Below are 57,671 nucleotides of genomic sequence, written 5' to 3' on the forward strand. Positions count from 1 at the left end.
GCGACCTCGGTCAGCCCCACCTCGGCGAAGTTCCCCAGGGTCAGGTCCAGGACCGTCAGCGACTCCTCCGCTCCCTCGGGACCCACCGGCACCAGCGCCTTGGGCAGGGTGTCGGTGTAGGGGCGCAGACGGCGCCCGGCGCCGGCAGCCAGTACGAGGCCTATCATCGCGGTTTCTCTCCTTTGTTTCAGCTGTGCCGAGGCACTGTACGCCGTGACCCGGCTCCGGCGCCCCGGGGAGAACTCGCTCCAAGGCCCCGACAAGGGGGTGTGGTCCCGCCCGAAGGGGCAGGACCACACCCGGTGGGACGAGGCTCAGTCCTCGTCCGCGGCGGTGGAGACCGTGGTGGTCTTCTTCGCCGTCGACTTCGCGGCGGCCGTCTTGGCGGTCTTCGCCGCCTTCTTGGCCGTCGTCTTCTTGGCGGCCGTCTTCTTGGCCGCGGTCTTCTTCGCGGCCGTCTTCTTCGCCGTGGCCTTCTTGGCCGCCGTCTTACGGGCGGTCTTCTTGGCCGGCGCGGCCTCCTCGGCAGCCGTCTCCTCGGTCACCGGAGCCTCGGCGGCCGGGGCCTCAGCCGCCGTCGCCTCCTCCGCCGTGGCCGACGGGACGACCACGACGGCCGCCTCCTCGGGTGCGGTCGGCGCGGTGGCCTGGCGCACCGCGCGGCGGCGCGGGCGGGCCGGGGCGGCGGCGCTCGCGGCCCCCGCCGGCTTCTCGGCCGGGGACTCAGCCGGGGTCCCGGCGACCGGAACAGGCTGCTCCGCCGGTGCCTCGGCCGCGGGCGCCGTCTCCGGCACCGTCACGACGGCCGCCTCGGCACCCTCCGGGGAGCCGGCCGGGGCCGACACCTTCCGGGTCGCCCGACGGCGCGTACGGCCCTTGGGCGCCGCCTCGTCGGCGGCCGGGGCCTCGGCCTGCGGCGCCGGAACCACCTGGTCCTCGGCTGCCACGGGCTCGGCCAGCGCCTCGGCGGCCGGCTCCGGCCGCACCGGGCGCGCCGCCGCCTCCTCGGCGGTGACGTCCTGAGCGGTCGGAACCTCGGCCTCCGCGGCGTCCGCAGCGGCCTTGCCGGCCTTGGGCGCCCGCTCGGCCCTGGGCGCCTTCTCCGCCTTGGGCGCGCCGGCCGGCGCCGACACCCGGCGGCTCGCCCGGCGCCGCGTACGGCCACGGGTGGCCGCCGCCTCCGCCTCGGCGACGCTGCTGTACAGCTCCTCGTCCGGCGCGAACTCGGGCGCGGGCAGGGCCACCGGCTCGGCGGCCTCGGCGGCCACCTCCACGGCGGTCTCCACCTCGGGCTCGACGGCCTCGCCGGTCTCCACGGCCACGGCGGCGGTCTCGTGCACGTGCTCGTGCACGGGCTCCGGCGCCTCGGTGCCCCGGCCGCGCTTCTTGCGCTTGCCGCCGCCACCGTTCGCGGTCGCCTGGTCCAGGTGGACGATGACTCCGCGCCCGTTGCAGTGGACACAGGTCTCGGAGAACGACTCCAGCAGGCCCTGTCCGACCCGCTTGCGGGTCATCTGGACGAGGCCCAGCGAGGTCACTTCCGCGACCTGGTGCTTCGTACGGTCGCGGCCCAGGCACTCCAGCAGGCGGCGCAGCACCAGGTCCCGGTTCGACTCCAGGACCATGTCGATGAAGTCGATCACGATGATGCCGCCGAGGTCACGCAGCCGCAGCTGGCGCACGATCTCCTCGGCCGCCTCCAGGTTGTTCCTGGTGACCGTCTCCTCCAGGTTGCCGCCCTGGCCGGTGAACTTGCCGGTGTTGACGTCGATGACGACCATCGCCTCGGTCCGGTCGATGACCAGCGAACCGCCGCTGGGCAGCCAGACCTTGCGGTCCAGCGCCTTGGCGAGCTGCTCGTCGATCCGGTAGGTGGCGAAGACGTCGACCTCGGAGGTCCACTTCGACAGCCGGCCGGCCAGGTCCGGGGCGACGTGCGAGACGTACCCGTGGATCGTCTGCCAGGCCTCGTCACCGCTGACGATGACCTTGGAGAAGTCCTCGTTGAAGATGTCGCGCACGACCCGGACGGTCATGTCCGGCTCGCCGTACAGCAGCGTCGGAGCGCTGCCGCCGTTCTTGGCCTTCTTCTGGATGTCCTCCCACTGCCCCTGCAGCCGCTCGACGTCGCGGCGCAGCTCGTCCTCGCTCGCGCCCTCGGCGGCGGTGCGCACGATGACGCCCGCGTCCTCGGGGACGATCTTCTTGAGGATGGTCTTCAGCCGGGCCCGCTCGGTGTCGGGCAGCTTGCGGCTGATGCCGGTCATCGAGCCCTCGGGGACGTACACGAGGTAGCGCCCGGGGAGGGAGACCTGGCTGGTGAGCCGCGCGCCCTTGTGCCCGATCGGATCCTTCGTGACCTGCACGAGGACGGACTGGCCGGACTTGAGCGCGGACTCGATCCGGCGCGGCCCGCCCGCCATGCCGAGCGCCTCGAAGTTGACCTCACCGGCGTACAGGACGGCGTTGCGGCCCTTGCCGATGTCGATGAAGGCGGCCTCCATCGACGGCAGCACGTTCTGGACCTTGCCCAGGTAGACGTTGCCGACGTACGAGGTCGACTGTTCCTTGTTGACGTAGTGCTCGACGAGCACGCCGTCCTCCAGGACGCCGATCTGCGTACGCTCGCCGTGCTGGCGGACGACCATCACGCGCTCGACGGCCTCGCGGCGGGCGAGGAACTCGGCCTCGGTGATGATCGGAACGCGTCGGCGCCCCTGCTCACGGCCTTCCCGGCGGCGCTGCTTCTTGGCCTCCAGACGGGTCGAGCCCTTGATGGACTGCACCTCGTCGGACGGCTCGCTGGGCTTGCGCGGCTCGCGGACCTTGACGACCGTGCGCTCCGGGTCGTCCTCGGACAGCTCGGTGTCCACGGTGGTGTCACCGGCCCGACGACGGCGGCGACGGCGACGGCGGCTGCTGGAGTTGGAGCCGGCGGACTCCTCGCCACGCGCCTCGTCGGCGTCCTCTTCCTCCTGCTCGGCGGTGTCCTCGGCGTCCTGCTCGGCCTGCTCGGCGGCCAGTTCCTCGGCGTCCACGCCCTCGCCGGACTCGCCCTCGGCCGCGTCACCGCGCCGGCGACGGCGTCCGCCACGGCGGCGGCGACGGCGCGAGCCGGACTCCTCGAAGCCCTCGGCGCCCTCGGTCTCGTCGCCGTCCTCGCCCTCGGCGAGGTCCTCGGCGGCCTCCGGGGCCTCCTCGGCCTCCTCCGGTTCCTCGGCCTCGGCGGCGGCCTCCACCGGCCTGCTCTCCTCGGCGGCGGCGCCACGGCGCCGCCGGCGCCGGCGGCCACCGGTCTCGACGCGCTCCTCCGCGTACTCCTCGGTCTCGTCGGCCTCGTCCACCTCGGCGGCCTCGGCAGCCGCCTCGGCGGCGGCCCGCTCCGGCGTCTGGAACTGGGGCTCGGTGAACACCGGCGCCTGGAAGACGGCGACGGCGGGGCGGGCGGGCCGGCGCGGGGCGTCGGCCTCCTCCGGCTCGGTGGCCCGCGCAGCGGCGGGCCGCGCGGGCTCGGCGAACCCGGACGCGGCGCGGACGACCCGGCGCCGGGCCCGACGCGGCGCCCCGGCCTCGGCCTCGGCGGCCGGTGCGGGAGCCTGCGGCGCCGGGGCGGGCTGGGTGGCCGCGGCCGGCTCGGTGGTGTGCGTGGTCGCGGGGACCTCCGGGGTGTGGGTGGCCACGGCGGCCTCGGCCTCCACGGCTTCCTCGGTGGCGGGAGTGGTGTCGGATGCGGACACCCGGCGGGTGGCACGACGACGGGTACGGCGCGGAGCGGCTTCCTCGGCCGCGCCGGCCTCCGGCGCCTCCTCGGCGGGCTTCGGTTCCGCAGCGGCGGCGGGGGCTGCCCCGGCCTCCACGGCTTCCTCGGTGCCGGGCGTGGTGACGGGCGCGGACACCCGGCGGGTGGCACGACGACGGGTACGGCGCGGAGCGGCTTCCTCGGCCGCGCCGGCCTCCGGCGCCTCCTCGGCGGCCTCCCGTGCCTCCTCCGCGGCCTCGGCGGCATCGGCGGCCGGAGCCTCCTCGGCGTCCTTCGGAGCACCGGCGGGCGCGGACGCCCGGCGGGTGGCACGACGACGCGGACGCGCGGCGGGAGCCGCTTCCTCGGCGGCGGGCGCCGGCACAGCGGCAGCGGCCTCTTCGGTGCCCTCGGCCTCGGCGATCCCGCCGGCCTCAGCGGTCTCGGTGACGTCCTCCGTCACCTCGGTGATCTCGTCGGCCTCCGCGGCCGGTACGGCCGGCACGGTGACCTCCGTGGGCGCCTCCGCCGCCGCGGCGGGCGGGCCCGCCGGGCGAGAGGCGGCACGGCGACGCCTGCGCGGCGGCAGGGTGTCGCTGGGAGTGTTCAGTTCGGAACCCTCATTGGGTTCGGTCGGTTCGAGCATGCGGGCGTTTCTCCCGTCAGGCTCCCGGGCGCCGCACCTGGTCCGGCGACGGTCTCAGGGACCGTCCGCCGTTGACGTCCGCGGCCGCGCGATGCGCGATGGCCGCCGTCCGGGGCGCGGGCGCCGCACGGGAGCACTCTGTGTCCTGTCTCGCCGGTTCCGTACGCCTTGTCGGTACGGCCTGGCGAAAGTCTTCTGGTCGGTGCGCTGCCCGACCCAGGTGGCTCCCGAGTACGAGGGCGGCGCTACGACGTCCGTCCCTACGCGGGACCTTCCGGCGTCGGCGCCGTCGCGGCGGCGGCCGGCTGGGCCGTCAGGGCCCCGGCAGCCTCGCGGTCGGGCGCGAGCGGGTCGGTCACCGTGCCGGTCTCTTCATCGAACAGCCCCTGCGCCAGCCTGGTCACCGCTGCGGGGACCGGCGGCGCCAGGTCGGCCACGGCGCGGAGACCGGACAGGACGTCGTCGGGTCGTACGGCAGGCGTCACGTGCCGAACAACCAGCCGCAGTATCGCACAGGGCTGGTCGCTAGGCCTATCAGCCGGTGAACCGTGCGTCTCCAGGCTCACCACCGCCGGGCGGGCGTCGAAGGTGCGGACGCCGTTCTTGGTCAGCCGCTGCACCTCGACGGTGTCGGCCTTGGTGAAGGCCTCGACCGCGCGCTCGGCGTCGACCGGGTCGACGCCGTCCAGCCGCAGCTCCCAGACGGAGGCCGTCAGCCGGTCGGCGAGGCCCGAGGTCCGCGCCTCGACCGCCTCGACGACGTCGAGCCCGGCGGGCAGCGACTCGTCGAGGAGGACGCGCAGCGTCTCGGGATCGCGCGCTTCGGTGAGCGCGATCTCCAGGTACTCCGCCTCACTGCCCGTGCCGGTGGGTGCGGCATTGGCGTACGACACCTTCGGGTGCGGCGTGAACCCGGCCGAGTACGCCATGGGCACCTCGGCGCGGCGCAGCGCACGCTCGAAGGCGCGCTGGAAGTCTCGGTGGCTGGTGAACCTCAGGCGGCCGCGCTTGGTGTAGCGCAGTCGGATGCGCTGCACCGCGGGTGCGGGCGGCGGGCCTTCGGGCTGTCGCTTGCCCAGTGTCCTAGTCCTTCGTGAGAGCGGTCGTACTCCTACCAAGAGTACGTGTGTCGCGGGCGGCAGGTTCCCGCCGGTCCACCGCCGCCGGCTTCCGGGGGTCGCCGAACAGCATCCGGCGGACATCCGCGCGGGCCTGCCGCACGGTGTCCCGGGCCGTGGTCAGCGCCTCCCGCGAGACCCGGCCCACCACGCGCAGGCCCTCCGCGACGGGCCGCAGAACGGCGTCCCGTACGACGTGTCCGACCGGGGTGAGGACGGTCCGGTACACCCGGCGCACCGGCTCCACGAAGATCCACCGGAAGAGGGTCCCCAGCGCGCGCCCGACCGCCAGGGACATCCGCCCGGCGACCCGCCAGGCGTGTCCGAGGGCCTCCCCCACCTCGCGCGCGACGACCGCGAGAAACCGGCCGACGGGTGCGAGGACCCAGCGCCACAGTGCCAGCGCGGGCAGCACGAACAGGACGCGGGCGGTCCAGTACAGGGCCAGACCGGCACCGGTGACGAGCAGTCCCAGCAGCCGGCCCAGTCCCCGTGCGCACCACGCGGCGGCCCGGCCGACGGGTGCGAGGACCCAGGTGTACAGCCACCGCGCGGGTACGACCAGCAGGTACCGCAGCAGCCAGGCGACGGACGTGTACGCTCCGGCCCCGAGGGCGGCCAGTACCGCGCCGACGCCCTTCAGCAGCCAGGCCAGTGCGTGCCCGACCGGGGTGAGCACGCGCGCGTACACCCACGCGAGCCCGGCGCCGGCCCCGCGCGCCAGCCAGGCGAGGGTGTGCCCGACGGGGGTGAGGACGTACCGGTAGCACCACACGGCCGGCAGGACGAGGAGGACCTCGCCGAGCCAGGCGACGGCCCTGCCGGCGGGCACCAGGACGTACCGCCACAGGCCCACGAACGGCCACACGAACACGGCCCGGCCGGCCCACAGCAGCGCCCGTCCGAGCGGCCTGAGCACGGTGTCCCGCAGAAACCGCCCGGTGACGACGAGCGCGTCCCACACCATCCGCACCGGCACGACCAGCACCAGGACGACGATCCGCACCGGAAGGCGGACGGCGACGACGAGGCACCCTTCGGGCTGGCGGGACGCGGGCGCCGGCTTCTGGAGGTCCATACAGGGGTAGACGCGCGGCCCGCCCGTTCGGATCCGGTCAGGTCACGCGGGCTTTGTAGGACTCCGGATAGCGTTGCGTGAACTTCACGGCCACGACGAGCAGGGCGATGGGGACGACCCAGTTGAACCAGTCGTCCTGGGCCGGGTACCGGACGGCCAGCCAGGTGGAGACCGTCATCAGGGCGAAGGCCACGCCCCACACGGCCGTCAGCACCCGGTTGATGTGCCGGAACACGGGCGAGTCCCAGAACTCGCGGGGTGTCTGTTCCCGGGCGTACTGCGCGGTGAAGGGATCGGTGAGCAGCGAGCCGAGCGCCACGACGGCCACCAGCCCGTTCGAGATGACCTGGGCGTACGTCTCCAGCCAGGCGAGTTCCCCGCGGTCCAGCGCCAGCGCCAGGACCGAGAGCACGGCGAAGAACACGATGCCGGTCACGTCGAGGACGCGGAGTGTGCCGTGCAGCATGTCCTGCGCCGACAGGACGATCGAGGCGACCAGTGCGGCGAGGGCCGCGTACTCCCAGGTGCTGGGACTGGCCACCACGCCGAAGATGATCCACGGGACGAACGAGAAGAAGACGCCGCCGGAGCTGACGGGCTTCTTGGCCGTGGTCTTCGTCGCCGTCTGCTGAGCCATGGGAAGCCTCCCGTCGGTCCGCGCGGCCACCCCCTTGTTCCCATCGTGCCGCCGAAAGGCCACCCGCCGCCCGTCGTGCGGCCCCGGCGGAGGACCCCTAACGTGAACATGCGGTCCGGACGGTCGAGGGGTACCGCTGCCACCTGCCCGGGAACCGCCATGACCTACCGATTCAGCGAGAACCTCCAGTTCGATTACGAGATCCTGATCGCGCTGGGCTCCGCCTGGCGACAGGGCGCCGATGTGGGCGAGGTGCTGGCCACCGCCTCCGCCGTGGCGGACGGTGACGCGGAGGCGTGGTTCTCCGGCTGGGTCCGGCTGGCCCGCAGGGTCCGTGAGCAGGCCGACCGCAGCGCGGCCGAGGGGCTCGCGGTCAGCGCGCGGAACGGCTGGCTGCGGGCCGCCGGATATCTCGGCACGGCCCTGGTGGGCGTCGACGCGGTCGCTGATCCGCACAAGCGGCTGACGGAGGTGTTCCCCGAGCACCGGGCATGCTTCGACCGCTTCCTGCGGGCCTGGGACCCGCCCGCCGAACCCGTCTCGATCCCGTACGAGGACACCTCCCTGCCCGGATATCTCGTCAGCCCGCCCGGCGCCCCCGGACCGCTGCCCACACTCATCGCCAACAACGGCAGCGACGGCCCGATCAGTTCGGCCTGGACGCTGCTCGGCGCCCCGGCGGTGGCCCGCGGCCACCGCGTCCTGCTCTTCGACGGTCCGGGCCAGCAGTCGATGCTCTTCGAGCGGGGCGTCACCTTCCGGCCCGACTGGGAGAAGGTCATCACCCCGGTCGTGGACTTCCTCCTCTCCCGCCCCGACGTGGACCCCCGGCGGATCGCCCTCGCGGGCATCAGCCAGGCCGGCTACTGGGTGCCGCGCGCGCTGGCCTTCGAACACCGGATCGCCGCCGCGGTCGCCGACCCGGGTGTGGTCCGCGTCGCCGACAGCTGGTGGCGGAACCTCGGCCCCGACCTGCGCGCCCTGTGGGACTCCGGCGACCACGAGGCCTTCGACGGCTCCATCGGGGAGGGCTTGCGGCAGGACCCGGCCCTCGCCGCGATGTGGCGCCGGCGGGCCAAGCCGTACGGCATCGAGTCGCCGTACGCCCTGCTGACCGAGGTGTCCCGGTACGACCTCACACCCGTCGCCGGCCGGATCACCACCCCGCTGCTGATCACCGACCCGGACGGCGAGCAGTTCTGGCCGGGCGCCTCACGGGAGTTGTACGACCTCCTGCCCGGGCCGAAGCAGCTGGTGCGCTTCACCGAGGAGGAAGGAGCCCATCTGCACTGCGAACCGATGGGCCGCGCCCTGTTCGAACAGCGGGTCTTCGACTGGCTGGACACCGTCCTGGCCGCGCTCTAGCCGAGCTGTCCCGCCCGCACCAGCCCCTGGGTCCTCCGGCACTCCCCCGCGCCGGACGTCGTCAACGGCCGGCGCGGGGGAACCGCACGTGCGGTTCAGTCCGAGTCGTCGCCGCACTCCGGCTCGGCCGGCCTCGGCGGGGACGGCTGGGTGCCGTCCTTGGCAACCGGCTGGAAATAGTGGCCCAGCGCCCAGGCGGCCACACGGGTGCCGGCCCGGCAGCCCGCCACGTCCGCCGTGCGGGAGTGGACGCCGCCCCACACACGGGCGTCGACGACGTCCCGGTTGAAGTCGTCGGCGGACCCGTAGAACCGCGTGGTGCCGGTGACCTCGGAGTGGAGGCGGAGGTCGATGCGCGAGGTGCCGAGCACACCGGTCACGGCGCGTGCCACGGCCGCGGCGACGGTCGTGTGACCGGCCAGGTAGTCCGGGTGCGGTGGGGTGAGGAGCAGCGGTTCCCAGGCCGGGTCCGCCGTCGTCGCGGGGTTGCCGTCGGTGTCGGCGAGGCGGATGGCGGTGATCGGCCGCCAGGAGCCGTAGTGGAGCTTGGAGTCCCATGCGGTGACGACGGCGTCGGTCGCCGACGCGTTCACCGCCGCGAACAGCCGGGCCGTCTCGGCGATGCCGAGCCGGTGCCGGGCGGCATGGTCTCGCACGGCTGTCTGGACCTGTTCGACCAGGTTGCCGCTGAAGAAGAGCGCGGTCTCGGTCTGCCGCGCGCTCCTGCCCGAACCGGTCTTCGCGCCCATGGCCTTCAGCTCCTGGACGTCCTCGGCGTAAGCGGCCGAGGAGAGGGCGGGTGGTCCGCCGGGGCGGAACTGCTGCGGGGAGACGAGCAGGAGGGGCCGGAGCCTGGCGAGCCAGGTGTCGATGAAGGGCTGGAACGCGGGCGGGGTGGGCCGCCAGACCCCCGGTGCCGGGGAGGCGGTGAACGGAACGTCCGCGAACCTGCCGTCCCCTTCCCGGAGTTCGACGACGCGGGCGGCGGCCCGCTTTCCGTAGGCGACGCCCCGGTCTCTGGCCTGACCGGCCGGAAGAGCGGCGAGCGAGTCCGCGTAGGCGCTGTCGAGCCGCTCCTTGAAGGCAGGGAAATAGGTGAGCAGCACGTCGTGGGCCGCGGTGGCGGCGGCCGCCGCGGAGGATGCCTTGGCCGGGCCGCGCCCGTGCCATTTGTACAGGGCGTAGCGGCCTTCGATGCCCACCACGGCGTTGTACACGGCGACGGAGACGAACCCCTGCCAGATCGCTGCCTGCCCGGAGGGGCGTGGACCCAGGCTGGTCGTGATCGTGTCGGTGGCGATGGCGTTCCACTCGCGGACCACGGCTGCCGGATCCGCCGCGGTCCGGATGCCCGCGTCGGGGGCACGTGTGGCGGCGGTGAGCGTCACCAGGACGATGGCCACGACGGCGCAGGTGAACGACCGGACAGCCGAACGCGGAGGAACGGGAAGAGAGGGCTCTTGAGGCACAGCGTGCTCCCTGGAGTCGGGTGCCCAAGGCCTAACAGCGGCCCGCCGCGCGAGCAAGACAACGCGCCGCCGAACACCGACGAGCCCCCTTCCCGGCAGAAAGGGGACTCGCAGGATCACACAGTGGCGGCTCCGCGCACGCCCTCGGCACCGTCGCCGCGGTCGCGGATGCGGAGCGTCGAGGCGAGGCGCTCGCCGGCATCTTCCTCATCGCCTACGCCGGCATGACCATCCCGCCGCTCCTCACCGCCGGCGCGCTCCCGGATGCTTCGACGCTGAAACCCGACTCTCCAGGAGCCGGCAGCGGCGTACGGAAATACGCCGACGGCGCCGACTCGCTCACCTCAGTGCGCGTGCCCGCTCGCAGCCGGCGCCGGCCCCGCGTTCTTCACCGTCAGGGGAAGCAGCTTCTTGCCGGTCGGGCCGATTTGTATGGCCGTGTCCATCTGCGGGCAGACGCCGCAGTCGAAGCACGGGGTCCAGCGGCAGTCCTCGACCTCCGTCTCGTCGAGGGCGTCCTGCCAGTCCTCCCAGAGCCAGTCCTTGTCCAGGCCGGAGTCGAGGTGGTCCCAGGGCAGGACCTCCTCGTAGGTGCGCTCGCGGGTGGTGTACCAGTCGACGTCCACGCCGTAGGGGGCGAGGGCCTTGTCGGCGCACCGCATCCAGCGGTCGTAGGAGAAGTGCTCGCGCCAGCCGTCGAAGCGTCCGCCGTCGTCGTACACCGCGCGGATGACCGCGCCGATGCGGCGGTCGCCCCGGGAGAGCAGGCCCTCCACGATGCCGGGCTTGCCGTCGTGGTAGCGGAAGCCGATGGAGCGGCCGTACTTCTTGTCGGCGCGGATCTTGTCGCGGAGCTTCGCGAGGCGCTCGTCCGTCTCCTCGGCGGAGAGCTGCGGGGCCCACTGGAAGGGGGTGTGGGGCTTCGGGACGAAACCGCCGATCGAGACCGTGCAGCGGATGTCGTTCGAGCCCGAGACCTCACGGCCCTTCTGGATGACGCGGGTCGCCATGTCGGCGATCTGGAGGACGTCGTCGTCGGTCTCCGTCGGCAGGCCGCACATGAAGTACAGCTTCACCTGGCGCCAGCCGTTGCCGTAGGCCGTGGCGACCGTACGGATCAGGTCGTCCTCCGAGACCATCTTGTTGATGACCTTGCGGATGCGTTCCGAGCCGCCCTCCGGGGCGAAGGTCAGACCCGAGCGGCGGCCGTTGCGGGTCAGCTCGTTCGCCAGGTCGATGTTGAAGGCGTCGACGCGGGTGGAGGGGAGGGACAGGCCGATCTTGTCGTCCTCGTAGCGGTCGGCGAGGCCCTTGGCGATGTCGCCGATCTCCGAGTGGTCGGCCGACGACAACGACAGCAGGCCGACCTCCTCGAAGCCCGTCGCCTTGAGGCCCTTGTCGACCATCTCGCCGATGCCCGTGATGGAGCGCTCGCGCACCGGGCGGGTGATCATGCCCGCCTGGCAGAAGCGGCAGCCGCGCGTGCAGCCGCGGAAGATCTCCACCGACATGCGCTCGTGCACGGTCTCGGCCAGGGGGACCAGCGGCTGCTTGGGGTACGGCCACTCGTCCAGGTCCATGACGGTGTGCTTGGACACACGCCACGGGACGCCCGACTTGTTGGGGACCACGCGGGCGATACGGCCGTCGGGGAGGTACTCGACGTCGTAGAACGCCGGGATGTAGACCCCGCCGGTCTTCGCGAGGCGGAAGAGGACCTCCTCGCGGCCACCGGGGCAGCCCTCGGCCTTCCACTCGCGGATGATCCGGGTCATGTCCAGCACGGCCTGCTCGCCGTCGCCGATGACCGCCGCGTCGATGAAGTCGGCGATCGGCTCCGGATTGAAGGCCGCGTGGCCGCCGGCCAGGACGATGGGGTCGTCGGTCGTGCGGTCCTTGGCCTCCAGCGGGATGCCGGCCAGGTCCAGCGCGGTGAGCATGTTGGTGTAGCCCAGCTCCGTGGAGAAGCTGACGCCGAGCACGTCGAAGGCCTTCACCGGGCGGTGGCTGTCCACCGTGAACTGCGGGACGCCGTGCTCGCGCATCAGCGCCTCCAGGTCCGGCCACACGCTGTAGGTGCGCTCGGCGAGGACCCCTTCCTGCTCGTTCAGGACCTCGTAGAGGATCATGACGCCCTGGTTGGGCAGGCCGACCTCGTACGCGTCCGGGTACATGAGCGCCCAGCGGACGTCGCACTCGTCCCACGGCTTGACCGTGGAATTGAGCTCGCCGCCGACGTACTGGATCGGCTTCTGCACGTGCGGGAGCAGAGCTTCGAGCTGCGGGAAAACCGACTCGACAGGCATCTCGCGAACCTTCATGAGCTGACAGGGGGGACCATCAAGCCTAACCCGCCCGGGGGCCTCCCCCGAACGCTCAGCGAGCCGCCCCGGACCCGATCTCCTTCCAGAGCCGGGGCAGCTCCGCCTCCGTCTCCGCCGCCCGCGCCTCCTCCCTGCCGTACAGCACGCCGTAGGTGAACGCGCTCTCCCCCGCCGCGTGCGCCACCGCCGCGAGCTCGCGGAGGGTGCGGCGGGCCATGACGCTGTCCTGGTGGTCTCCGAGGAGGGTCGTCAGGGATTTCATGGCCGTGGTGAGGGCGCGGGCGGGGGTGCCGAGCGCCTCGGTGGCCGCCTCGGCGGCGTAGCGGGTGCGCTTGGCCTTCTTGCGGGCGTCGTGCAGGGCGAGGTCGCGGTCCTGCCCCGGCGGCAGCTCCAGCGCGTGCTGCACGACGTCCGTCAGCTTCTTCTCCTGCTTGCGTACGGCCTTGGCGAGCGCCTTGTCCGGCTTCTTGCCGGCCGTCTTGCGCAGCGGCGGGTCCGCGAGGAGGGCGTCCAGGGCGTCCAGCAGGGCCAGATAGCGGCGGGAGTCCAGCACTCCGGTGAGGTGGGCGTGGGCGCCGCCGTGCCGGGCCCGGGACCATGCGGTCAGCCGCTCGGGGACGGGGCCGGTGATCAGGGCGGCGGGGAGCGCGTCGAGGGCGGTGGTCAGGCGGTCGGCCAGCACCTCCTGGTCACGGTCGACGCCCAGCTCGCCCGCGAGCCACTTCAGCTCGGCGCCGAGGGGGCCGGTGACGGTGCGGTCCAGAAGGGCACCGAAAGTGCGCAGGGTGCTGCGGGCGCGGCGGGTGGCGACCCGCATGCGGTGCAGGGAGTCGGGGAGGTCGCGGCGGACGGCGGGGTCCAGCTCGACCAGCGCGTCCCGCTGGGCGCGGAGGTAGGCGAGGACGTGGTCACCTGCGGTCACCGGCGGCGGGGACCCGGCCTTCTTCCGGCGTCGGCCCCCAGCTGTCTGTTCCAGGGCGCGGGCCAGCTTCGACGGCGACCGGGACGGCCGTACGCCCGCCTTGCGCAGCCGTTTCTCCAGCTGGTCGAGGAGGGCCGGGTCGCCGCCGTCGGCCAGTTCCACCTCGATCTCGGTCCACTGGGCGACCCCGCCCTTGCCGTTCAACCGCTCGGCGGTCACGGCGTCGACGCTGGCCTCGGCCAGCAGCACGCCCTCGGCGTCGACCAGGTGCCGGACGTCGCGGGCGGAGCGCAGCCGGACCAGGGGGACGAGTTCGGCGTCCCGGACGCGGGAGCGGACGAGGGCCGCGATCTCCTCGGGGACGGTGTCGGAGAGCGGGGCCTGGATCTCGTCGCGGACTCCGGGGGCGACCGGGAACTTCAGGTGCCAGCCGGCGTCCGTGCCGCCGGTGCGGCGGCGCAGGGTGAGTGCGGCGGCGGCCAGGCGTTCGTCGACGGTGTCGTAGTACGTGGCGTCGAGTTCCATCAGGCCCTTGTCCAGGACAGCCGCCACTGCGCCGACACCGGTCAGGTCGGGCAGCCCACTGTCGTCGGACTCGTACTTGCGCTCGATCTCGCGTTTCGCATCCGCCATGCACCGAATCTAGTGTCCGGGGCGCCGGTACGGCAGAGGGCGCCGAGGCCTACGCCGACATGGGCCGTTGCACCTTGATCGACTGCAACAGTCCTACCGCGACCCACACCGCGAACATGGACGATCCGCCGTACGACACGAACGGCAGGGGGAGACCGGTGACCGGCATGATGCCGAGGGTCATGCCGATGTTCTCGAAGGACTGGAAGGCGAACCAGGCCACGATCCCGGCGGCGACGATCGTCCCGTACAGCTCGGTCGAGTCACGCGCTATCCGGCAGGCGCGCCACAGCAGGACACCGAGGAGGAAGATGATGAAGCCGGCGCCGACGAAGCCCAGCTCCTCCCCCGCGACCGTGAACACGAAGTCGGTCTGCTGCTCGGGCACGAACTGGCCGGTCGTCTGCGAGCCGTGGAACAGCCCGGCCCCGGTGAGTCCGCCGGAGCCGATGGCGATGCGGGCCTGGTTGGTGTTGTAGCCGACACCGGCCGGGTCCAGGTCCGGGTTGGCGAAGGCCGCGAACCGGTTGATCTGGTACTCGTCCAGGATGTGCAGCTGCCAGATCGCGATGCAGCCGATGACGCCGGCGGTGAGCAGACCGAAGACCCAGCGGTTGGAGGCGCCGGAGGCGAGCAGCACGCCGAGGATGATCGCCACCATGGCCAGCACCGAGCCGAGGTCGGGCATGAGCAGCAGGATCAGGATCGGGACGGCGGCCAGGCACAGGGACTGGAAGACGGTCCGGTGGTCGGGGTACGGCTTGTCGCCCGCGTCCACCCGTGCGGCCAGCATCATGGCCATGCCCAGGATGATCGTCACCTTGAGGAACTCGGCGGGCTGGAGCGAGAAGCCGCCGATCACCAGCCAGTTGCGCTGGCCGTTGATCGTGGCGCCGAGCGGGGTGAGGACCACCAGGGCGAGGAGCACCGACAGGCCGTAGAGGATCGGCACGGCGTTGCGCAGGGCGCGGTGGCCGAGCCAGACCGTGGCGATCATCAGGGCGATCCCGATGCCCAGGTTCATCAGGTGCCGGATCAGGAAGAAGTAGGGGTCGCCCTGGTTCAGCTCGGTGCGGTTGCGGGTCGCCGAGTACACGAGCAGGGAGCCCAGCAGGGACAGGGCGGTGGCCGCGAGCAGTATCGGCCAGTCGAGCCGGCGGGTGAGCGAGTCGCGGGCGAAGATCCTGGTCCAGCCGGCTCGCTCGGGGCCGTACCTGGAGACGGAGAAGCTGTTCGCGCCGGTCATGAGGGCATCCTCCGGCTTCCCCTCCTGCGAGGCCGCCTGCGGGTGTCGCGGTTGCCCGTGGCGGGCGGGGGCGTGGTGCCCGCGGGCTGCTGGACGTCGCCGTTGGTCGGGTTGTTCTTCTGGGCGGCCTCGGCGTCCTTCGCCGGGTCGCCGGTGACCTTCGGGGCGGCGATGGTGCCGTCCGTGCGGACCTTGGGCAGGCCCTTCTGCGGTTCCGGCAGCAGCGCCTTCTTGGTGTCGATGGAGCCGTCGCCCTGGACGCCGTAGAGCGCGCTGTAGATGTTGCGCACGGCCTCACCGGAGGCGCCGGAACCCGTACCGGCCTGGGCGATCGTCATGATCACCGTGTAGTCCTTGGAGTAGGTGGCCAGCCAGGACGTGGTCTGCTTGCCGTAGACCTCGGCCGTGCCGGTCTTGGCGTGCAGCGGGATCTTGTCCTGCGGCCAGCCGCCGAACTTCCAGGCCGCCGTACCGCGGGTGATGACGCCCGCGAAGGCGTCGTTCATGCCCTTGAGGGTGGCCTGGCTGACGGGCAGCTTGCCGCGCTTCTTCGGCTTGATCTCCTGGACGGTCTTGCCGTCGGCGCTGATCACCGCCTTGCCGATGGTCGGCTGGTACATCGTGCCGCCGTTGGCGACGGCTCCGTAGATCACGGCTTCCTGGATCGGGGTGACGAGGGTGTCACCCTGGCCGATGGAGTAGTTGATCGAGTCGCCCTCGCGCATCTTGTTGCCTTCGAGGCAGTTCTCGTAGGCGATCTTCTCGACGTAGGAGCCGTCCTTCTTGCCGCTCTTGCACCAGGCGTCCTTGTTGGCCTTCCAGTACGCCAGCTTCCACTGGCGGTCGGGGACGCGGCCGGTGACCTCGTTGGGCAGGTCGATGCCGGTCTCCCTGCCGAGGCCGAACTGGTGGGCGGCCTTGTAGAAGTAGTCCTTCGGCTGGCCCTTCTTGGGGTTGATGCCGCCGTCCTTCTTCCACTCGTTGTCGGCCAGGTAGTAGAAGACGGTGTCGCAGGAGACCTCCAGGGCGCGGCCCAGGGGGATCGGGCCGAAGCTCTCGCCCTCGAAGTTCTTGAAGACCTGGCCGCCGACCGAGTAGGAGCTGGTGCAGGGGTAGCGGCCGTTGAAGTCGTAGCCGGCCTCTACGGCGGCGGCCGTGGAGACCACCTTGAACGTCGAGCCGGGGGCGGCCTGACCCTGTATGGCGCGGTTGAGCAGGGGGTAGTCCGAGTCCTTGCCGGTGAGGGCCTTGTAGTCCTTGGCGGAGATGCCGCCGACCCAGACGTTCGGGTCGTACGTCGGCGCCGAGGCCATGGCGACGATGCGGCCGGTCTTGGCCTCCATCACCACGACGGCACCGGAGTCGGCCTTGTAGTTGGTGCCGGTGATCTTGTCGAACTGCTGGCGGGCGGCCTTCATCGCCTTGTCCAGCTCGTACTCGGCGACCCGCTGGACGCGGGAGTCGATGCTGGTGACCAGGTTCGAACCGGGCTCGGCCGCGTCCGACTTGGCCTTGCCGATGACCCGGCCGAGGTTGTCGACCTCGTAGCGGGTGACGCCGGCCTTGCCGCGCAGGACCTTGTCGTACGTCCGCTCCAGGCCGGAGCGGCCGACCATGTCGGAGCGCAGGTAGGGCGAGTCGGTGTCCTTGGCCTGCTGGATCTCGGCGTCGGTGACGGGCGAGAGATATCCGAGCACCTGTGCGGTGTTGGACTTGCCGGGGCCCGGGTAGCGGCGGACGGCCTCGGGCTCGGCGGTGATGCCGGGGAAGTCCTCGGAGCGCTCACGGATCTGCAGGGCCTGCTTGGCGGTGGCCTCGTCGGTGATCGGGATCGGCTGGTAGGGCGAGCCGTTCCAGCAGGGCTGGGGGGTCTTGGCGTCACACAGCCGGACCTTCTGCATGACCTCCTCGGGGCTCATGCCGAGGACGCCGGCCAGCTTGGTGAGGACGGCCTTGCCGTCGTCCTTCTGCTTCAGCAGGTCGGTGCGGGAGGCGGAGACCACCAGGCGGGTCTCGTTGTCCGCGAGGGCGACGCCGCGGGCGTCCAGGATGTCGCCGCGCACGGCCGGGTCGACGACCTGCTGGACGTGGTTGCCGGACGCCTCCTTCTGGTACTCGGCGCCCTCCCGGATCTGCAGGTACCACAACCGGCCGCCGAGCGTGCCGAGGAGGGAGAGAACGAGGATCTGGCTCACGACGAGCCGGATCTGGACCCGTGGGGTCCGACCGGTCTCGGGGATGTTGGTCACTGCGGCTGTCTCCCCCTCTCAGTGCGCATGTGCGAGAACGCGTACGAATGATGAACGACCAGCCTGTGAACCCGCGTTCCAGGAAGGCTGACCCGTTCGAGTGAACTCATCCGGGTGGAACTCCCCGTCCCTCACAGGCGCTTGACCCCCTTGATGCGGCCGGCCCGTGCGGAACGCGTGCGCGCCTTGGCCTTCAGGGCGCCCAGGCCGCTGCGCTGGCTGCCGATGCGCAGGCCCGTGCCGGAGGACAGCCAGCCCGAGGAGATGTCCCCGGCCTTGGCCGCGGGTCCGGTCTCGGTGAGCGGGTCGTTGTCGGCGCGGCGGGCCAGCCACATCACGCCGGGTACCACGAACGGGGCGAGCAGCAGGTCGTACAGGGCGGCGGAGAACAGCAGTCCGGTCAGGCCGACATGGCGGGCGGCGGTGTCGCCGACCAGGGCGCCCACCCCGGCGTAGAGCAGGGTGGAGCCGATGGCGGCGGCGACCACGACGGCCATCGGGCCGGTCGCCGACTTCAGCCGGCCGTTCTCCGGCCTGATGAGCCCGGCGAAGTAGCCGATGACGCACAGCACGAGCGCGTACCGGCCGGCCGCGTGGTCGGCCGGCGGGGCCAGGTCGGCGAGGAGACCGGCGCCGAAACCGACGAGGGCGCCGCCCACATGGCCGTAGACCATCGCCAGGCCGAGGACGGTGAGCAGCAGCAGGTCGGGGACGGCGCCCGGCAGGTGCAGCCGGGCGAGGACGCTCACCTGGATCACCAGGGCCACGACGATCAGCGCGGTGGACAGCAGGATCCGGTTGACACGCATGGGGATACAGCTCCTACTGCTGCTCGTCGGTGGCGGGGGCGTCGGCCGACGGGGTGACCGTCACGGTCACCGTCGGCGTCGGGACCGGCTTCGGCTTGGCCGGGAGCACGGTGTCCCGCGGGTCCTTCCTCGGTGCCGCCACGACCACGCCGACGATGTCGAGCTTGGTGAAGCTGACGTACGGGGTGACGTACAGCGTGCGGGTGAGGCCTCCGCCGGAGGGGTCGACGCGGGAGACCACGCCGACCGGGACACCGGGCACGAACGGCTTGTCGGCCTGCGAGCCGAACGTGACGAGCCGGTCGCCCTTCTTCACCTCCGCCTTGCCGTTGAGCAGTTCCACGCGCAGCGGGCGGTCGCCCTGCCCGGAGGCGAAGCCGAGTTCGTCGCCCGCCTCCATGCGGGTGCCGACGGTGAAGTCCGGGTCGTTGGCGAGCAGCACGGTGGAGGTGCTGGGGCCGACCGTGGTGACCCGGCCGACGAGGCCGTCCCCGTTCAGGACGGTCATGTCCCGCTTGATGCCGTCGTTGGCGCCGGCGTCGATGGTGATGGTCCAGGAGAAGCCCTGGGCCGAGCCTATGGCGATGACCTGGGCGCCCTTGATGCCGTACTGCCCCTCGCCGGCCACCTTGAGCAGCTTGTCGAGCTGCCTCAGGCGGCTGCGGTTGCGGTCGTCGCTGCCGAGCTTGGCCTTGAGGGCCGCGTTCTCCTTCTCCAGCGCGGCGAGCCGGTCGTGCCGGCTGCCGGAGTCGCGGATCGCGGAGACGGCGTTGCCTACCGGGTCCACCGCGGAGGACAGCCCGTTCTCGACCGGGCCGAACACCGCCGCGGCGGCGTGCCGGGCACCGTCGACCGGGGAGTTCCGGCCTCCGCGGATGTCCACCGTGATCAGCGCGAACGCGATGGCGACCAGCAGGACCAGGAGCAGCCGGCTCTCTTTCGTGTCCCTCACGTGCGGCGGCCGTGCCCTTCCTCAAGTAGGAATTCGTCGGACCCCTGGAGAACGCGCATGCCGCGACGTGACCCAAGAGGCCCATGTGTGGGAGCTTATGCCTCTATATCAACGATCCGCCGCACGAGAGGAGAACGTCTCGTACGGCGGAATCGAAGAGTGCGTCATCTGCGCGGCTGGGCGTCCAGGACCTGCTGCAGTGCCTCGAACTCCTCGACGCACTTGCCGGAGCCGAGCGCGACGCTGTCCAGCGGGTCCTCGGCGATGTGGATCGGCATGCCGGTCTCCCGCCGCAGCCGCTCGTCGAGCCCGCGCAGCAGGGCGCCCCCGCCGGTCAGAACGATTCCCCGGTCCATGATGTCGCCGGACAGCTCCGGCGGGCACTTGTCGAGGGTGGTCTTCACCGCGTCCACGATCGCGTTGACCGGCTCCTCGATCGCCTTGCGGACCTCGGCCGCCGAGATGACGACGGTCTTCGGCAGCCCGGACACCAGGTCCCGGCCGCGGACTTCGGTGTGCTCGTCGGTGTCGAGGTCGTACGCCGAACCGATGGTGATCTTGATCTGTTCCGCCGTGCGTTCACCCAGGAGGAGGCTGTACTCCTTCTTGATGTACTGGATGATCGCGTTGTCCAGTTCGTCGCCGGCGACGCGGATGGACTGGGCGGTGACGATGCCGCCGAGCGAGATGACCGCGACCTCCGTGGTGCCGCCGCCGATGTCCACCACCATGTTGCCCGTGGCCTCGTGGACCGGCAGGCCGGAGCCGATGGCGGCGGCCATGGGCTCCTCGATGATGTGCACCTGACGGGCGCCGGCCTGGGAGGACGCCTCGATGACCGCCCGGCGCTCGACGCCCGTGATGCCCGAGGGCACACAGACGACGACCCGCGGCCGGGCCAGATACCGCCGCTTGTGGATCTTCAGGATGAAGTAGCGGAGCATCCGCTCGGTGATCTCGAAGTCGGCGATCACCCCGTCCTTCAGCGGACGGACCGCCACGATGTTGCCCGGCGTCCGGCCGATCATCTTCTTCGCTTCGGCACCGACCGCGAGGATCCCACCCGTGTTGGTGTTGATCGCCACGACGGACGGCTCGTTCAGTACGATCCCGCGACCCCTGACGTACACCAGCGTGTTGGCGGTCCCGAGGTCGACAGCCATGTCACGGCCGATGAACGACATTGAGTTCCCCATCCGGATTCATCTGGCCTTCCTGAGCTTTTGAGGGCATGTCAGGTCGGCGAGGCGGGTGCTGTGACGTGAAGGCTTCCATCGTAAACGCGCCTGCACGAACACTGCGCGAGGGTCTCCGCCATTGTCACCAGATGGCGTGCCGCCCCGCTTGTGGAGACGGGCGTTCGGGGGCGCTCGTTCCCTCAAATGCCAGGAGTGTCCCGGAAAGGTCCGGGCGTGGTCCCGGACCTTCTCCGCGGCGGGCGGGCGTTACGCGCGGCCCGGGAAGAAGATCTTCACCTCGCGCTCGGCGGACTCCTCGGAGTCGGAGGCGTGGATCAGGTTCTCGCGGACGATCACGCCGTAGTCACCGCGGATCGAACCGGGCGCGGCGGCGATCGGGTCGGTGGGGCCGGCGAGCTGGCGCACGCCCTCGATGACCCGCTCGCCCTCCACGATCAGCGCGACGACCGGACCGGAGGACATGAACTCGACCAGCGGCTCGTAGAACGGCTTGCCCTTGTGCTCGCCGTAGTGCTGCTCCAGCGTGTCCTGGTCCAGGGTGCGCAGCTCCAGCGCGGTGATCTGCCAGCCGGCCTTGCGCTCGATACGGCTGATGATCTCGCCGGTCAGGCCGCGACGGACGGCGTCGGGCTTGAGGAGGACGAGGGTGCGCTGGCTCACGGGAGGCTCCTTACACGACTTGCGGGTGCGGTGGGACGAGGTTACAGGGCGTGTCGGGGCCCTTGTTACGCAGCGTCAGCCGTGGAGGAGGAGGACTGTGCCTGGGCCGCGAAGCGGGCCTTCGCCTCGTCCACCTTTCTCCCGAAGTGCACCGACGCCCACCACAGCGCCGCGAACACCGCGCCCAGGAAGTACATGGTCGGGACGAAGACACCGGAGGCGATCAGGGCGATCTGCAGGGCCCAGCCGAGGGCCACCCCGCCGGGCCGGGTCACCATGCCGCACAGCAGCACGCACAGCAGCATGGCGATGCCGCTGACCAGCCACACCGTCGACGTGGTCAGGTCCGGGTCCTTCATCGCGACGAGCCCGGCGAAGCCGATGACGAAGAACTCACCGATCAGGGTCGACGCACAGAGCGTACGCATGGTCGACTCTCAGCCCTTCCCCAGCAGCAGCCGGGCCTCGCCGACCGTGATGACGGAACCGGTCACCAGCACACCGCCGCCCGCGAACTCGCCCTCCTCCTCGGCCAGCGTGATCGCGGCCTCCAGGGCGTCCGGCAGCCGCGGCTCGACCTGCACCCGCTCGTCGCCGAACACCTCGACGGCGATCGCGGCCAGCTCGTCCGCGTCCATGGCGCGATGGCTGGAGTTCTGCGTGACGACGACCTCCGCGAAGATCGGCTCGAAGGCCTCCAGCAGCCCGCGCACGTTCTTGTCGCCGCTCGCGCCGACGACCCCGATCAGCCGGGTGAAGTCGAACGCCTCCCGTACGGCCTCGGCGGTGGCCTCGGCACCCGCCGGGTTGTGCGCGGCGTCCAGCACGACGGTGGGAGACCGCCGTACGACCTCCAGCCGGCCCGGCGACGACACGGCCGCGAACGCCTTGCGCACGGTGTCGATGTCCAGCGGCTCGGCGCGCTGCGCGCCGACGCCGAAGAACGCCTCCACGGCGGCGAGCGCGACGGCCGCGTTGTGGGCCTGGTGGGCGCCGTGCAGCGGGAGGTAGACCTCGGGGTACTCGCCACCGAGGCCGCGCAGCGTGAGCAGCTGCCCGCCGACGGCGACCTGCCGGGCCACGACGCCGAACTCCAGCCCCTCACGGGCGACCGTGGCGTCGACCTCGACGGCCTTCTTCAGCAGCACCTGCGCCGCGTCCACCGGCTGCTGGGCCAGGATGACGGTCGCGTCCTGCTTGATGATGCCGCTCTTCTCGCCGGCGATCTGCGCGTGCGTCTCGCCGAGCCGGTCGGTGTGGTCGAGATCGATGGGGGTGACGACGGCGACGTCGCCGTCGATCACATTGGTGGCGTCCCAGGAGCCGCCCATGCCGACCTCGACGACGGCGACGTCCACGGGGGCGTCCGCGAAGGCCGCGTACGCCATGCCGGTGAGTACCTCGAAGAAGGACAGCCGGTACTCCTGCTGCCCGTCCACCATCTCGACGTACGGCTTGATGTCCTGGTACGTCTCGATGAACCGCTCGGCGCTGATCGGGGCGCCGTCCAGGCTGATCCGCTCGGTGATCGACTGCACGTGCGGGCTGGTGTAGCGGCCGGTACGCAGCTCGAAGGCGCCGAGCAGGGCCTCGATCATGCGGGCGGTGGAGGTCTTGCCGTTCGTGCCCGTGATGTGGATCGAGGGGTACGACCGCTGGGGCTCGCCGAGTACGTCCATCAGCGCGGCGATCCTGGCGACCGAGGGCTCCAGCTTGGTCTCGCCCCAGCGGGTGGCCAGCTCCGCCTCGACCTCACGCAGGGCCTTGTCGACCTCGGGGTCCTCGGGGCGGGCGGGCACGTCCGCCTGCAAAGGGCCGCCCTGGGTGCGCAGGGTGCGGCTGCCGGCCTCGATGACCGCGAGGTCGGGGTCACGGGTGGTCTCGGCTTCGATGATCTCGTCGAAGGAGTCGAGGGGGTCGGGGGTGTCGCTGGTGCCGGGCGCTTCGCTCACGAGGCCCAGTCTACGGAGCGGGTGCCTGCGGCGCGGCGCCGGTATGGGGTGGCTTGTCTTGTCGGCCGGCCGCGGGCCGCCATGGGCTGGTCGCGCCCGCGCGGCGCAGCCGCACATCGATACGGCCCCGCGCCCCTGACGGGGCACGCCGAAGGCCCCGGCGCCGCACCGGCACCGGGGCCTTCGCCAACCGCTCACGCCTGCGGCAGCTTCTCCAGCTGGGCGGTGATGCGGGCGATGTCCTCGTCCGCCTTGGCCAGGCGCGTGCGGATCTTGTCCACCACGTTCTCCGGGGCCTTCGCCAGGAACGCCTCGTTGCCGAGCTTGGCCGTGGCCTGGGCCTTCTCCTTCTCCGCTGCGGCCAGGTCCTTGGCCAGGCGCTTGCGCTCCGCGGCGACGTCGATCGTGCCGGAGAGGTCGAGGGCGACCTCGGCGCCCGCCACCGGCAGGGTCGCCGTGGCCGTGAAGCCCTCGCCCTCCGGCTGGAGGCGGAGCAGCTGGCGGATGGCGGCCTCGTGCGGGGCGAGCGGCGTGCCGTCCAGCGTCAGGCGGGCCGGGACCCGCTGGCCGGGCTGGAGGCCCTGGTCGGCGCGGAAGCGGCGGACCTCGGTGATGACCGACTGGAGGGTGGCGATCTCCTGCTCGGCCGCCGCGTCACGGAAGCCGCCCGGTGCGTCGGCACCAGGAACGGACACAGCCTTCGGCCAGTCGGCGACGACGATCGACTCGCCGCCCGTCAGCGTCGTCCAGAGGGTCTCCGTGACGAACGGGACCACCGGGTGCAGCAGCTTGAGGGTGACGTCCAGGACCTCGCCGAGGACGCGCTTGCTGACCTCCGCCGGCTCGCCGCCCGCCTGGAAGACCGTCTTGGACAGCTCGACGTACCAGTCGAAGACCTCGTCCCACGCGAAGTGGAAGAGGGCGTCGGAGAGCTTGGCGAACTGGAAGTCGTCGTAGTACGCGTCGACTTCGGCGATCACCGAGTTGAGGCGGGAGAGGATCCAGCGGTCCGTCGCCGACATCGCCGACGGGTCCGGCAGCGGGCCCTCGACCGTCGCGCCGTTCATCAGCGCGAAGCGGGTCGCGTTCCAGATCTTGTTGGCGAAGTTGCGGGAGCCCTGGACCCAGTCCTCGCCGATCGGCACGTCGACGCCCGGGTTGGCGCCGCGGGCCAGGGTGAAACGCAGGGCGTCGGAGCCGTACTTGTCCATCCAGTCCAGCGGGTTGACCGCGTTGCCGAAGGACTTCGACATCTTCTTGCCGAACTGGTCGCGGACCATGCCGTGCAGGGCGATGGTGTGGAACGGCGGGGTGCCGTCCATCGCGTACAGGCCGAACATCATCATCCGGGCGACCCAGAAGAACAGGATGTCGTAGCCGGTGACGAGGACGGAGTTCGGGTAGAACTTCGCGAGCGACTCGGTCTGTTCGGGCCAGCCGAGGGTGGAGAACGGCCACAGACCGGAGGAGAACCAGGTGTCGAGGACGTCGGTGTCCTGGTGCCAGCCCTCGCCGGTCGGCGGCTCCTCGTCCGGGCCGACGCAGACCACTTCACCGTTCGGCCCGTACCAGACCGGAATCCGGTGACCCCACCACAGCTGGCGGGAGATGCACCAGTCGTGGAGGTTGTCGACCCAGTCGAAGTACCGCTTCTCCATCTCCTGCGGATGGATCTTGACCTTGCCGTCGCGGACGGCGTCGCCGGCGGCCTTGGCCAGCGGGCCGACCTTGACCCACCACTGCATGGACAGACGCGGCTCGATGGTGGTCTTGCAGCGCGAGCAGTGGCCGACGGAGTGGACGTACGGCCGCTTCTCGGCGACGATCCGGCCCTCGGCGCGCAGTGCGGCGACGATCGCCGAGCGGGCCTCCAGGCGGTCCATGCCCTGGAACGGGCCGTGGACGGTGATGACGGCGTGCTCGTCCATCATGGTGATGGCCGGCAGGTCGTGGCGCTGGCCGATCTCGAAGTCGTTCGGGTCGTGCGCCGGGGTGACCTTGACGGCGCCCGTGCCGAACTCGGGGTCGACGTGCGTGTCCGCGACGACCGGGATGGAGCGGTCGGTCAGCGGCAGCTTGATGAGCTTGCCGACGAGGTGCTTGTACCGCTCGTCGTCCGGGTGGACGGCGACGGCCGTGTCGCCGAGCATCGTCTCGGCGCGGGTGGTGGCGACGACGATCGAGTCGTCCCCGTCGCCGTAGCGCATCGAGACCAGCTCGCCGTCGTCGTCCTGGTACTCGACCTCGATGTCCGAGATCGCGGTCAGACAGCGCGGGCACCAGTTGATGATGCGCTCGGCCCGGTAGATCAGCTCGTCGTCGTAGAGCTTCTTGAAGATCGTCTGGACGGCCTGGGACAGGCCCTCGTCCATGGTGAAGCGCTCGCGCGACCAGGCGACGCCGTCACCGAGGCGGCGCATCTGCCCGGAGATCTGCCCGCCGGACTCGGCCTTCCACTGCCAGACCCGCTCGACGAAGGCCTCGCGGCCCAGGTCGTGCCGGGACTTGCCCTCCTTGCCCAGCTCGCGTTCGACCACGTTCTGCGTGGCGATGCCGGCGTGGTCCATGCCGGGCTGCCACAGCGTCTCGTAGCCCTGCATCCGCTTGCGGCGGGTGAGGGCGTCGATGATCGTGTGCTCGAAGGCGTGCCCGAGGTGCAGGCTGCCCGTGACGTTCGGCGGCGGGATGACGATCGTGTACGGCGGCTTGTCGCTCTTCGCGTCCGCCTCGAAGTAGCCCCGCTCTACCCAGCGCTCGTACAGCGGCCCCTCTACATCGGCCGGCGCGTACTGGGTCGGCAGTTCGGTGTCGGGCGCGGGTGGCTGCTGCTGAGCGTTCTCGGTCACGGGGGTCAGTTTAGAGGTGTCACGGGGTGGTCCCGAAACGCCTTTGTTCTGTAACGGTGCGGCCCCCGGTGCCGTGCTGTTTCCGCGCCTGGGCCAGGATGTCAGGAACACATAAGCTTCTGGAGGGGAACCCAGGAATGAGCAACAACCAGCCGGGCCCGTACGGCCAGCAGCCCCAGCAGCCGGGTCCGTACGGCCAGCAGGGGCAGCCTGGGCCGTACGGCCAGCCGGGCCCCTACGGCCAGCAGCCGCAGGCTCCCCAGCCCGGCTACGGCTACCCCCAGCAGACCCCGCCGGCGCAGCAGCCCGGCTACGGCTACCCGCAGCAGGGCACGCCGCAGCAGCCGGGTCCGTACGGCCAGCAGCCGAACCCCTACGGGCAGCAGCAGCCGTACGGCATGCCGCAGGCACCGCAGCCGGGCGGGGGCAAGAAGAAGACGGGTCTGATCATCGGCGCGGTGGCCGTGGTGGCCGCCGTGGCGGTGGGCGCGTACTTCCTGCTGAGCGGAAGCGGCGGCGGTGTCGCGGACGACGGCCCGCACAAGCTGACGACTCCGGCGACGGTGCTGTCCGAGTACAAGAAGTCCAAGGGTGACAGCGGCACCATGACGGACAGCGACCTCAAGGACGCTGAGAAGTGGGGTGTGCACGACCCCAAGGACGTCAGCGCCGCGTACGAAGCCGGGGACCCGGACAATCCGCTGAGCAAGAAGGGGCTCAACTTCGGCGGTGTCTACGGCACCATCGACGACCCGGAGAAGACGGTCGACGCGATGTTCGCGTACTTCAAGTCCGAGTCGCAGAAGGACAGTGACAGCAAGGACGTCGCCCTGAAGGGCGAGCCGAAGGAGTACAAGCCGGCCGGGCTCGACGGTGCGATCCTCAAGTGCCAGCAGGCCACGGCCCCCACTGGCGCGGGCAGCAGCGGACCGAAGGACGTGACACTCACGATCTGCGTCTGGGGCGACCACAGCACCATCGGCATGGTCATGCCGATGGACTTCGCCAACCTCGCGGCGGGCCGGGGCAGCGACCCGGCGAAGGACGCCGAGCTGACCGCCAAGTTCCGCAGCCAGGTCCGCGTCAAGGCCTGACGCGTTCCGCTCGGCGCTCTCAAGCGGCGAAGGGGCCCCGGTCGGTCGACCGGGGCCCCTTCGTACGCCGCTTGCGCCTACGCCGTCTTCTGCTCCCCCGAGCCCCGCCCGCGGGCGTCCCTCGGGATCAGGGTCGGGTTGACGTTGGAGAGGACCACGTCGGCGGTGATGACGACGCGGGCGACGTCCTTGCGGGACGGGACCTCGTACATCACGCCCTGGAGGACCTCCTCCATGATGGCGCGCAGGCCGCGGGCGCCGGTCTGGCGCAGGATCGCCTGGTCGGCGATGGCCTCCAGCGCCTCGCGCTCGAAGTCCAGCTCCACGCCGTCGAGTTCGAACAGGCGCTGGTACTGCTTGACCAGTGCGTTGCGGGGCTCGACCAGGATCTTCAGGAGCGCTTCGCGGTCCAGGTTGTGGACGGACGTGATCACCGGCAGGCGGCCGATGAACTCGGGGATCATGCCGAACTTGACCAGGTCCTCCGGCATGACGTCCTCGAAGACGTCCTTGGCCTCCAGCTCGCGCTTGGAGAGGATCGTGGCGCCGAAGCCGATGCCCTTTGCACCGGCCCGGGCCTCGATGATCTTCTCCAGGCCCGCGAAGGCGCCGCCCACGATGAACAGGACGTTCGTCGTGTCGATCTGGATGAACTCCTGGTGGGGGTGCTTGCGGCCGCCCTGCGGCGGGACCGAGGCCGTGGTGCCCTCCAGGATCTTCAGCAGGGCCTGCTGGACGCCCTCGCCGGAGACGTCACGGGTGATCGACGGGTTCTCGCTCTTGCGCGCGACCTTGTCGATCTCGTCGATGTAGATGATCCCGGTCTCGGCCTTCTTCACGTCGTAGTCGGCCGCCTGGATGAGCTTGAGGAGGATGTTCTCGACGTCCTCGCCCACGTAGCCCGCCTCGGTCAGCGCCGTGGCGTCGGCGATCGCGAACGGGACGTTCAGCATGCGCGCCAGCGTCTGCGCGAGGAGCGTCTTGCCGGAGCCCGTGGGGCCCAGCAGCAGGATGTTGGACTTCGCCAGCTCGATGGCGTCGTCCCGGCCGCTCGCGCCGCCGTTCTCGCCCGCCTGGACCCGCTTGTAGTGGTTGTACACCGCGACGGAGAGGGCCTTCTTCGCCGCCTCCTGGCCGACCACATAGCCCTCGAGGAACTCGTAGATCTCGCGCGGCTTGGGCAGCTCCTCCCAGCGCACCTCGCTGGTCTCCGCGAGCTCTTCCTCGATGATCTCGTTGCAGAGATCGATGCACTCGTCGCAGATGTACACACCGGGCCCTGCGATGAGCTTCTTGACCTGCTTCTGGCTCTTGCCGCAGAACGAGCACTTGAGCAGATCGCCGCCGTCACCGATGCGTGCCACGGTGTGCTTCCCCTTCGCCTGGGAGACGCCTGGACGCTATGAGTCCAGCGGCTCCTGGTGCTGCCTTATGTCCGACGGTACCTTGCCGGGCCCGGTGTTCGGGCCCCCCTTGGCAGGGTTCACTTTGACGTGCACCGTGCCAAGAGGGGCCGGACGTGCGTGGTTCCGCTTTCAGCGGACCGCGCTGTTGTTCAGCTTGCGGGTCGAGATGATCTGGTCGACGAGGCCGTACTCCAGCGCCTCCTCGGCCGTGAGGATCTTGTCCCGCTCGATGTCCTCGCGGACCTGCTCGATGGGCCGGTTCGAGTGCTTGGCCAGCATGTTCTCCAGCTGCTCACGCATCCGGGTGAACTCGTTGGCGATGATCTCCAGGTCGGAGAGCTGACCGCGGCCGGTGGAGCCGGCCGGCTGGTGGATCAGCACCCGGGAGTTCGGCAGCGCCATGCGCTTGCCGGGGGTGCCGGCGGCGAGCAGGATGGCCGCGGCGGAGGCCGCCTGGCCCATGCAGACCGTCTGGATGTCGGGCTTCACGAACTGCATGGTGTCGTAGATCGCCGTGAGGGCGGTCATGTCGCCACCGGGGCTGTTGATGTAGATCGAGATGTCCCGGTCCGGGTCCATCGACTCCAGGCACAGCAGCTGCGCCATGACGTCGTTGGCGGAGGCGTCGTCGATCTGGACGCCCAGGAAGATCACGCGCTCCTCGAAGAGCTTCGCGTACGGGTCGTACTCGCGGATGCCCTGGGAGGTGCGCTCGACGAAGCGCGGGATGACGTAGCGGCTGTCGGGGCGGGGCCCTTCGTACATGCCGCTGGCGGCGCCGGGGAAGTTGCTCATGGGGTTCACCGTCCTGGTGGCGTTCGGGGGGCTGGTGTCTCGGCGGTGCGTGGCGTGGCCGGGCCCGTCAGGCACCGGTGCCGCCGCCTCCCGGAACACCCGAGGCGTGCGTGATGATCTCGTCAATGAGACCGTACTCCTTGGCCTCTTCCGGGGTGAACCAGCGGTCGCGGTCGCCGTCGCGGATGATCGTCTCGACCGTCTGGCCGGAGTGCCGCGCGGTCAGCTCCGACATGCGCTTCTTGGTGCGCATCAGGTACTCGGCCTGGATCTTGATGTCCGAGACCGTGCCGCCGAGGCCGGCGGAGCCCTGGTGCATCATGATGTCCGCGTGCGGCAGGGCGAAGCGCTTGCCGGCGGCGCCGCCGGTGAGCAGGAACTGGCCCATCGAGGCCGCCATGCCCATGGCGATCGTGACCACGTCGTTCGGGATGTACTGCATGGTGTCGTAGATCGCCATGCCGGCCGTCACCGAGCCGCCCGGGCTGTTGATGTAGAGGTAGATGTCCTTGTCCGGATCAGCGGCAAGGAGCAGCAGCTGTGCGGTGATCTTGTTGGCGATGTCGTCGTCAACCTGCTGGCCGAGGAAGATGATCCGCTCGTTGAGCAGCCGGTTGTAGACCTGGTCGCCGAGGCCACCACCGATGGAAGGCTCGCCGGCGGCGGAGGGCATCAGATTCGTCACGTATCCACCTGCTCGTCTTACGACGGCGCCGGGCCGTCTCATTGTTCTGCCTTTCATGGACCCTAACGCGACGTTCCCTTCGGAGAATCCCGGTAAGAGAGCTGTTCGCTGTCAGCGCAGGTCGCTCCGCGGGGGCGCCGGGGAATGCCCGGGACCGCGCGCCGGACGGGCCGGACCGCCCGGTACGGCGACGCCTGGGAAGGCAACGGGGACGGGTCCCCGGGAAGGCAGCGGGTGAGGGCCCCGGGGAAGGCAGCGGGGACGGGTCCCGGGGAAGGCGACGGGCCCCGGGGGAAGCCCCCAGGGCCCGTCGTACGTGCCTCACAGGCGCCGTAGGGCCGCTCAGCCCTCGGTCTTCTCGTCGGCCTTCTCCTCGGCGGAGTCGGACGCCTCGGTGGCCTCGGCCGACGCCTCCTCGGTCTCCTCCTCGTCGTCCAGGTTGACGATCTCGCCGTTGGTGTCCTTCACCGTGGCGGACTCCACCACGACGGCCAGGGCCTTGCCGCGGGCGACCTCGCCGACCAGGAGCGGCACCTGGCCGCCCTCGACGACGGCCTGGGCGAACTGGTCGGGGGACATGCCGGAGGAGGCCGCACGCCGCATGAGGTGCTCGGTGAGCTCCTCCTGGTTGACGTTGAGGTTCTCCTTCTTGACCAGCTCGTCGAGGACGAACTGGGTCTTGATGCCCTTGACCGCGGCCTCGCGGGTCTCGGTCTCGAACTCCTCGGCGGTCTTGCCCTGGATCTCCAGGTACTTGTCGAGGGTGAGACCCATCTGGGCGAGCTGGTGGTGCTCCAGGTTGTGCTTGCGGGTGTTGATCTCGTCCTCGAGGAGCTTCTCGGGGACCGGGACCTCCACCAGCTCCAGCAGCTTCTCCAGGACGCGCTCCTGGGCCTGCGTGGCCTGGTCGAACTGCTTCATGTTGGCGAGGCGCTTGCGGCTGTCGGCCTTCAGCTCCTCCAGGGTGTCGAACTCGGACGCCAGCTGCGCGAACTCGTCGTCCAGCTCGGGCAGTTCACGGGCGGCGACTTGGGTGACCTTGACGGTGACCTCGGCCTCCTTGCCCGCGGCCGAGCCGCCCTTCAGCTCGGAGGTGAAGGTGGCCTCCTCACCGGCGGACAGGCCCTTGACGGCGTCGTCGATGCCGTCCAGCAGCTCGCCGGAGCCGATGGTGTAGGAGACGCCGTTGGCGATGCCGTCCTCCAGCACCTCACCGTCGACCTTGGCCTGCAGGTCGATGGTGACGACGTCGCCGTCCTCGGCGGCACGCTCGACGGGAGAGGTCGACGCGAAGCGCTCACGCAGCTGCTCCACGGACTTCTCGACGTCCTCGTCCGTCACCTCGACGGCGTCGACCTCGACCTCGATACCCGAGTAGTCCGGGATCTCCAGGGCCGGGCGGACGTCGACCTCGGCGGTGAAGTTCAGCGTCTCGCCGTCCTTCAGCTCGGTGATGTCCACCTCGGGCTGGCCCAGCGGGCTCAGCTCGGCCTCGTTGACCGCCTCGGTGTAGAACTTGGGCAGCGCGTCGTTGACGGCCTCCTCCAGCACCGCACCGCGGCCGAACCGCTGGTCGATCACGCGGGCCGGGATCTTGCCCTTACGGAAGCCCTTCACCGTGACCTGCTGGTTGATCTTCTTGTACGCCGCGTCGAGGCTGTCCTTGAGCTCCTCGAAGGGCACCTCGACAGTGAGCCGAACCCGGGTCGGGTTCAGGGTCTCCACGGCGCTCTTCACGGTTCGGTCTCCTTGTGGCTGACTTCTCGGGTTCTGCCGGAGCCCGATGGGTCCGGCGGATTTCGCCGCCCGGAGGAGTACATAGGCCGTGAGGGCCGGGACACACGGGCGCGCAGCTTGCATAGTAACCGCAGCCGGTCAGCGCCCCAAAAGGCGATCATCACGACGCCACTGAGCCGGACGTCACGAGCCGGTGGTCGGGGTGGCGGGATTTGAACCCACGGCCTTCCGCTCCCAAAGCGGACGCGCTACCAAGCTGCGCCACACCCCGTCTGGTGCGACACGTAGGGTACATGCCCCGGCCCGCTCCGTCGGCCGCATTCTGCGAGGCGGGACGCGCGCTGCCGGCGTGGCCGACTCGTTGGCCTCGGCGGCGGGCGACCCGCTACGATGCCTTCAGTGCCGCGGTCACCGACCTGCGGCGCGCTGCTGCGGGCGTAGCTCAATGGTAGAGCCCTAGTCTTCCAAACTAGCTACGCGGGTTCGATTCCCGTCGCCCGCTCTGGATGCCGAAGGCCCAGGTGAGCGGTTTCTCTCCGCTCACCTGGGCCTTCCGTCGTACCGAGGTGGTGCGGCCCCGCGTGTCCCCTGCTAGGGATCTCCTACCGGATCTCCTACCGGATCACAGTGACCGGCCCTGTGCCGCCGCATGCCGGCTGCGGCCGGCAACGCGCCCGGCGGTGTGTCACAGGTTCCCTTGTCCGCGACGACCGCGCCGCAGGCCGGGTCGCGGTGTCCGGGCCCAGGGCCCGCACGGTGCACCGGGTGCGGCTCTCGGGTGCCTCGCCGGTCCTGATGTCGGTGCTGTCGGCCGGGGCCGATGTGTCCGCCGGTGTGGCGTCCATGGGCCGGGTCCAGGTATTCCGGCCCGTCGGCGCAGGTGAAGCGGGCGGCCACGATCCCGTCGTCGCGGGCGAGAACGGTGACGGCGGGCGGCCACGGCGGCCAGTACGGCGGGCGGCGGGCGGCGGGCGGCCACCAGCGGTACCGGCCGAGGGGGGTGCGGCCTCGCCGCCGGAGGCGGCGGGCGGCAGGCGGCAGGCGGCAGGCGGCCAGCCGTGATGCCGGGGCTGCGGCCCCGGTACCCGAGGCGGTGCGGGTGACCTGTGGGCGGCCACAACGGCGCCGCCGCGAGGGCGCGGGCTCGGTGGCGGTGGGGGGCGGTGTCGGGTCGGGGCCTGGCGTCGGGAGTCGGCCCTTGCGGAGCAGGTGGGGGAGTTTGTCGGCGTCGGGGCGGGACGTGGGGTGCTTCTCCGGGCGGAGGCGGACGAAGGAGGAGGGGCTGCCCGGGACGCCGGTCAGGTCGGGGTGCCCTCGATGACGCGGTGGCCGTCTCCCAGGGGCTCGGGCGGACGAAGGATCCGCGCCGGGTGGCGGCGCACACGAGGACGGCGTCGAGGGAGAAGGTGTCGGTGGGGGGCCACCTCGTCTGGGGAGGCGAACTGCTCGGGGGACAGGAAGGGCGGGGTGCCTCCCCCGTCGCGGCCGGTCGGCGAGCATGGCGTCGGCCGGTTTGGGCCCCGGTGGACCACTCCGGCGCGGTGGATGCCGCGCAGCCGGCCGGGCGGGAGCGGGCCGTGCCGGCGGGCGTCGGTGCCGGGCGCCTCGCCGGGGATGCGGTGGGTGGCCGTCAGGGGGTGGCCCGTCGGCGTACGTTTCCACCACGGGCGCCGTCGACCTGGCGGGCGGCGGCCGTCTCGCGGCGGAACCGGATGCGGAACTCGTCGTCTTCGGCGTACTGACCGTGGACGACCTTGACGGCGCGCCTCCCGTTCGGGTGAAGCCCAGAAGAGGGCCACGCCCATGCCGGCGCCGGCCTCCGGCGGGTCCGAGTCGCGCCGCGCCGTTCCCGTACGCCTCCGGTGTTTCAGTTGTCCGGCCGGCTCAGGCCCCGGCTCCCCTGCCCAGTCAGAACCTGATCGAGTTGATGGACTCCGCTATCGAGTTCAGGAAGCGGTTGATCGATGGGGCCATGCCGGTCGAGGCCAGGAAGAAACCGAAGAGGATGGCGACGATGGCTGGGCCGGCCTTGATGTTCCCCCCTCGGATCAGCACCACCAGGATGATCGCCAACAGCAGCACCACAGACAGTGAAATGGCCACAACTGATCACACCCTCGGTCGGTCCGCTCTCCCGGCCCGGAGGTACGGCCCGCGCACCCCCGCCAGAACCATCGTGCCACCAACCTGCCCGCGGTATGCGGGTCCTGACGCAACGCCGGACGGACACGCATGCGCGCGACACCTCGCACAGGAATGCGACCGGCGACGCGGTCACGAAATCCACACGAATTCCCGGGACTTCGTTTCAATAGCCACGCAATGCACGGAACAGGGAATCCGCGTACGGGACACAGAGACGCCGTATGCCCGAATTAGTCTGTATTAATCGGTACATCCGGGACGAACGAACGACACCTGTGTGCCCATCATCACGTGGACCGGGATGGCAAGTTCGGCGAATTACGGGGTACCCGGGCGGGATAACCAGGAATGACAGTGCGGGTTTTACGGAATCCCACAGCCGACGCTAGGGTGCCTGAGATGTTCGACGCCGCAACGTCCCCCGGCCACAGCCGCAGGCCTCTCCCCCCGGCACAGCCGCCGGTGCGTGGGGTGCCCGACCGGCGAACCCCGACGCACGCGCAGGAGACGCGGTCGCGGACCGACAGACCGGGCGGGCAGCGCGACGCGTTCTTCGACAACGCCAAGTACCTGGCGATCGTGCTGGTGGCACTGGGACACTCCTGGTCGGCCATCAAGACCGACAACCGGGCCCTCGAAGGCCTGTACAACGTCGTGTACACCTTCCACATGCCGGCGTTCATCGTCATCTCCGGCTACTTCTCCCGCAGTTTCGACATGCGCCCGGACCGGCTGAAGCGGCTGGTCACCGGCATAGCGGTCCCGTACCTGCTGTTCCAGATCGCCTATTCGCTGTTCCGGCGCTACGCGGGCCAGGCCGACGACCCGATCAGCCTCGTCTCCCCCTACTACCTGACCTGGTTCCTGTGCGCGCTGTTCATCTGGCGCCTGACCACCCCCCTGTGGAAGCTGGTCCGCCGGCCGCTGCCCCTGGCGCTGGGCATCGCCATGGTCGGATCGGTCACCCCGGGCCTCGACGACAATCTGGATCTCGGCCGCGTCCTGCAGTTCCTGCCCTGCTTCGTCCTCGGCCTGCTGCTGAAGCCCGAGCACTTCGCGCTGATACGCCGGCGCGCGGTGCGGGTGCTGTCCGTGCCGGTGTTCGCCGCGGCGCTGGCCGTCGGCTGGTGGACCGTGCCGCGCGTGGACGGCGGATGGTTCTACCGGCAGAGTTCGGCGCAGGACATCGGTGCGCCCTGGTGGACCGGACCGCTCATGACGCTGGCCATGTTCGGCTGCGCGCTGCTGCTGACCGCCTGCTTCCTCGCCTGGGTGCCGGGCCGCCGGACGTGGTTCACCGCGCTCGGCGCGGGCACGTTGTACGGCTATCTGCTGCACGGCTTCGTGGTCAAGGGTGCGCTCTACGCGGGCGGGTTCGACCTCGCCGAGCAGTACGGCACCCTCGGTACGGCCGCCGTCACCGTCCTCGCGGCCGCCGCCGTCACGGTGCTGTGCACCAAGCCGGTGCAGCGCGTCTTCCGCTTCGCGATGGAGCCGAAGATGGAGTGGGCGTTCCGGGAGGACGCGGCCGAACTCGCCCGCGAACGGCAGACGCAGCGGGAGAAGGCCGGCGTCTAGCCGGTCCCGCTCCCCGTCGGAAACCCTCGCTCAGGCTTCGAGGCCGAGAAGTGCGCGCGTCCTGGCGTACTTCTCGGTCAGCCGTTTCCGGGTCGGCTCGTCGAGCGCCGCGAGCCGCCGCGGGTCGGCGTTGTGCGCGAGGTCGGCCTCCTTGACCAGCAGCGCGCCCGGGGTGGCGAGGATGCGGCGCGTGTACGCCTCCAGTTCCTCGCCCGGCCGCTTGGTGAGGGCGTCCACGATGGCCTTGGTGCGCGGGGTCAGGGCTGCGGCGGCCAGCCACTCCCGGCTGAGCGCGTCGTCCTCGACGGAGTCGTGCAGCCAGGCCGCCGCGATCTGCTCCGGGTCACCACCGCGGACCCGCACGCCCTCGGCGACGGCCGCGAGGTGTTCGGCGTACGGCCGCCCCGCCTTGTCGGTCTGCCCCTCATGGGCGGACCGCGCGACGGCCTCGACCTCTGCGAGCGTGAGCTGGGTCATGGCTCCAGTGTCCCCCCGGCCCGAGCCCGGCGGCCACCACGGAAGACGACCGCGGACCGGCGATCGGCTCAGCGGCCGTTCGCCGTCGGCTGGCGGCAGATCAGGAGCAGCGCGCGGTCGTCGTTGACGTCCTTGGCGACCGCCTCGATGAGGTGCCAGGCGGCGCCGTGGAAGCCGCCTGGCACATAGCGGTCGGCCTCGCCGGTGAGCCGGTCGATGCCCTCCACGATGTCCCGGTCGGAGGTCTCCACCAGTCCGTCGGTGAACAGCATCAGTACGTCACCGGGGCGCAGCGAGCCCTTCACCGGGTCGAACTGGGCGCCGTCGTACACCCCGAGCAGCGGCCCCTCGGCGGCCTTCTCCTCCCAGCGCCCGCTGCCCGCGCTGAGCTGGAGCCCTGGCGGATGTCCGGCGGAGTACAGCTCGTAGTCCCCGGAGTCCAGGTCCAGGACCAGGTGGATGGAGGTGGCGAAGCCCTCCTCCCAGTCCTGGCGCAGGAGGTAGCCGTTGGCCGCCGGGAGGAAGGCGTGCGGCGGGAGGGAGCCCAGCAGGCCGCCGAACGCGCCCGACAGCAGCAGGGCGCGCGAGCCCGCGTCCATGCCCTTGCCGGACACGTCGGTGAGCACGACCTCCAGCGTCCGGCCGCCGTTCGTGCGGGCGGCGACGACGAAGTCGCCGGAGAAGGACTGGCCGCCCGCCGGGCGCAGCGCCATCTCGTGGTGCCAGCCCTGCGGCAGCTTCGGCAGCTTGCTCTGCACCCGGATCCGCTCGCGCAGGTCGAACAGCATGGTGCCGCCGCGCCGCCAGGGCACGCCGACCCGGCTGCGGAACTGCGCGGTGAGCAGCCCGAAGAAGCCGCACGCGGCCACCACCAGGACCACGCCCGGGGTGACCCGGGAGGGGCCCTCGGTGTACGGGCCGAGCTGTACCGACTCCACGATCAGCGCGGTGGCCGCCGCCGCGTACAGGCCGAGCAGGCTCGCCGGGCGCAGCAGCAGGCCGCCGGCGACGATCGGCAGCACCAGGGTGGCCGGGGAGCACCACACGGAGTCGAGGAGGGTCATGGTCGCGAGGACCGGGATCATCAGCAGCAGTCCGGCGAAGGCGATCCAGTCGGAGCCGTCCCCGCGGAAGTAGTCCACGGCGCTTCTGCGCAGCCCGACGCGGGCCCGGTGCCACTGCATCTTCCACCGGGCCGTGAACGTCTCGGCCTTCGAGCGCCGCTGTCGTCCTGCTGCCATCAGTTCGCGACCCTATCCAGCGGACCCGCTGCTTGGCACGGGAGGTCCCACTTGTCCCCCCTGTGGGATTCCACTTCGCCACCCGTCGGCCGGGTTCCGGCGGGCCGGGCCGGGGCGAAAATCACTGGCTCGCCCCCCTTCGCCCTGGTAGGCATGGCGCATGGGGACTGAGAGCGCGACTGAGTTGAAGACCCTGCGTCCGGAGGAGTTCGACCGGTGGTGGGACCACCTGGTCCGCGCGTTCGGCGGCGGACCGGCCTCCGCCGAGGAACGGGAACTGGACAGATCACTCACCGAGTTCGACCGTTCCCTGGCCGCCTGGGACGGGGACGTGCTCGTCGGCACGTCCGGGGCCTTCAGCTTCCGGATGACCGTGCCGGGCGGGGCGCTGGTGCCCACCGCGGGCGTGACGATGGTCAGCGTGGCCGCGACGCACCGGCGGCGCGGGGTGCTGACGTCGATGATGCGGCGGCTGATGGACGACGCGCGCGCCAAGGGCGAGCCGCTGGCCGCGCTGTTCGCCTCCGAGCCCGCGATCTACGGCCGCTTCGGGTACGGCGCGGCGACCCCCCAGCTCATCGCCGAGATCGACACCGGCAGGGTGACCCTGGAGGTGCCCGAGGGCACCGACGGGGTGCGTGTGCGCTACGCGGCGCCCGCGGACGTCCTGGCGGAGTGCGAGGCGGTGTACGCGGCCCTGGTGCCGCGGCGCCCGGGCATGCTGGCGCGGCGGCCCGGCTGGGAGCGGGCCGCGCTGGTCGACCCGGAGAGCGAGCGGGAGGGCGCGTCGGCCCTTCAGTGCGTGGTCGCCGAACGGAACGGTGAGATCACCGGGTACACGCGCTTCCGTACGAAGATGGTCTGGGGGCGGAGCGGGCACGACGGCACGGTGACCCTGGAGGACCTGGCCGCGCTGGACCCGGCGAGCGAGGCGGCGCTGTGGCGTTTCCTGTTCGGCGTCGACCTGATGACGACGCTGAAGATGCGGGCGCGGCCGGTCGACGACGCCTGGCAGTACCTGGTCTCCGACATCCGCCGCTGCCTGCCGCAGCAGCGGGACGCCGGGTACGTCCGGCTGGTGGACGTGGGAGCGGCCCTGTCGGCCCGTACGTATCTGACGCCCGTGGACGTCGTGTTCGAGGTCGAGGACGCCTTCTGTCCGTGGAACGCGGGGCGTTGGCGGCTGACCGGGGACCCGAAGGGCGCGTCCTGCGAGCGGACGACCGACGCTGCCGATCTGGCCCTGTCCGTGCGGGAGTTGGGCGCGGCGTATCTGGGCGGGGTGACCCTGCTGTCGCTGGCGGCGGCCGGGCGGGTGCGGGAGCTGCGGCCGGGGGCGCTGACGGAGGCGTCGGTGGCGTTCGGCTCACCGGTGGCCCCGTGGCTGTCCCACGGCTTCTAGGTCGGCGCTTCCGGCAGGTCAGGGGTGCCCGGTCAGCGTTTCTGGCAGGTCGGGCACCAGAAGAGGTTGCGGGCGGCCAGGCCGGCGGTGCGGATCTCGTCACCGCAGATGTGGCAGGGCAGGTTCGCCCGGCGGTAGACGTACACCTCGCCGCCGTGGTCGTCGACGCGGGGCGGGCGGCCCATGGCCTCGGGGGTGTGCTCCGGACGGACGGTGTCGATCCGGTTGTTCCGGACGCCCTCCCGCATCAGCGCGACCAGGTCGGCCCAGATCGCGTCCCACTCGGCCGGGGTGATGTCCCGGCCCGCGCGGTAGGGGTCGATGCCGTGCCGGAACAGCACCTCGGCGCGGTAGACGTTGCCGACGCCGGCCACGATCTTCTGGTCCATGAGCAGCGCGGCGATCGTCGTACGGCTGCGGGAGATCCTGCGGTAGGCCGTGCCCGGGTCGGCGTCCGCGCGCAGCGGGTCGGGGCCGAGCCGGTCGTGGACCGCCCGCTTCTCGGCGTCCGTGATCAGGGCGCAGGTGGTGGGGCCGCGCAGATCGACGTACGACGTGTCGTTGGCGAGCCGGAGCCGGACGGTGTCGGCCGGCGGGGGCGCCGGGGCGTCCCCGAAGCCGACCTTGCCGAAGAGGCCGAGGTGGATGTGGACCCAGTCGCTGTCCCGGAAGCCCAGGAAGAGGTGCTTGCCGTGGGCTTCCGTGGCGGTCAGCTCGGTACGGTCCACGAGGGCGGCGCCGTCGGAGAACTTGCCCTGGGGGCTGGTGACGCGGGCGGCCCGGCCCACGAAGCGCTCGGCGTAGTCCTGGGCCAGCCGGTGGATCGTGTGCCCCTCTGGCACGGGTCCCTGTTCCTTCCCGCCCCCTGGGGGCTCAGTCCTGCTGCGGGTGGTGGGCCGGGATCGGCGGGAGGTCGCCCGTGGTCTCGTACGCCGAGAGCATGTCGATGCGGCGGATGTGACGCTCGTCGCCGGAGAACGGGGTGTTGAGGAAGACCTCGACGAACTTGGTCGCCTCCTCCGTGCTGTGCATGCGCGCACCCACGGCCACCACGTTGGCGTTGTTGTGCTGCCGGCCGAGCGCGGCCGTCTCCTCGCTCCAGGCCAGCGCCGCGCGCACGCCCTTCACCTTGTTCGCGGCGATCTGCTCGCCGTTGCCGGAGCCGCCGATGACGATGCCGAGGGCGTCCGGGTCCGCGGCCGTCCGCTCCGCGGCACGGAGGCAGAAGGGCGGGTAGTCGTCCTGGGCGTCGTAGATGTGCGGCCCGCAGTCGACGGGCTCGTGGCCGGCGGCCTTCAGCCACTCGACGAGGTGGTTCTTGAGTTCGTAGCCCGCATGGTCGGAGCCGAGATACACGCGCATGCCACGAGTGTGACACGCCTCCATCGGGGCAGCAGCCCCAGGGTGTCGGCGGGCACCCGGGGCGGAAAATGTGAGGCAAACCATAGATCCTCAAGGGAACCTCAAATAACGATACGGATTCAGAGGTTCCCGAATTCGTTCACCTCGGATTCACTGGACCGACTCGTACACCGCTCGTGCGGGCAGCTCTACCTGGCGCAAAGGAAATCCGTCCATGACCTCTGGTTCGGGCCTCCAAGCAGGACTGAAAAACCGCCACCTTTCGATGATCGCGATCGGCGGCGTCATCGGAGCCGGCCTCTTCGTCGGTTCCAAAGCCGGTATCGCCACCGCGGGACCCGGCATCCTCCTGTCCTACGCCCTCGTCGGCACGCTCGTCGTCCTCGTGATGCGCATGCTCGGCGAGATGTCCGCCGCCAATCCGACCTCCGGCTCGTTCTCGGCGCACGCCGACCGCGCGCTGGGCCGCTGGGCCGGGTTCTCCATCGGCTGGCTCTACTGGTTCTTCTGGGTCGTCGTGCTCGCCGTCGAGGCGACCGCCGGTGCCCAGATCCTCGAAGGCTGGGTCCCGGCCGTCCCGCAGTGGGCCTGGGCGCTCATCGTGATGATCGTGCTGACCGCGACCAACCTGGTCTCCGTCGGCTCCTACGGCGAGTTCGAGTTCTGGTTCGCCGGCATCAAGGTGGTGGCGATCGGCGCGTTCATCGTCGTCGGCCTGCTGGCCATCTTCGGCGTCCTGCCGGGCGTGCACGCCGACCAGGCGAGCTTCGGCAACCTGACCTCGCACGGCGGATTCCTGCCGCACGGTCCGGGTTCGATCCTCACCGGTGTGCTGCTGGTCGTCTTCTCCTTCATGGGCAGCGAGATCGCCACGCTGGCGGCCGGCGAGTCCGAGGACCCGCAGCGCGCGGTCACCAAGTCCACCAACAGCATCATCTGGCGGATCGGCGTCTTCTACCTGGGCTCCATCCTGGTCGTGGTCTCCCTGCTGCCGTGGGACGACGCGTCCATCGCGAAGGACGGCTCCTACGTCGCCGCGCTGAACTCGCTGGGCATCGCGCACGCCGGTCAGATCATGAACTTCATCGTGCTGACCTCGGTGCTGTCCTGTCTGAACTCGGGCCTGTACACGGCTTCCCGCATGGCCTTCTCGCTCGGCGAGCGGGGCGACGCGCCGAAGGCGTTCGCACGCGTCAACGGCCGGGGCGTGCCGATGGCGGCGATCCTCGCTTCGGTGGTGTTCGGCTTCGTCGCCGTCTTCTTCAACTACCTGTCCCCGGACAAGATCTTCCTCTTCCTCGTCAACTCCTCCGGCGCGGTGGCCCTGTTCGTGTGGCTGGTCATCTGCTTCTCGCAGCTGCGGATGCGGAAGATCATCCAGCGCGAGGCGCCGGAGAAGCTCGTCGTGCGGATGTGGCTGTACCCGTACCTGACCTGGGCGACGGCCGCGCTGATCGTGTTCGTCCTCGGCTACATGCTGACCGACACGAAGCACGACGGCCGCGAGACCGTGCTGCTGTCGCTGCTGGTGGCGGCGGTCGTGCTGGTGATCGCCGTGGTGAAGGAGCGGATCCGGGCGGGCCGCCCGGCGCCCGCCGCGGCCGAGGCCCCGGCCGACAAGGTGTCCGTCGGCTGATCCGGCACCGGCCCGGCATGGCCGCATGACCTGGCCGCATAACCTGACGGAAGCTGTCAGGTTACGCGGCCATGCTGCGTTCCATGACGCACACGGACCAGCGCACCGACCTGACCCTCCTCCACCCCGGCGACGTCGGCTACGACGACGAACTCGCCGCCTTCCAGCTCGGTTTCGTCCAGCGGCCCGAGGCGATCGTGCCCGCCCGCTCGGCGGACGACGTGGTGGCCGCCGTACGGTACGCCGCCACGCGCGGCCTGCCCGTGGGCGTGCAGGCCACCGGGCACGGGCTGCCCGGCGGCTACGAGGGCGGGCTGCTGGTGACGACGAAGCGGCTGGACGGGATCACCGTCGACGCCGAGGCGCGTACGGTCCGGGTACAGGCCGGGGTGCGCTGGGGGCAGGTGGTCCAGGCGGCCGAGCCGTACGGGCTGGCGCCGCTCAACGGCTCGGCGCCGGGCGTGGGCGCGGTGTCGTACACCCTGGGCGGCGGGCTCGGCATCCTGGCCCGGGAGTACGGCTACGCGGCCGACCACGTGCGGTGGCTGGAGCTCGTCACCGCCGACGGCACGCTCCGCCGGGTCACCGCGGACTCCGACCCGGACCTGTACTGGGCGCTGCTCGGCGCCGGGCAGAACCTGGGCATCGTCACCGAGCTGGAGATCGGACTCGTCCCGGTGCGAACGCTGTACGGCGGCTCGCTCGCCTTCGACGGGCGGACGGTGGACCCGGCGGCCGCGCTGCGGGCGTACGAGGCCTGGACGCGGACCGTGCCGGACGGGCTGACCTCGTCCTTCGCCGCCGTTCCGTACCCGGACGTGCCCGCGCTGCCGCCGCATCTGCGCGGCACGTACGTCGTCTCCGTCCGGGTCGCCCACACGGGTCCCGGCGGCGCGGACATCGTCGCCCCGCTGCGGGAGATCGGCCCGGTGCTGTCGGACTCGCTGCGCGAGATGCCGTACGCCGAGAGCCACACCATCCACAGCGACCCGGACTTCCCGCACGCCTACTACGGCGACAGCGCGGTGCTGCGGGAGCTGGACGTCGAGCGGGCCGGGGAGCTGCTGAGGCGGACCGGACCGGCGGCGGACCTGATGTGTGTCGTGCAGGTCAACCACCTGGGCGGGGCGCTCGCGCGGCCGGCGCCGAACGCGGTGCCGTACCGGGAGGGGCGGTTCCTGGTGCGGGTGCTGACGGTCGGGGACCGGGAGCGGGCGCGGACCGTGCTGGACCCGGCGTTCGCGCTGCTGGCCGACGACACGCTCGGCCGGTCGCTCAACTTCGCCTTCGGCGCGGGCGACCGGGGTGCGGGGCTGTACGACGCCGAGACGCGAAAGAGGCTCGCCGGGGTGAAGGAGACCTACGACCCGGCGAACCTCTTCCGCAGGAACTACGGCGTCAGCGCTTGTTGACCAGCTTCCAGGCGGTGGGCAGCGCGCCCATCGCCAGGGCGGCCTTGAGGGCGTCACCGATCAGGAACGGGGTGAGGCCGGCCGCGATGGCCTGGGACGCGGACAGGTGGGCGGCCAGGGCCAGGTAGGGGACGCCGACCGCGTAGACGACGGCCTCGCCGAGGATCATCGTGCCGGCCATGCGCAGCGGGGAGCGGTCGGCGCCGCGCCGGGCCAGGGCGCCGACGAGGGCGGAGGCGAGCAGCATGCCGAGGACGTAGCCGAAGGAGACCATGCCCGCGCCGGAGGCGCCCTGCGCGAACCACGGCACGCCCGCCACACCGGCGACCGCGTACAGCCCGAGGGAGAGGAAGCCGCGGCGGGCGCCGAGCGCGGTGCCGACGAGCAGCGCGGCGAAGGTCTGGCCGGTCACCGGCACCGGGGACCCGGGCACCGGCACGGACAGCTGGGCCGCGAGACCGGTGAGCACCGCGCCGCCGACGACGAGGGCGACGTCACGGACGCGGGACGCGGGCAGCAGGTCGGCGAGAACGGCGCCGGGGCGGGCGGTGGCGGTGGCGGTGCTCATGGGGACTCCGCGGGTGACGGGGACATGCTGGGACAGGGTGACGCTATCCGAGCCGGCTACGGCCGATCACCGTCAGCGCCCGACAAAGGGCGGAACGAGAGCTTCGTGGGCTCCGGACAAAGAGTGCCGGTTACACCGGTCGGGGCGTGACCCTGATCACTGAGGCAGGTACGTTTCGCTCACGTGAAGCGGGTGCCGACGGAACTGTGCGGTCTCACCAAACGAACCCGGGTCGTCTGGTCGGATTCCTTCCTCCTGCCCTACCCTTCAGCCATGGTTGCCCAGGCCCGCTGTCTCACCTCGCGTCGCTATGTCGATCTGCGACGCCAGGGCACGGCCACCTGTCGCCGTCCGGGGTAGGGGCGGGCCGCCCGGCACGCCTCACCCTCTCCGAGCCTCCGAGACGTGTCGGCCCCGCTCCCGAGGACGGTCCCCCATGCGCCGTACCGCCGTTCCCACCCTGCCCTCGCCCGTGCCGCGTGCCGCCGACAGCGACCGGCGGCGCACCAGCGCCAGCGTCGTGCTGCGCTCCGTGCTGGAGCACGGCCCGGTGGCGCGCAGCACCATCGCCCGGCTGACCGGGCTGTCCCCGGCGTCGGTGACCGAGCACTGCGCCCGGCTCGCCGAGCGGGGCCTGATCCGGGAGTCGGCCACGCCCCGCCGCTCGAACGGGGTCGGCCGGCCGCACGTCCCCGTCGACCTGGACGACACCCGCTTCCTGGTCGCCGGGGTGCATGTGGCCGTGCCGTACACCACGGTGGCGTTGCTGGACCTGCGGGGCCGGGTGGTGGCCCGGCGGGAGCTGCGGCACGAACGGACCGACCCGGAGCGGGTGGTGGCGCGGGCCGCCGAAGGACTCGCGGGGCTGCTCGCCGGGATGCCGGGCCGGCGCCCGCTGGGGGTCGGGGTGGCGGTCGGCGGCTGGGTGGACCGGGAGACGGGCACCGTGGTCGAGCACGAGCTGCTGGGCTGGCGGGACGTGCCGGTGCGGGACCTGCTCGGCGCCCGCACCGGCCTGTCGGTCCAGGTGGACGGGCACGCGCGGGCGCTGGTGCACGGCGAGCGGCTGTTCGGGCGGGCCCGGGGCAGCCGGAGCGTGCTGCACCTGTTCGTCGGCAACGTGGTGGACGCCGCCTTCGCCACCCATGACGAGGTGCACTACGGCCCCCGGTCCGCGGCCGGCGCGATCGCCCATCTGCCGGTGCCCGGCGGCAGCGAGCCGTGCGCGTGCGGCCGTACCGGCTGCCTCCAAGCGGAGCTGAGCGAGCGGACGTTGTGCCGGCGGGCGCGGGCGGCCGGGGTGGCCGACTCGGCCCACCCGATGCGGGTGGTGGCCGCGGCGGCGGGCGGGGACCCGGTGGCCCGGCGGCTGCTGGTGGAGCGGGCGCACACGACCGGGCGGGCGGCCGGGCTGCTGCTGGACGTGCTGAACCCGGAGACGGTCGTCGTCACCGAGGTCGGCGTCATCCATGTCGAGGGCTGCCTGGAGGCGTTGCGGGACGCGGTCGGTACGGCGCGTTCCGCCGCTGTCCTCCCGACGAGTTTCCCGGATTCCGTGCTGGCGGTGGCGGGCGGATCCGTCGTACTGGAGGCGGTGTTCCGGGATCCGCTGGGTGCGTCACCTGAGGGTATTTAATTCAGAAACTCGGAATGTTGACAGAGGTCGAGCGCGGCCGGGAACATCCTGGTCATGAGCCCTCTCACGAGCTGCCGCACCCTCTGTTGCTGACATGTTGCCGCGCATGAAGCGCGTGTTTCCCGCTGCGTGAGTCCTCTTCCTCCGGCCTGCTTCTGCCGGAATTCCTCCTGCTTTTCTCTCCATTTTCTCCTGGGAGTCCTCCCATGCACCGTCGTGCCTTTCTCACCTCCGTTTTCGGCGCGTCCGCCGCCGTCGCCGGCCTGTCCGGCTGCGCCCAGGGGGATGCCGCCGCCGACACCCGGGGCGCCGCCACCAAGCCGCTCGCCGCCGAGGTCCCGGCCGGCACCAGCCTGAAGATCGCCTCCTATCTGAACCAGCAGCAACTCCAGTTCAGGCTGGCGAAGCTGCCCAAGCTGCCGTTCAGGGTGGCCGGCTGGGTGAACATCGGGGCGGGCCCGGACGTCATCAACGCGTTCCGCGCCCAGTCCCTGGACCTCGCCAACAACGCGGGCATCCCGCCGATCCAGGCGCACTACCAGGGCTTCGCCGCGAAGATCGTGGCGATCGGCATCACCCGCAGGCCCAACTACCTCTTCGCCACCAGGCCCGGCAGCGACATCCGCGCGGTCGCGGACTTCAAGGGCAGGAAACTCGCGTTCTCCCAGGGCCAGGCCCAGGGTGTCGTGCTGCTGCGGGCGCTGAAGAAGGCGGGCCTGGCCTACGACGAGGTGAAGCTGGTCCCGCTGACCAGCAACCAGTTCTTCACCGCCCTGCAGTCCGGGCAGGTGGACGTGGCCCCGCTCGCCGTCAACCAGGCGCCCGCCTACCTGCAGCAGTACGAGTCCAAGGGCGCCCGCGCCATCCCCACCGACGTCGTCGACCTGCTCAACCTGCTGTGGGCGCCGCAGTCCGTGCTGAACGACCCGGCGAAGGCCGCCGCGATCGCCGCCTACATCCCGCAGTGGGCCAAGGGCCAGGTGTGGCAGTACGAGCACCCGGACGTGTGGAACGAGGAGTTCTACGTCAAGACGCAGAACCTGACCCTCGCACAGGCGCGCGGCATCTCCGCCCTGGCCAACAAGCCGCTGTTCCCGCCCAGCTGGGACGAGGCGACCAAGTGGGAGCAGGAGACCGCCGATCTGCTCGCCGACGGCGGCTTCGTGAAGAAGTTCGACGTGTCCTCGCTGTTCGACCACCGCTTCGAGTCCATCGCCGCCAAGGCCGTACCCGAGGAGTACCGGAGGTGACCGCCGTGACCACGACGACCGCCGTCCCCCGCACTGCCGCCGGGGACCTCCCCCAGGTCCGCAGGCGCCGCCGGCTCTCCCCCGGACGCCGGCTGCCCGCCGCCCGGCTCATCGGCCCGCTGGTGCTGCTCGCCGTGTGGGCCGCCGCCTCGGCCGCCGGGGCGCTGGACCCGGGAGCGATCCCCGCGCCCTGGACCGTCCTGCGCACCGCCGGCCATCTGTGGACCGACGGCACCCTGCCCACCGATGTGCTGACCTCCCTGGAGCGGGCCGGATACGGCTTCGCGATCGGCCTGACCACCGGGGTGCTGCTCGCCCTCGCCTCCGGTCTGAGCCGGGCCGGGGAGGCGCTGATCGACGGGACCGTGCAGCTCAACCGGGCGATCCCCACCCTCGGTCTGATCCCGCTGTTCATCCTCTGGCTGGGCATCGGCGAGACCTTCAAGATCGCCGTCATCGCGATCGTCGTCTACATACCGGTCTACCTGAACACGCACGCCGCGCTGTCCGGCATCGACAGCCGGTTCGTCGAACTCGCCGAGGTGCAGCACCTGTCGCGGCTCGCCTTCGTCCGCCAGGTCGTCATCCCCGGCGCGCTGCCCGGATTCTTCGTGGGACTCCGGCTCGGCGTGACCGGCTCCTGGCTGGGTCTGGTGGTCCTGGAGCAGATCAACGCCACCAGCGGGCTCGGCTACCTGATGTTCCAGGCGCAGAACTACGGCCAGACCGACGTCATCCTGGTCGGCCTGCTGATCTACGGCGTGTTCGGCCTGGTCTCCGACAGCGTGGTCCGTCTGATCGAACGGAGGGTGCTGTCATGGCGCCGCACACTGAGCAACTGACCCGGCCCGCCGTCCGGCTGCGCGGCCTGACCCGGTCGTTCGCCGGCCGTACCGTCCTCGACGGCATCGACCTCGATCTGCCCGCCGGACAGTTCACGGCCCTGCTCGGGCACAGCGGTTCCGGCAAGTCGACCCTGCTGCGGGCCGTCGCCGGGCTCGATCACGGGGTGGCCGGCGGCGGGCGGCTCACCGCGCCCGAGCGGGTGTCGGTCGTCTTCCAGGACTCACGGCTGCTGCCCTGGCGCCGGGTGCTGGACAACGTCCTGCTCGGCCTGGACGGCAAGGACGCCGGGCAACGCGGCCGGGCCGCCCTCGCGGAGGTCGGTCTCGCGGGACGGGAGCGGGCCTGGCCGGGCGAGCTGTCCGGCGGCGAGGCGCAGCGGGCGGCGCTGGCCCGCTCCCTGGTCCGCGAGCCGGAGCTGCTGCTGGCGGACGAGCCGTTCGGGGCGCTGGACGCGCTCACCCGGATCAAGATGCACCACCTGCTGCGCGAGCTGTGGACGCGCCACCGGCCGTCCGTGCTGCTCGTCACCCACGACGTGGACGAGGCGATCGTGCTCGCCGACCGGGTCCTCGTCCTCGACCGGGGCCGGATCGGCCTCGACCTGACCATCGACCGTCCCCACCCGCGCTCCTACCGGGAGCCGCTGCTGGGCGAGTACCGCGAGCGGCTGCTGGCCGCCCTCGGCGTCACGGAGGACCACCGGTGACCACGCGCGACCTGCGTCTGAACGCCTTCCTGATGAACACCGGCCACCACGAGGCGTCCTGGCGGCTCCCCGAGAGCGACCCGTACGCCCATGTGGAGCTGAGTCACTACGTCCGGCTCGCCCGGACCGCCGAACGCGGCACCTTCGACTCGCTCTTCCTCGCCGACGGCCCCCAGCTGTGGAGCAACCTCGCCCAGCGGCCGGCCGGCGCGCTGGAACCGCTCACCCTGCTGACCGCGCTGGCGACGGCCACCGAGCACATCGGCCTGATCGCCACCGCGTCCACCTCCTACAACTCCCCGTACAACCTGGCCCGCAGGTTCGCCTCGCTGGACATCGTCAGCGGCGGCCGGGCCGGCTGGAACATCGTCACCACCGCCGGCAAGGAGGCCGCCCGCAACTTCGGGCTCGCCGAGGAGCCCCCGCACGCGGAGCGGTACGCACGCGCCGCCGAGTTCCTGGACGTGGCCCTCAAGCTGTGGGACAGCTGGGAGGACGACGCGATCGTCGCCGACAAGGCGGCCGGCGTCTGGGGCGACGACAGCAAGATCCACCCGCCCCGGCACCGGGGCAGGTACTTCAGCGTCGCCGGCCCCCTCAATGTGCCGCGCACCCCGCAGGGGTACCCGCTGCTGGTCCAGGCCGGGTCCTCCGAGGACGGCAAGGACTTCGCCGCCCGGTACGCGGAGGCGGTGTTCACCGCCCAGCAGACCCTCGCCGGCGCCCAGGCCTTCTACGCCGACCTCAAGTCCCGTACCGCCCGGGCCGGCCGGGATCCGGGGCACCTGAAGGTGCTGCCCGGGATCGTCCCGGTGCTCGGGTCGACGGAGGCCGAGGCGCGGGCCGCCGAGCGGCTGCTGGAGGACCACATCGTGTACGAGCACGGCGTGGACCGCCTGGAGAACCTGCTGCGTCTCCCGGCGGGCACGCTGGAGCTGGACGCCCCGCTGCCCGCCGATCTGCCGCCCGAGTCCGCCATCGAGGGCGCCAAGAGCCGCTACACGCTGGTCGTGGAGCTGGCCCGGCGCGACCGGCTCACCGTCCGGCAGCTGATCGGCCGGCTCGGCGGCGGGCGCGGGCACCTCACCTTCGCCGGGACGCCCGAGCAGGTCGCCGACCGGATCGAGACCTGGTTCACGCGGGGCGCGGCCGACGGATTCAACGTCATGCCGGCCGTGCTGCCCTCCGGTCTGGACGCCTTCGTGGAGCACGTCGTACCGCTGCTGCGCGCCCGCGGCCTGTTCCGCACCGAGTACGGGCCCCGGCAGACCCTCCGGGAGCGCTACGGCCTCCCCCGCCCCGCCAACCAGTACCTGACTCCCGCCTTCAGCTGAGAGGAACCAAGATGTCCATCGAGATCACCCAGGTCACGGCCCGCATCGGCGCGCGCGTCTCCGGGGTCGACATCACCCGGCCGCTCGCCCCGGAGGAGGTCACCGCGATCCGTGAGGCCCTGGGCGTCCACAAGGCGCTCGTCTTCGACGCCGGTGACCTGGACGACGCCGGACAGCAGGCCTTCGCCCGCCACTTCGGCGACCTGACCACGGCGCACCCGACGGTGGGGGCGGTCGACGGCGCCCCGAACGTGCTGCCGGTCGACAGCGAACGGGGTCGCGCGAACCACTGGCACACGGACGTGACCTTCGTCCTCAACCCGCCGCAGGCCAGCACCCTGCGTTCGCTCACCGTCCCGCCGTACGGCGGTGAAACCCTGATCGCCAACGCGGCGGCGGCCTACCGCGACCTGCCCGAGCCGCTGCGCCGCCTGGCCGACGTCCTGTGGGCGGAGCACACCAACGACTACGACTACGCGGTGCCGGACGAGGAGATCGACGAGGAGCGGGCGGCCCAGCGCGCCCAGTTCACGTCCCTCACGTACCGCACCGCGCACCCGGTGGTCCGGGTGCATCCGCTGACCGGGGAGCGGGGGCTGTTCATCGGCGGGTTCGCGCAGCGGATCGTCGGCCTGTCGGCGGGCGAGTCCCGCAAGATCCTGGACCTGCTCCAGGCGTACGTCACGCGCCCGGAGAACGTGCTCCGCCACCGCTGGTCGGAGCACCAGCTGGTGCTCTTCGACAACCGCATCACCCAGCACTACGCCATCGACAACTACGACGGCCTGCCGCGCCGCCTGCACCGGGTGACCGTCGCCGGTGACGTCCCGGTCGGCATCGAGGGCAAGGAGAGCTACTCGATCGAAGGCGACGCGTCGCACTACACGCCGGTGGCCGCGTAACCGTGCGTTCACCGTGAGTGCACCGGGTGTCCGGATAGTGGGCGGCCCTGTCGCGTGAGCGGACGGGCCGCCCAGACTGGCGGGGTTTTTGCCCGCTCATCGCACTGGGAGAGCCGCCCCCATGCCCAGCAGCACCACCACGGAGACGCCGCCGCAGCAGCGGGCGGACGCCTCCCTCTCCCACGGCCTCAAGCAGCGCCACCTGTCGATGATCGCCCTGGGCGGGGTGATCGGCGCGGGCCTCTTCGTCGGCTCCGGCGCGGGCATCGCCGCGGCCGGCCCGTCCATCGTGATCGCCTACGCCCTCTCCGGCGTCCTGGTGATGCTGGTGATGCGGATGCTCGGCGAGATGTCGGCCGCCTACCCGTCCTCGGGCTCCTTCTCCGCGCACGCCGAGCGGGCGATCGGCCCCTGGGCGGGCTTCGCGGCGGGCTGGTCCTTCTGGGTCCTGCTCTGTACGGCGGTGGGTCTGGAGGGCATCGGCGCCGCGAAGATCGTCCAGGGCTGGCTGCCGGGCACCCCGCAGTGGATGTGGGTCGCGCTGTTCATGGTCGTCTTCTGCGGGGCGAACCTGGCCGCCGTGAAGAACTTCGGCGAGTTCGAGTTCTGGTTCGCCGCGCTGAAGGTGGGCGCGATCAGCCTGTTCCTGATCCTGGGCGGGCTGGCCATCGCGGGCGTGCTGCCGGGCACCGACTCCCCCGGCGCGTCGAACCTGACCGACTTCCTGCCGCACGGCAGCGAGGGCCTGCTGGTCGGCCTGCTCGCCTCGGTCTTCGCGTACGGCGGCCTGGAGACGGTCACCATCGCGGCGGCCGAGTCGGAGGACCCGGTGCGCGGCGTCGCCTCCGCCGTCCGCACGGCGATGTGGCGGATCGCCCTGTTCTACATCGGCTCCATGGCGGTCGTCGTCACCCTCGTCCCCTGGGACTCCGAGGACGTCGTGGCGAAGGGCCCGTACGTCGCCACCCTCGACCACCTGGGCATCCCCGGCGCGGGCCAGCTGATGAACGTGGTCGTCCTGGTCGCCCTGCTGTCCGCGATGAACGCCAACATCTACGGCTCCTCGCGCATCGCCTACTCGCTGGTCGAGCGCGGCCAGGGCCCGAAGGCGCTGGCCGGGCTGTCCGGCGGGGTCCCGCGCGTCGCGGTCCTCACCTCCTGCTTCTTCGGCTTCGTGTGCGTGCTGCTGAGCTACTGGCGCCCGGACGACGTCTTCCCCTGGCTGCTGAACATGATCGGCGCGGTCATCCTGGTCGTCTGGATCTTCATCGCGGTCTCCCAGCTGCTGCTGCGCCGCCGCATCGAACGCGAGGCCCCGAAGAAGCTGGTCGTCCGCATGTGGGGCTTCCCGTGGCTGACCTGGGTCGCCCTGGCCGGCATGGTCACGATCTTCGTCCTGATGGCCCGCGAGCCGGACACCCGCGTCCAGCTGTACTCGACGGGCGGGATGACGCTGGTCCTGGCGGCGGTGGGCTACGCCCGGCAGCGGGCGCGGGCCGGGCGCTGACCGCCGCGTCCCGGGCGGGGCCCCCACGTTGCGACACGTGGGGGCCTTTCTGTTGCCCCGATGCTGTTGTTGCTAGCGTGTAGTTGCAAGATACTTGCAATAAGGTTCCGGAGGGGATCACCCATGCCCGTCTACACGCTGCCCGACCTGCCGTACGACTACGCGGCGCTCGCACCCGTGATCAGCCCCGAGATCATCGAGCTGCACCACGACAAGCACCACGCGGCCTATGTGAAGGGCGCCAACGACACGCTGGAACAGCTCGCCGAGGCGCGGGACAAGGAGGCGTGGGGCGCGGTCAACGGCCTGGAGAAGAACCTGGCGTTCCATCTGTCCGGGCACATCCTGCACTCGATCTACTGGCAGAACATGACGGGCCCGAAGGACGGCGGCGGGGAGCCGCTGGCCGCCGACGGCGTGGGCGAGCTGGCCGAGGCGATCAAGGAGTCCTTCGGCTCCTTCGCCGCCTTCAAGACCCAGCTGTCCAAGGCCGCCGCGACCACCCAGGGCTCCGGCTGGGGCGTCCTCGCCCATGAACCGCTGAGCGGGCGGCTGATCGTGGAGCAGGTCTACGACCACCAGGGCAACGTCGGCCAGGGCTCCACCCCGATCCTGGTCTTCGACGCCTGGGAGCACGCCTTCTACCTCCAGTACAAGAACCAGAAGGTCGACTTCATCGAGGCGATGTGGCAGGTCGTCGACTGGCAGGACGTGGCGAAGCGGTACGCGGCGGCGAAGTCCCGCGCGAACGTGCTGCTCCTGGCCCCCTGAGAACGTCCTGCCTCGTGATCGTCTTCTCACCCTTCACGGCGGCAGGCGGATGAGAGAAGACCCCCGTGAGGACGTGACTCACGGGGGTCTTCCCTGCGCGCAGGCGGGCCCGGCGCCGAACCGGGCCCGTCACCGGGGCTTACAGGTTGCTGAAGTCCGGGCCCTTGGTGCGGGTCCGCTTGATCTCGTAGAAGCCCGGTACCGACGCCACGGCGAGCGTGCCGTCCCACAGCCGGGCCGCCTCCTCGCCCTGGGGGGCGGGGGTGACGACCGGGCCGAAGAAGGCGATCTGCTCGCCGTCGGGGCCGGGCACCGCGATGACCGGGGTGCCGACGTCCTGGCCGACCTTCTCGATGCCCTCCTTGTGGGAGGCGCGCAGCTCGGGCTCGTACGGGGTGGAGTCCCAGTGGTCCATGAGGGACTCGGGCAGCCCCACGTCCCGCAGCGCGGCGGCCACGGCCGGCTTCTCCGGTCCCTCGCCCTGGTTGTGGATGCGGGTGCCGAGCGCGGTGTAGAGGTCGCCGAGCACCTCCGCGCCGTGCTCCTGCTGGGCCGCGATGACGACGCGGACCGGACCCCACGCCTTGGTGGCGAGCATCTCGCGGTACTCCTCGGGCAGCTCGTCGAGCCTGTTCTCGTTGAGCACGGCGAGGCTCATCACATGCCAGCGGACCTCGATGTCCCGGACCTTCTCCACCTCCAGGACCCAGCGGGAGGTCATCCAGGCCCAGGGGCACAGCGGGTCGAACCAGAAGTCGACGGGGGTCTTCTCCGACATGTCTCTCCTCGTGGGGAACGCCTTTTCCGGGAAACGCCGCGGCCGGCCGTGCCATTCCCCGTTACCCCTGTCAGGGGCACGTGGCAGGATCGGTGCTGTTCAGCCGCCATCCACGCGATCACGAGGGAGTGCCGTCCGTGCCCGGTGAGAATCTGTCCCGCGACGAGGCCCGGGAGCGGGCCGCCCTGCTGTCCGTCGACGGCTACGAGGTGTCCCTGGACCTGCGGTCCGCCGTCGGCGACGCGGGCGGCGAGCCGCGCACGTTCCGCTCGGTGACCACCGTCCGCTTCCGCTGCAACGAGCCGGGCGCCTCCAGCTTCGCCGATCTGGTCGCGCCGGGCGTGACGTCCGTGTCGCTCAACGGCCGCGACCTGGACCCGGGCGAGGTGTTCGACGGCTCCCGGATCGCGCTGGAGGACCTGGCCGCGGAGAACGAGCTGGTGGTGGACGCGCAGTGCGCCTACTCCCGCACCGGCGAGGGCCTGCACCGCTTCGTCGACCCGGAGGACGGCGAGGTCTATCTGTACACGCAGTACGAGCCGGCCGACGCCCGCCGGGTCTTCGCGAACTTCGAGCAGCCGGACCTGAAGGCGCCGTACCGCTTCGAGGTGCGGGCGCCGGAGGGCTGGACGGTGTGGAGCAACGGCGCCGGTGAACTCGCCGACGGGGTCTGGCGGTTCGCGGAGACGAAGCCGATCTCGACGTACATCACGTGCGTGGTGGCGGGCCCGTACCACTATGTGACGGACTCCTACACCCGCACCTTCGAGGACGGCACGAAGCTGGAGATCCCGCTCGGCGCGATGTGCCGCAAGGGTCTCGCGCCGCACTTCGACGCGGACGACGTGTTCCTGGTGACCAAGCAGGGCCTGGACTTCTTCCACGACCACTTCGACTACCCGTACCCGTTCGGGAAGTACGACCAGGCGTTCGTGCCGGAGTACAACCTGGGCGCGATGGAGAACCCGGGCCTGGTGACCTTCCGCGAGGAGTACATCTTCCGCGGGAAGGTGACGCAGGCGTCGTACGAGGCGCGGGCCAACGTCATCCTGCACGAGATGGCGCACATGTGGTTCGGCGACCTGGTCACCATGGAGTGGTGGGACGACCTGTGGCTGAAGGAGTCCTTCGCGGACTTCATGGGCACGTTCGGATGCGTGGGCGCGACCCGCTTCAAGGACGCGTGGATCACCTTCGCCAACCGCCGCAAGGCCTGGGCGTACCGCGCGGACCAGCTGCCGTCCACGCATCCGATCACGGCGGACATCCGTGACCTGGAGGACGCCAAGCTGAACTTCGACGGCATCACCTACGCCAAGGGCGCCTCGGTGCTGAAGCAGCTGGTGGCGTACGTCGGCCAGGACGCGTTCCTGGAGGGCTCCCGGCGCTACTTCAAGCGGAACGCGTACGGCAACACGCGCCTCGGCGACCTGCTGTCGGTGCTGGCGGAGACCAGCGGCCGGGACATGACGGCGTGGGCGGCGTCGTGGCTGCAGACGGCCGGGGTGAACTCGCTGACCCCGCAGGTGCTGCTGGACACCGAGGGCGGCCGGATCGCCGAGCTGGCGATCCTCCAGGAGGCCCCGGAGTCGCACCCGGAGCTGCGTCCGCACCGGATCGCGGTGGGCCTGTACCGCCGTACGCCCGAGGGCGCGGTGGAGCGGTACGCGCGCGTGGAGACGGACGTGCACGAGCCGCGTACGGTCGTGGCCGAGCTGGCGGGTGCCGAGGCGCCGGAGCTTGTGCTGGTCAACGACGACGACCTGACCTACTGCAAGGTCCGGTTCGACGAGACCTCGCTGGCGACGCTGCGGACGCACCTGGGCGCGCTCACCGATCCGCTGGCCCGCGCGCTGTGCTGGTCGGCGCTGTGGAACATGACCCGGGACGCGCTGCTGCCGGCGCGGGACTTCATCGATCTCGTGCTGCGCTTCGCGGGCCGCGAGTCGGACATCGGTGTCCTCCAGATGCTGCACGCCTGGGCGAACTCGGCGCTGGCGCACTACGCGGCGCCGGACTGGCGGGAGACCGGCGGGGAGCTGCTGGCCGAGGGGGCGCTGCGGGAGCTGCGGGAGGCGGAGCCGGGCAGTGAGCACCAGCTGGCGTGGGCGCGGTTCTTCGCGTCCGTGGCGTCCGCCGAGCCGGACCTGAAGCTGCTGAAGGACCTGCTGGACGGCACGGTCGAGATCGAGGGGCTGGAGGTGGACCAGGAGCTGCGCTGGGCGTTCCTGGAGCCGCTGGCCGCGCACGGGGCGGCGGACGAGTCGGTGCTGGCGGCGGAGCTGGCCCGGGACGACACGGCGTCGGGCAAGCGGCACCAGGTGCGCTGTCTGGCGGCGCGGCCGTCGGCGGCGGTCAAGGCGCAGGCGTGGGCGCAGGTGGTGGAGTCCGACGCGCTGTCGAACGCGCTGGTGGAGGCGACGATCTCGGGGTTCCAGCAGCCGTCGCAGCGGGAGCTGACCGCGCCGTACGCGCAGCTGTACTTCGCGGCGATCGAGCGGGTGTGGCGGGAGCGGTCGATCCAGATCGGCATGGACGTGGTGCGGGGCCTGTTCCCGGCGTACCAGGACCGGCCGGAGACGCTGGACGCGACGGACGCGTGGCTGGAGGCGCACCGGGACGCGGCGCCGGCGCTGCGCCGGCTGGTGCTGGAGGCGCGGGACGACCTGGCGCGGGCGCTGCGCGCACAGGAGTGCGACGCGGCGGCCGGCCGGTGAGCTTTGGCCTGAGCTTGCCCGGCCGGTGACCGTTACGAAATTCGGGCAAACATAGCCGTAACCCCTGGTCCACACCCGATCGGACCAGGGGTTTTCCGTCTCTACTCGGCATCCGAACACCTGACCTTTAGTCCCGCCTTGTCCGCATTTCTCGACGGGCGTGTAACAGCGGTTACGGTCCGGACCGGGCGCGGGAATCCCGAGTCCATGACCCACAACACCCCGCTCTCCCCCCGCCCCCTCCGCCACCTCTCCGACGTCCACCGCCGCGTCCTGACGGCCGCCCAGCTGCGCGCCCACGGCGTGACGACGGCCGAGCTGGCCGAGCAGTGCCGCCCCGACGGCCCCTGGCGGGCACTGCTCCCGCACGTGATCCTGCTGCACCCCGGCCCGCCCACCGGCGAGGAGCGGCTGCACGGGGCCCTGCTGTACGCGGCCCGCGCCACGGAGCCGGGCGTCCCGGTCCAGCCGACGGCCGAGAGTCCGCACCGGCCGCTGTACCAGGAGGCGGTGCTCACCGGACTGGCGGCGCTGACCCTGCACGGCTTCTCGTCCACCCCGCCGCTGACCGCCCTGGACCACGTGGACGTCCTGGTCCCGCGCCAGCGCCGGCTGCGCTCCACCGGCTACGTCCGCGTCCTGCGCACCCCCGCCCTGCCCGCCCCGCAGACGGTGACCGGCCTGCCGGTGGCGCCCGTGCCCCGGGCGCTGGCGGACGCGGTGGCGGACCTGAGGGACGCGGAGGCGGTACGACGGCTGCTGACCGAGGCGGTGCGCGGCGGCCACTGCGAGCCGGCGGCGGTCGTCCAGGAGCTGACCCTCGCCAAGCTGCTGAACCGCCCGCACGTCGTGGACGCCGTGGACGCGCTGCTCGCGGAGGGCCGCTCGATCGCCGAGGACCGCCTGTACCGGATGGTCCGCGAGTACGGCCTGCCCGACCCGGTCTGGAACGTCGACCTGCGCCTGCCCGGCGGCCCGCACCTGGGCGGCCTGGACGCCTACTGGCCGGACCAGGCGGTCGCCGTCGAACTGGACACCCGCGCGTCCCGGCAAAGCCATCGGCACGGCTCCGGGCAGGACGACGACGCGCTGTGGTCCGAGTACGCCCGCAAGCGCGAGCACCTGGAACGCCTCGGCATCACGGTCGTGTACATCGCGCCCAGGAAGCTGCGGGACTGCCCGGAGCAGCAGGCCGCGGTGGTGCGGACCGCGCTGATGGCGTCCGGGGACCGCGACCCGGCCGCGTACGTCGTGGTGCTGCCCCGGTAGCGAAGGCCCGCCCGCTTGTCCCGTTTTCCTGCGCCGGCCGGGTGAGGACTCACCGGAACGGACCAGCAGGGCGGGCGGGGCGCGGGCGGGGCGCGGTACAGGAGAGTCATGAGACACCCTCGAATAGCGGCAGGCGCGTGCTCCCTCCTCCTCGCCGCCGCCTGCGCGTTCGCCGATCCCGCGACGGCACAGGTGGCGCCCCGCACCACGGCCGGCGGCTACGTGGCCCTCGGCGACTCCTACTCCTCCGGTGCCGGAGCCGGCGACTACCTGGCCTCCGGCGAGGAGTGCAAGCGCAGCAGCCGGGCCTTCCCCGTGCTGTGGGCCGAGGCGCACGCACCGGCGTCCTTCACCTTCGCCGCGTGCAACGGCGCCGGCGCCGACGACGTCCTGACCGACCAGCTCGGCCACCTCGGCCCGCGCACCGCACTGGTCACGCTCACCGTCGGCGGCAGCGACTCGGGCTTCGTCTCCGTCATCGCGAACTGCGCGCTGGGCGGCGCCAAAGGGTGCCTGTCCGCCGTCTCCCGAGCCCGCACCACGATGGACGGGTCCCTCTCGGGCAGCCTCGAC

The 57,671-nt window shown here is 71.4% G+C and carries 45 protein-coding genes and 2 tRNA genes (1 of these 47 running past the window's edge); 18 read left to right on the top strand and 29 right to left on the bottom strand.

Going from position 1 to position 57,671, the window contains the following annotated elements:
• The 5 genes from AB0L21_RS22505 to AB0L21_RS22525 all read right to left on the bottom strand — a co-directional run.
• Positions 1 to 167: sugar phosphate nucleotidyltransferase (locus AB0L21_RS22505; RefSeq protein ID WP_365785159.1), on the bottom strand; the 167-nt coding region annotated here is incomplete at its 3' end.
• Between the two features lie 147 nt (positions 168 to 314).
• The gene (locus tag AB0L21_RS22510; protein ID WP_365785954.1) at positions 315 to 4,385 is read right to left on the bottom strand and encodes an Rne/Rng family ribonuclease; all 4,071 of its coding nucleotides are present in this window, start codon (positions 4,383 to 4,385) and stop codon (positions 315 to 317) included.
• 260 nt (positions 4,386 to 4,645) lie between these two features.
• Positions 4,646 to 5,422 (bottom strand): TIGR03936 family radical SAM-associated protein, encoded by a 777-nt coding sequence (locus tag AB0L21_RS22515; RefSeq protein WP_365699975.1) that lies wholly within the window; start codon positions 5,420 to 5,422, stop codon positions 4,646 to 4,648.
• Positions 5,423 to 5,468: 46 nt separating this feature from the next.
• A complete protein-coding gene (locus tag AB0L21_RS22520; protein WP_365785956.1) occupies positions 5,469 to 6,581 on the bottom strand; it encodes a hypothetical protein in 1,113 nt (370 codons plus the stop codon).
• 37 nt (positions 6,582 to 6,618) lie between these two features.
• Positions 6,619 to 7,218, bottom strand: coding sequence for a hypothetical protein (locus AB0L21_RS22525; protein WP_365699973.1), 600 nt, complete (start codon positions 7,216 to 7,218; stop codon positions 6,619 to 6,621).
• A 159-nt stretch (positions 7,219 to 7,377) separates the two neighbouring features.
• On the opposite strand from AB0L21_RS22525, the gene AB0L21_RS22530 reads away from it, so the two are divergent.
• Positions 7,378 to 8,583, top strand: a complete 1,206-nt coding sequence (locus AB0L21_RS22530; protein ID WP_365699971.1) for a dipeptidyl aminopeptidase — start codon at positions 7,378 to 7,380, stop codon at positions 8,581 to 8,583.
• Positions 8,584 to 8,678: 95 nt separating this feature from the next.
• Here the strand turns inward: AB0L21_RS22530 and AB0L21_RS22535 are convergent, their stop codons facing one another.
• The 12 genes from AB0L21_RS22535 to AB0L21_RS22590 form a co-directional block, all read right to left on the bottom strand.
• Entirely contained in the window at positions 8,679 to 9,986 is a 1,308-nt protein-coding gene (locus AB0L21_RS22535; protein ID WP_365785958.1) for a vanadium-dependent haloperoxidase, read from the bottom strand.
• 410 nt (positions 9,987 to 10,396) lie between these two features.
• Positions 10,397 to 12,358 carry a TIGR03960 family B12-binding radical SAM protein gene (locus tag AB0L21_RS22540; RefSeq protein ID WP_365699967.1) on the bottom strand — a complete coding sequence of 654 codons (1,962 nt, stop codon included), beginning with the start codon at positions 12,356 to 12,358 and terminating at the stop codon, positions 10,397 to 10,399.
• Between the two features lie 70 nt (positions 12,359 to 12,428).
• Positions 12,429 to 13,931 carry a CYTH and CHAD domain-containing protein gene (locus tag AB0L21_RS22545; RefSeq protein ID WP_365785960.1) on the bottom strand — a complete coding sequence of 501 codons (1,503 nt, stop codon included), beginning with the start codon at positions 13,929 to 13,931 and terminating at the stop codon, positions 12,429 to 12,431.
• A 49-nt stretch (positions 13,932 to 13,980) separates the two neighbouring features.
• A complete protein-coding gene (gene rodA, locus AB0L21_RS22550; RefSeq protein ID WP_365699963.1) occupies positions 13,981 to 15,177 on the bottom strand; it encodes a rod shape-determining protein RodA in 1,197 nt (398 codons plus the stop codon).
• A complete protein-coding gene (gene mrdA, locus AB0L21_RS22555; protein WP_365785962.1) occupies positions 15,174 to 17,426 on the bottom strand; it encodes a penicillin-binding protein 2 in 2,253 nt (750 codons plus the stop codon). Before mrdA ends, rodA begins: the two co-directional genes overlap by 4 nt.
• A 131-nt stretch (positions 17,427 to 17,557) precedes the next feature.
• Positions 17,558 to 18,235: a rod shape-determining protein MreD gene (mreD, locus tag AB0L21_RS22560; RefSeq protein ID WP_365699959.1), complete on the bottom strand. Its 678-nt coding sequence runs from the start codon at positions 18,233 to 18,235 to the stop codon at positions 17,558 to 17,560.
• Between the two features lie 13 nt (positions 18,236 to 18,248).
• Complete coding sequence (gene mreC, locus AB0L21_RS22565) at positions 18,249 to 19,187, bottom strand: rod shape-determining protein MreC (RefSeq protein ID WP_365785964.1); 939 nt, start codon at positions 19,185 to 19,187, stop codon at positions 18,249 to 18,251.
• 164 nt (positions 19,188 to 19,351) lie between these two features.
• Positions 19,352 to 20,371, bottom strand: coding sequence for a rod shape-determining protein (locus tag AB0L21_RS22570; RefSeq protein WP_014672705.1), 1,020 nt, complete (start codon positions 20,369 to 20,371; stop codon positions 19,352 to 19,354).
• Between the two features lie 261 nt (positions 20,372 to 20,632).
• Complete coding sequence (gene ndk / locus AB0L21_RS22575) at positions 20,633 to 21,046, bottom strand: nucleoside-diphosphate kinase (RefSeq protein WP_014672706.1); 414 nt, start codon at positions 21,044 to 21,046, stop codon at positions 20,633 to 20,635.
• Between the two features lie 65 nt (positions 21,047 to 21,111).
• A complete protein-coding gene (locus AB0L21_RS22580) occupies positions 21,112 to 21,474 on the bottom strand; it encodes a DUF4233 domain-containing protein (protein ID WP_365699955.1) in 363 nt (120 codons plus the stop codon).
• Between the two features lie 9 nt (positions 21,475 to 21,483).
• A complete protein-coding gene (locus AB0L21_RS22585; RefSeq protein WP_365785966.1) occupies positions 21,484 to 22,998 on the bottom strand; it encodes a folylpolyglutamate synthase/dihydrofolate synthase family protein in 1,515 nt (504 codons plus the stop codon).
• A gap of 194 nt (positions 22,999 to 23,192) precedes the next feature.
• The gene (locus AB0L21_RS22590; protein ID WP_365699951.1) at positions 23,193 to 25,844 is read right to left on the bottom strand and encodes a valine--tRNA ligase; all 2,652 of its coding nucleotides are present in this window, start codon (positions 25,842 to 25,844) and stop codon (positions 23,193 to 23,195) included.
• A gap of 137 nt (positions 25,845 to 25,981) precedes the next feature.
• On the opposite strand from AB0L21_RS22590, the gene AB0L21_RS22595 reads away from it, so the two are divergent.
• A complete protein-coding gene (locus tag AB0L21_RS22595) occupies positions 25,982 to 26,938 on the top strand; it encodes a hypothetical protein (RefSeq protein ID WP_365785968.1) in 957 nt (318 codons plus the stop codon).
• 77 nt (positions 26,939 to 27,015) lie between these two features.
• On the opposite strand, the gene clpX is transcribed toward AB0L21_RS22595, so the two are convergent.
• From clpX to AB0L21_RS22620, 5 genes are all read right to left on the bottom strand, one after another.
• The gene (gene clpX, locus AB0L21_RS22600; RefSeq protein ID WP_014672712.1) at positions 27,016 to 28,302 is read right to left on the bottom strand and encodes an ATP-dependent Clp protease ATP-binding subunit ClpX; all 1,287 of its coding nucleotides are present in this window, start codon (positions 28,300 to 28,302) and stop codon (positions 27,016 to 27,018) included.
• A 171-nt stretch (positions 28,303 to 28,473) separates the two neighbouring features.
• Positions 28,474 to 29,139, bottom strand: a complete 666-nt coding sequence (locus tag AB0L21_RS22605; protein WP_030648613.1) for an ATP-dependent Clp protease proteolytic subunit — start codon at positions 29,137 to 29,139, stop codon at positions 28,474 to 28,476.
• A gap of 67 nt (positions 29,140 to 29,206) precedes the next feature.
• Entirely contained in the window at positions 29,207 to 29,812 is a 606-nt protein-coding gene (locus AB0L21_RS22610; protein WP_365699986.1) for an ATP-dependent Clp protease proteolytic subunit, read from the bottom strand.
• Positions 29,813 to 30,166: 354 nt separating this feature from the next.
• Positions 30,167 to 31,561, bottom strand: coding sequence for a trigger factor (gene tig, locus AB0L21_RS22615; protein ID WP_365785970.1), 1,395 nt, complete (start codon positions 31,559 to 31,561; stop codon positions 30,167 to 30,169).
• Between the two features lie 194 nt (positions 31,562 to 31,755).
• Positions 31,756 to 31,832: transfer RNA gene (locus tag AB0L21_RS22620), tRNA-Pro, on the bottom strand.
• 160 nt (positions 31,833 to 31,992) lie between these two features.
• Here AB0L21_RS22620 and AB0L21_RS22625 point away from each other — a divergent pair.
• Positions 31,993 to 32,063: transfer RNA gene (locus tag AB0L21_RS22625), tRNA-Gly, on the top strand.
• Between the two features lie 1,406 nt (positions 32,064 to 33,469).
• On the opposite strand, the gene AB0L21_RS22630 is transcribed toward AB0L21_RS22625, so the two are convergent.
• Positions 33,470 to 33,664, bottom strand: a complete 195-nt coding sequence (locus tag AB0L21_RS22630; protein ID WP_030648672.1) for a hypothetical protein — start codon at positions 33,662 to 33,664, stop codon at positions 33,470 to 33,472.
• Positions 33,665 to 34,177: 513 nt separating this feature from the next.
• On the opposite strand from AB0L21_RS22630, the gene AB0L21_RS22635 reads away from it, so the two are divergent.
• Positions 34,178 to 35,284 carry an acyltransferase family protein gene (locus AB0L21_RS22635; RefSeq protein ID WP_365699945.1) on the top strand — a complete coding sequence of 369 codons (1,107 nt, stop codon included), beginning with the start codon at positions 34,178 to 34,180 and terminating at the stop codon, positions 35,282 to 35,284.
• 30 nt (positions 35,285 to 35,314) lie between these two features.
• Here AB0L21_RS22635 and AB0L21_RS22640 read toward each other — a convergent pair whose 3' ends face one another.
• Together AB0L21_RS22640 and AB0L21_RS22645 are read right to left on the bottom strand one after the other, a co-directional pair.
• Positions 35,315 to 35,761, bottom strand: a complete 447-nt coding sequence (locus AB0L21_RS22640) for an HD domain-containing protein (RefSeq protein ID WP_365699943.1) — start codon at positions 35,759 to 35,761, stop codon at positions 35,315 to 35,317.
• Positions 35,762 to 35,829: 68 nt separating this feature from the next.
• Positions 35,830 to 37,002 carry a PP2C family protein-serine/threonine phosphatase gene (locus tag AB0L21_RS22645; RefSeq protein WP_365699941.1) on the bottom strand — a complete coding sequence of 391 codons (1,173 nt, stop codon included), beginning with the start codon at positions 37,000 to 37,002 and terminating at the stop codon, positions 35,830 to 35,832.
• A 160-nt stretch (positions 37,003 to 37,162) separates the two neighbouring features.
• Here AB0L21_RS22645 and AB0L21_RS22650 point away from each other — a divergent pair, with 160 nt between their 5' ends.
• Positions 37,163 to 38,404: a GNAT family N-acetyltransferase gene (locus AB0L21_RS22650; RefSeq protein ID WP_365785974.1), complete on the top strand. Its 1,242-nt coding sequence runs from the start codon at positions 37,163 to 37,165 to the stop codon at positions 38,402 to 38,404.
• Positions 38,405 to 38,436: 32 nt separating this feature from the next.
• Here the strand turns inward: AB0L21_RS22650 and AB0L21_RS22655 are convergent, their stop codons facing one another.
• Entirely contained in the window at positions 38,437 to 39,246 is an 810-nt protein-coding gene (locus AB0L21_RS22655) for a DNA-formamidopyrimidine glycosylase family protein (protein ID WP_365785976.1), read from the bottom strand.
• Positions 39,247 to 39,277: 31 nt separating this feature from the next.
• Positions 39,278 to 39,766, bottom strand: coding sequence for a ribose-5-phosphate isomerase (locus tag AB0L21_RS22660; RefSeq protein ID WP_356125460.1), 489 nt, complete (start codon positions 39,764 to 39,766; stop codon positions 39,278 to 39,280).
• 214 nt (positions 39,767 to 39,980) lie between these two features.
• Here AB0L21_RS22660 and AB0L21_RS22665 point away from each other — a divergent pair, with 214 nt between their 5' ends.
• On the top strand, positions 39,981 to 41,402 hold the full coding sequence (locus AB0L21_RS22665) for an amino acid permease (protein WP_365699935.1): 1,422 nt from the start codon (positions 39,981 to 39,983) through the stop codon (positions 41,400 to 41,402).
• A gap of 83 nt (positions 41,403 to 41,485) precedes the next feature.
• Positions 41,486 to 42,814 carry an FAD-binding oxidoreductase gene (locus tag AB0L21_RS22670; RefSeq protein WP_365699933.1) on the top strand — a complete coding sequence of 443 codons (1,329 nt, stop codon included), beginning with the start codon at positions 41,486 to 41,488 and terminating at the stop codon, positions 42,812 to 42,814.
• Here AB0L21_RS22670 and AB0L21_RS22675 read toward each other — a convergent pair.
• Positions 42,801 to 43,382, bottom strand: coding sequence for a biotin transporter BioY (locus AB0L21_RS22675; RefSeq protein WP_365699931.1), 582 nt, complete (start codon positions 43,380 to 43,382; stop codon positions 42,801 to 42,803). The two genes, AB0L21_RS22670 and AB0L21_RS22675, sit on opposite strands and share 14 nt — an antisense overlap.
• Positions 43,383 to 43,818: 436 nt before the next feature.
• Between AB0L21_RS22675 and AB0L21_RS22680 the strand changes: the two genes are divergently transcribed.
• The 8 genes from AB0L21_RS22680 (at position 43,819) to AB0L21_RS22715 (ending at position 52,334) form a co-directional block, all read left to right on the top strand.
• On the top strand, positions 43,819 to 45,018 hold the full coding sequence (locus AB0L21_RS22680; RefSeq protein ID WP_365785978.1) for an ROK family transcriptional regulator: 1,200 nt from the start codon (positions 43,819 to 43,821) through the stop codon (positions 45,016 to 45,018).
• A gap of 206 nt (positions 45,019 to 45,224) precedes the next feature.
• Entirely contained in the window at positions 45,225 to 46,268 is a 1,044-nt protein-coding gene (locus tag AB0L21_RS22685) for an ABC transporter substrate-binding protein (RefSeq protein WP_365785980.1), read from the top strand.
• On the top strand, positions 46,265 to 47,110 hold the full coding sequence (locus tag AB0L21_RS22690; protein ID WP_365785982.1) for an ABC transporter permease: 846 nt from the start codon (positions 46,265 to 46,267) through the stop codon (positions 47,108 to 47,110). The genes AB0L21_RS22685 and AB0L21_RS22690 overlap by 4 nt, the downstream gene beginning before the upstream one ends.
• Positions 47,086 to 47,820, top strand: coding sequence for an ABC transporter ATP-binding protein (locus AB0L21_RS22695; RefSeq protein WP_365699923.1), 735 nt, complete (start codon positions 47,086 to 47,088; stop codon positions 47,818 to 47,820). The genes AB0L21_RS22690 and AB0L21_RS22695 overlap by 25 nt, the downstream gene beginning before the upstream one ends.
• The gene (locus AB0L21_RS22700; protein WP_365699921.1) at positions 47,817 to 49,154 is read left to right on the top strand and encodes an LLM class flavin-dependent oxidoreductase; all 1,338 of its coding nucleotides are present in this window, start codon (positions 47,817 to 47,819) and stop codon (positions 49,152 to 49,154) included. The genes AB0L21_RS22695 and AB0L21_RS22700 overlap by 4 nt, the downstream gene beginning before the upstream one ends.
• An 11-nt stretch (positions 49,155 to 49,165) precedes the next feature.
• Positions 49,166 to 50,056, top strand: coding sequence for a TauD/TfdA family dioxygenase (locus AB0L21_RS22705; RefSeq protein WP_365699919.1), 891 nt, complete (start codon positions 49,166 to 49,168; stop codon positions 50,054 to 50,056).
• Between the two features lie 121 nt (positions 50,057 to 50,177).
• Complete coding sequence (locus tag AB0L21_RS22710; RefSeq protein ID WP_365699917.1) at positions 50,178 to 51,563, top strand: amino acid permease; 1,386 nt, start codon at positions 50,178 to 50,180, stop codon at positions 51,561 to 51,563.
• Between the two features lie 123 nt (positions 51,564 to 51,686).
• Positions 51,687 to 52,334, top strand: coding sequence for a superoxide dismutase (locus AB0L21_RS22715; RefSeq protein WP_365699915.1), 648 nt, complete (start codon positions 51,687 to 51,689; stop codon positions 52,332 to 52,334).
• Positions 52,335 to 52,473: 139 nt separating this feature from the next.
• Here AB0L21_RS22715 and AB0L21_RS22720 read toward each other — a convergent pair whose 3' ends face one another.
• The gene (locus tag AB0L21_RS22720; RefSeq protein WP_365699913.1) at positions 52,474 to 53,112 is read right to left on the bottom strand and encodes a DsbA family protein; all 639 of its coding nucleotides are present in this window, start codon (positions 53,110 to 53,112) and stop codon (positions 52,474 to 52,476) included.
• 137 nt (positions 53,113 to 53,249) lie between these two features.
• Between AB0L21_RS22720 and pepN the strand changes: the two genes are divergently transcribed.
• The 3 genes from pepN to AB0L21_RS22735 form a co-directional block, all read left to right on the top strand.
• Positions 53,250 to 55,829, top strand: a complete 2,580-nt coding sequence (gene pepN, locus AB0L21_RS22725) for an aminopeptidase N (protein ID WP_365785984.1) — start codon at positions 53,250 to 53,252, stop codon at positions 55,827 to 55,829.
• A 207-nt stretch (positions 55,830 to 56,036) separates the two neighbouring features.
• Positions 56,037 to 57,098 carry a hypothetical protein gene (locus AB0L21_RS22730; protein ID WP_365785986.1) on the top strand — a complete coding sequence of 354 codons (1,062 nt, stop codon included), beginning with the start codon at positions 56,037 to 56,039 and terminating at the stop codon, positions 57,096 to 57,098.
• A 108-nt stretch (positions 57,099 to 57,206) separates the two neighbouring features.
• Positions 57,207 to 57,671, top strand: the 5' portion of a protein-coding gene (locus AB0L21_RS22735) for an SGNH/GDSL hydrolase family protein (protein WP_365785988.1). It continues 345 nt past the right edge of the window; the window shows 465 of its 810 coding nt (coding positions 1-465); it begins with the start codon at positions 57,207 to 57,209; its stop codon lies off the right edge, out of view.

The organism is Streptomyces sp. NPDC052721 (assembly GCF_040678315.1).
Classification (GTDB): domain Bacteria; phylum Actinomycetota; class Actinomycetes; order Streptomycetales; family Streptomycetaceae; genus Streptomyces.

Coding starts and splice junctions, on each gene's coding strand:
- AB0L21_RS22510 (WP_365785954.1), bottom strand. CDS start 4,385: ATGCTCGAACCGACCGAACCCAATGAGGGTTCCGAACTGAACACTCCC.
- AB0L21_RS22670 (WP_365699933.1), top strand. CDS start 41,486: ATGACGCACACGGACCAGCGCACCGACCTGACCCTCCTCCACCCCGGC.
- AB0L21_RS22650 (WP_365785974.1), top strand. CDS start 37,163: ATGGGGACTGAGAGCGCGACTGAGTTGAAGACCCTGCGTCCGGAGGAG.
- AB0L21_RS22570 (WP_014672705.1), bottom strand. CDS start 20,371: ATGTCGTTCATCGGCCGTGACATGGCTGTCGACCTCGGGACCGCCAAC.
- AB0L21_RS22605 (WP_030648613.1), bottom strand. CDS start 29,139: ATGAGCAACTTCCCCGGCGCCGCCAGCGGCATGTACGAAGGGCCCCGC.
- mreD (WP_365699959.1), bottom strand. CDS start 18,235: ATGCGTGTCAACCGGATCCTGCTGTCCACCGCGCTGATCGTCGTGGCC.
- AB0L21_RS22645 (WP_365699941.1), bottom strand. CDS start 37,002: ATGGCAGCAGGACGACAGCGGCGCTCGAAGGCCGAGACGTTCACGGCC.
- AB0L21_RS22525 (WP_365699973.1), bottom strand. CDS start 7,218: ATGGCTCAGCAGACGGCGACGAAGACCACGGCCAAGAAGCCCGTCAGC.
- AB0L21_RS22710 (WP_365699917.1), top strand. CDS start 50,178: ATGCCCAGCAGCACCACCACGGAGACGCCGCCGCAGCAGCGGGCGGAC.
- AB0L21_RS22580 (WP_365699955.1), bottom strand. CDS start 21,474: ATGCGTACGCTCTGTGCGTCGACCCTGATCGGTGAGTTCTTCGTCATC.
- AB0L21_RS22660 (WP_356125460.1), bottom strand. CDS start 39,766: ATGCGCGTGTATCTCGGCTCCGACCATGCGGGCTACGAACTCAAGAAC.
- rodA (WP_365699963.1), bottom strand. CDS start 15,177: ATGACCGGCGCGAACAGCTTCTCCGTCTCCAGGTACGGCCCCGAGCGA.
- AB0L21_RS22545 (WP_365785960.1), bottom strand. CDS start 13,931: ATGGCGGATGCGAAACGCGAGATCGAGCGCAAGTACGAGTCCGACGAC.
- AB0L21_RS22705 (WP_365699919.1), top strand. CDS start 49,166: ATGTCCATCGAGATCACCCAGGTCACGGCCCGCATCGGCGCGCGCGTC.
- AB0L21_RS22665 (WP_365699935.1), top strand. CDS start 39,981: ATGACCTCTGGTTCGGGCCTCCAAGCAGGACTGAAAAACCGCCACCTT.
- AB0L21_RS22595 (WP_365785968.1), top strand. CDS start 25,982: ATGAGCAACAACCAGCCGGGCCCGTACGGCCAGCAGCCCCAGCAGCCG.
- AB0L21_RS22730 (WP_365785986.1), top strand. CDS start 56,037: ATGACCCACAACACCCCGCTCTCCCCCCGCCCCCTCCGCCACCTCTCC.
- AB0L21_RS22640 (WP_365699943.1), bottom strand. CDS start 35,761: ATGACCCAGCTCACGCTCGCAGAGGTCGAGGCCGTCGCGCGGTCCGCC.
- AB0L21_RS22675 (WP_365699931.1), bottom strand. CDS start 43,382: ATGAGCACCGCCACCGCCACCGCCCGCCCCGGCGCCGTTCTCGCCGAC.
- AB0L21_RS22715 (WP_365699915.1), top strand. CDS start 51,687: ATGCCCGTCTACACGCTGCCCGACCTGCCGTACGACTACGCGGCGCTC.
- AB0L21_RS22610 (WP_365699986.1), bottom strand. CDS start 29,812: ATGCCCTCCGCCGCCGGCGAGCCTTCCATCGGTGGTGGCCTCGGCGAC.
- AB0L21_RS22530 (WP_365699971.1), top strand. CDS start 7,378: ATGACCTACCGATTCAGCGAGAACCTCCAGTTCGATTACGAGATCCTG.
- AB0L21_RS22695 (WP_365699923.1), top strand. CDS start 47,086: ATGGCGCCGCACACTGAGCAACTGACCCGGCCCGCCGTCCGGCTGCGC.
- AB0L21_RS22540 (WP_365699967.1), bottom strand. CDS start 12,358: ATGCCTGTCGAGTCGGTTTTCCCGCAGCTCGAAGCTCTGCTCCCGCAC.
- AB0L21_RS22520 (WP_365785956.1), bottom strand. CDS start 6,581: ATGGACCTCCAGAAGCCGGCGCCCGCGTCCCGCCAGCCCGAAGGGTGC.
- AB0L21_RS22685 (WP_365785980.1), top strand. CDS start 45,225: ATGCACCGTCGTGCCTTTCTCACCTCCGTTTTCGGCGCGTCCGCCGCC.
- AB0L21_RS22680 (WP_365785978.1), top strand. CDS start 43,819: ATGCGCCGTACCGCCGTTCCCACCCTGCCCTCGCCCGTGCCGCGTGCC.
- AB0L21_RS22720 (WP_365699913.1), bottom strand. CDS start 53,112: ATGTCGGAGAAGACCCCCGTCGACTTCTGGTTCGACCCGCTGTGCCCC.